The sequence below is a fragment of the Gordonia sp. C13 genome (assembly GCF_023218005.1).
Classification (GTDB): Bacteria; Actinomycetota; Actinomycetes; order Mycobacteriales; family Mycobacteriaceae; genus Gordonia; species Gordonia namibiensis.
In genome coordinates this window covers 115,344-171,449 of record NZ_JALPSY010000005.1, presented here as the reverse complement: position 1 = coordinate 171,449, position 56,106 = coordinate 115,344, and the positions used below count along the sequence as shown (strand labels likewise).

General features: G+C 67.8%; 57 protein-coding genes (2 of these 57 running past the window's edge). 36 read left to right on the top strand and 21 right to left on the bottom strand.

The features are described 5' to 3' along the window. The 7 genes from rraA to M1L58_RS06750 form a co-directional block, all read left to right on the top strand. Positions 1 to 357 carry the 3' portion of a ribonuclease E activity regulator RraA gene (rraA, locus tag M1L58_RS06780; protein ID WP_040536790.1) on the top strand. The gene continues 132 nt to the left of window position 1, outside the view, so the window shows 357 of its 489 coding nt (coding positions 133-489); its start codon lies beyond the left edge, outside the window; the stop codon is at positions 355 to 357. 61 nt (positions 358 to 418) lie between these two features. Continuing rightward, positions 419 to 1,972 (top strand): succinic semialdehyde dehydrogenase, encoded by a 1,554-nt coding sequence (locus tag M1L58_RS06775; protein WP_248658300.1) that lies wholly within the window; start codon positions 419 to 421, stop codon positions 1,970 to 1,972. Positions 1,973 to 2,029: 57 nt separating this feature from the next. Continuing rightward, complete coding sequence (locus M1L58_RS06770; protein ID WP_248658299.1) at positions 2,030 to 3,250, top strand: PQQ-dependent sugar dehydrogenase; 1,221 nt, start codon at positions 2,030 to 2,032, stop codon at positions 3,248 to 3,250. A 3-nt stretch (positions 3,251 to 3,253) separates the two neighbouring features. Further along, positions 3,254 to 4,072 (top strand): cyclase family protein, encoded by an 819-nt coding sequence (locus M1L58_RS06765; protein ID WP_248658298.1) that lies wholly within the window; start codon positions 3,254 to 3,256, stop codon positions 4,070 to 4,072. 19 nt (positions 4,073 to 4,091) lie between these two features. Beyond that, entirely contained in the window at positions 4,092 to 4,994 is a 903-nt protein-coding gene (locus M1L58_RS06760) for an alpha/beta fold hydrolase (RefSeq protein WP_248658297.1), read from the top strand. 195 nt (positions 4,995 to 5,189) lie between these two features. Beyond that, positions 5,190 to 6,287, top strand: a complete 1,098-nt coding sequence (locus M1L58_RS06755; RefSeq protein WP_006868025.1) for a ferredoxin reductase — start codon at positions 5,190 to 5,192, stop codon at positions 6,285 to 6,287. Positions 6,288 to 6,329: 42 nt separating this feature from the next. Continuing rightward, positions 6,330 to 7,736: a fatty acid desaturase family protein gene (locus tag M1L58_RS06750; protein WP_006868026.1), complete on the top strand. Its 1,407-nt coding sequence runs from the start codon at positions 6,330 to 6,332 to the stop codon at positions 7,734 to 7,736. A gap of 8 nt (positions 7,737 to 7,744) precedes the next feature. Here the strand turns inward: M1L58_RS06750 and M1L58_RS06745 are convergent, their stop codons facing one another. Both M1L58_RS06745 and M1L58_RS06740 read right to left on the bottom strand, forming a co-directional pair. Further along, positions 7,745 to 8,362 carry a hypothetical protein gene (locus M1L58_RS06745; RefSeq protein WP_248658296.1) on the bottom strand — a complete coding sequence of 206 codons (618 nt, stop codon included), beginning with the start codon at positions 8,360 to 8,362 and terminating at the stop codon, positions 7,745 to 7,747. Between the two features lie 98 nt (positions 8,363 to 8,460). After that, positions 8,461 to 9,153 (bottom strand): DUF6474 family protein, encoded by a 693-nt coding sequence (locus tag M1L58_RS06740; RefSeq protein ID WP_248658295.1) that lies wholly within the window; start codon positions 9,151 to 9,153, stop codon positions 8,461 to 8,463. 116 nt (positions 9,154 to 9,269) lie between these two features. Between M1L58_RS06740 and M1L58_RS06735 the strand changes: the two genes are divergently transcribed. After that, entirely contained in the window at positions 9,270 to 10,916 is a 1,647-nt protein-coding gene (locus M1L58_RS06735; RefSeq protein ID WP_248658294.1) for a TM0106 family RecB-like putative nuclease, read from the top strand. 47 nt (positions 10,917 to 10,963) lie between these two features. Here M1L58_RS06735 and M1L58_RS06730 read toward each other — a convergent pair whose 3' ends face one another. Further along, positions 10,964 to 11,908, bottom strand: a complete 945-nt coding sequence (locus M1L58_RS06730; protein WP_248658293.1) for a hypothetical protein — start codon at positions 11,906 to 11,908, stop codon at positions 10,964 to 10,966. A gap of 345 nt (positions 11,909 to 12,253) precedes the next feature. On the opposite strand from M1L58_RS06730, the gene M1L58_RS06725 reads away from it, so the two are divergent. The 3 genes from M1L58_RS06725 to M1L58_RS06715 all read left to right on the top strand — a co-directional run bounded on the left by M1L58_RS06725 (position 12,254) and on the right by M1L58_RS06715 (position 14,727). After that, positions 12,254 to 12,829, top strand: coding sequence for a helix-turn-helix transcriptional regulator (locus M1L58_RS06725; RefSeq protein ID WP_040536809.1), 576 nt, complete (start codon positions 12,254 to 12,256; stop codon positions 12,827 to 12,829). A 183-nt stretch (positions 12,830 to 13,012) separates the two neighbouring features. Beyond that, positions 13,013 to 13,525 carry a hypothetical protein gene (locus tag M1L58_RS06720; protein ID WP_248658292.1) on the top strand — a complete coding sequence of 171 codons (513 nt, stop codon included), beginning with the start codon at positions 13,013 to 13,015 and terminating at the stop codon, positions 13,523 to 13,525. Continuing rightward, positions 13,516 to 14,727 (top strand): MAB_1171c family putative transporter, encoded by a 1,212-nt coding sequence (locus M1L58_RS06715; RefSeq protein ID WP_248658291.1) that lies wholly within the window; start codon positions 13,516 to 13,518, stop codon positions 14,725 to 14,727. The genes M1L58_RS06720 and M1L58_RS06715 overlap by 10 nt, the downstream gene beginning before the upstream one ends. Here M1L58_RS06715 and M1L58_RS06710 read toward each other — a convergent pair. From M1L58_RS06710 to M1L58_RS06700, 3 genes are all read right to left on the bottom strand, one after another. Then, positions 14,724 to 15,485, bottom strand: coding sequence for an SDR family NAD(P)-dependent oxidoreductase (locus M1L58_RS06710; protein ID WP_006358859.1), 762 nt, complete (start codon positions 15,483 to 15,485; stop codon positions 14,724 to 14,726). The genes M1L58_RS06715 and M1L58_RS06710 overlap by 4 nt on opposite strands. A gap of 118 nt (positions 15,486 to 15,603) precedes the next feature. Then, positions 15,604 to 16,326, bottom strand: a complete 723-nt coding sequence (locus tag M1L58_RS06705; protein WP_248658290.1) for a TMEM165/GDT1 family protein — start codon at positions 16,324 to 16,326, stop codon at positions 15,604 to 15,606. Positions 16,327 to 16,477: 151 nt separating this feature from the next. Beyond that, positions 16,478 to 16,999 (bottom strand): hypothetical protein, encoded by a 522-nt coding sequence (locus M1L58_RS06700; protein WP_006868036.1) that lies wholly within the window; start codon positions 16,997 to 16,999, stop codon positions 16,478 to 16,480. Between the two features lie 178 nt (positions 17,000 to 17,177). Between M1L58_RS06700 and M1L58_RS06695 the strand changes: the two genes are divergently transcribed. Together M1L58_RS06695 and M1L58_RS06690 are read left to right on the top strand one after the other, a co-directional pair. Next, positions 17,178 to 19,298 carry an ABC transporter ATP-binding protein gene (locus M1L58_RS06695; RefSeq protein ID WP_248658289.1) on the top strand — a complete coding sequence of 707 codons (2,121 nt, stop codon included), beginning with the start codon at positions 17,178 to 17,180 and terminating at the stop codon, positions 19,296 to 19,298. Beyond that, the gene (locus tag M1L58_RS06690; RefSeq protein ID WP_248658288.1) at positions 19,295 to 20,047 is read left to right on the top strand and encodes an energy-coupling factor transporter transmembrane component T family protein; all 753 of its coding nucleotides are present in this window, start codon (positions 19,295 to 19,297) and stop codon (positions 20,045 to 20,047) included. Before M1L58_RS06695 ends, M1L58_RS06690 begins: the two co-directional genes overlap by 4 nt. A 60-nt stretch (positions 20,048 to 20,107) precedes the next feature. On the opposite strand, the gene M1L58_RS06685 is transcribed toward M1L58_RS06690, so the two are convergent. Further along, the gene (locus M1L58_RS06685; RefSeq protein WP_006868039.1) at positions 20,108 to 20,737 is read right to left on the bottom strand and encodes a superoxide dismutase; all 630 of its coding nucleotides are present in this window, start codon (positions 20,735 to 20,737) and stop codon (positions 20,108 to 20,110) included. A 481-nt stretch (positions 20,738 to 21,218) separates the two neighbouring features. On the opposite strand from M1L58_RS06685, the gene msrA reads away from it, so the two are divergent. Both msrA and M1L58_RS06675 read left to right on the top strand, forming a co-directional pair. Next, entirely contained in the window at positions 21,219 to 21,932 is a 714-nt protein-coding gene (gene msrA / locus M1L58_RS06680) for a peptide-methionine (S)-S-oxide reductase MsrA (RefSeq protein ID WP_248658287.1), read from the top strand. Between the two features lies 1 nt (position 21,933). After that, positions 21,934 to 23,025 (top strand): winged helix DNA-binding domain-containing protein, encoded by a 1,092-nt coding sequence (locus tag M1L58_RS06675; RefSeq protein ID WP_248658286.1) that lies wholly within the window; start codon positions 21,934 to 21,936, stop codon positions 23,023 to 23,025. Here the strand turns inward: M1L58_RS06675 and M1L58_RS06670 are convergent. After that, the gene (locus M1L58_RS06670; protein ID WP_248658285.1) at positions 22,994 to 23,761 is read right to left on the bottom strand and encodes a VOC family protein; all 768 of its coding nucleotides are present in this window, start codon (positions 23,759 to 23,761) and stop codon (positions 22,994 to 22,996) included. The two genes, M1L58_RS06675 and M1L58_RS06670, sit on opposite strands and share 32 nt — an antisense overlap. Before the next feature lie 99 nt (positions 23,762 to 23,860). On the opposite strand from M1L58_RS06670, the gene M1L58_RS06665 reads away from it, so the two are divergent. The 5 genes from M1L58_RS06665 (at position 23,861) to M1L58_RS06645 (ending at position 28,256) form a co-directional block, all read left to right on the top strand. Then, positions 23,861 to 24,724: a S49 family peptidase gene (locus M1L58_RS06665; protein ID WP_248658284.1), complete on the top strand. Its 864-nt coding sequence runs from the start codon at positions 23,861 to 23,863 to the stop codon at positions 24,722 to 24,724. Between the two features lie 391 nt (positions 24,725 to 25,115). Next, positions 25,116 to 25,478, top strand: a complete 363-nt coding sequence (locus tag M1L58_RS06660) for a rhodanese-like domain-containing protein (RefSeq protein WP_248658283.1) — start codon at positions 25,116 to 25,118, stop codon at positions 25,476 to 25,478. A gap of 110 nt (positions 25,479 to 25,588) precedes the next feature. Then, positions 25,589 to 26,464 carry a DUF4328 domain-containing protein gene (locus tag M1L58_RS06655; RefSeq protein ID WP_248658282.1) on the top strand — a complete coding sequence of 292 codons (876 nt, stop codon included), beginning with the start codon at positions 25,589 to 25,591 and terminating at the stop codon, positions 26,462 to 26,464. After that, a complete protein-coding gene (locus M1L58_RS06650; RefSeq protein WP_006868046.1) occupies positions 26,461 to 27,270 on the top strand; it encodes a glycerophosphodiester phosphodiesterase in 810 nt (269 codons plus the stop codon). Before M1L58_RS06655 ends, M1L58_RS06650 begins: the two co-directional genes overlap by 4 nt. A gap of 62 nt (positions 27,271 to 27,332) precedes the next feature. Next, positions 27,333 to 28,256 carry a DUF5926 family protein gene (locus M1L58_RS06645; RefSeq protein WP_006868047.1) on the top strand — a complete coding sequence of 308 codons (924 nt, stop codon included), beginning with the start codon at positions 27,333 to 27,335 and terminating at the stop codon, positions 28,254 to 28,256. 98 nt (positions 28,257 to 28,354) lie between these two features. On the opposite strand, the gene M1L58_RS06640 is transcribed toward M1L58_RS06645, so the two are convergent. The 3 genes from M1L58_RS06640 to M1L58_RS06630 all read right to left on the bottom strand — a co-directional run bounded on the left by M1L58_RS06640 (position 28,355) and on the right by M1L58_RS06630 (position 30,955). Next, complete coding sequence (locus M1L58_RS06640; RefSeq protein ID WP_248658281.1) at positions 28,355 to 28,951, bottom strand: hypothetical protein; 597 nt, start codon at positions 28,949 to 28,951, stop codon at positions 28,355 to 28,357. 172 nt (positions 28,952 to 29,123) lie between these two features. Then, positions 29,124 to 29,660 carry a ferritin gene (locus M1L58_RS06635; protein ID WP_006868048.1) on the bottom strand — a complete coding sequence of 179 codons (537 nt, stop codon included), beginning with the start codon at positions 29,658 to 29,660 and terminating at the stop codon, positions 29,124 to 29,126. A 95-nt stretch (positions 29,661 to 29,755) separates the two neighbouring features. Further along, the gene (locus M1L58_RS06630; protein WP_248658280.1) at positions 29,756 to 30,955 is read right to left on the bottom strand and encodes an LCP family protein; all 1,200 of its coding nucleotides are present in this window, start codon (positions 30,953 to 30,955) and stop codon (positions 29,756 to 29,758) included. 252 nt (positions 30,956 to 31,207) lie between these two features. Between M1L58_RS06630 and M1L58_RS06625 the strand changes: the two genes are divergently transcribed. Next, positions 31,208 to 32,560, top strand: a complete 1,353-nt coding sequence (locus M1L58_RS06625) for an APC family permease (RefSeq protein ID WP_040536820.1) — start codon at positions 31,208 to 31,210, stop codon at positions 32,558 to 32,560. A gap of 13 nt (positions 32,561 to 32,573) precedes the next feature. On the opposite strand, the gene M1L58_RS06620 is transcribed toward M1L58_RS06625, so the two are convergent. Both M1L58_RS06620 and M1L58_RS06615 read right to left on the bottom strand, forming a co-directional pair. Next, positions 32,574 to 33,371, bottom strand: a complete 798-nt coding sequence (locus M1L58_RS06620) for a CPBP family intramembrane glutamic endopeptidase (protein WP_248658279.1) — start codon at positions 33,369 to 33,371, stop codon at positions 32,574 to 32,576. Between the two features lie 44 nt (positions 33,372 to 33,415). Beyond that, on the bottom strand, positions 33,416 to 34,168 hold the full coding sequence (locus tag M1L58_RS06615; RefSeq protein WP_248658278.1) for a DUF2470 domain-containing protein: 753 nt from the start codon (positions 34,166 to 34,168) through the stop codon (positions 33,416 to 33,418). 161 nt (positions 34,169 to 34,329) lie between these two features. Here M1L58_RS06615 and pheA point away from each other — a divergent pair, with 161 nt between their 5' ends. Together pheA and M1L58_RS06605 are read left to right on the top strand one after the other, a co-directional pair. Continuing rightward, a complete protein-coding gene (gene pheA / locus M1L58_RS06610; RefSeq protein ID WP_248658277.1) occupies positions 34,330 to 35,301 on the top strand; it encodes a prephenate dehydratase in 972 nt (323 codons plus the stop codon). Continuing rightward, positions 35,301 to 35,960, top strand: coding sequence for a histidine phosphatase family protein (locus tag M1L58_RS06605; protein WP_006868055.1), 660 nt, complete (start codon positions 35,301 to 35,303; stop codon positions 35,958 to 35,960). Before pheA ends, M1L58_RS06605 begins: the two co-directional genes overlap by 1 nt. Positions 35,961 to 35,963: 3 nt before the next feature. Here the strand turns inward: M1L58_RS06605 and M1L58_RS06600 are convergent, their stop codons facing one another. The 3 genes from M1L58_RS06600 to M1L58_RS06590 form a co-directional block, all read right to left on the bottom strand. Beyond that, on the bottom strand, positions 35,964 to 36,464 hold the full coding sequence (locus M1L58_RS06600; protein ID WP_006868056.1) for a hemerythrin domain-containing protein: 501 nt from the start codon (positions 36,462 to 36,464) through the stop codon (positions 35,964 to 35,966). A 100-nt stretch (positions 36,465 to 36,564) separates the two neighbouring features. Next, complete coding sequence (locus M1L58_RS06595; RefSeq protein WP_005199266.1) at positions 36,565 to 36,915, bottom strand: metallopeptidase family protein; 351 nt, start codon at positions 36,913 to 36,915, stop codon at positions 36,565 to 36,567. Positions 36,916 to 36,918: 3 nt separating this feature from the next. After that, positions 36,919 to 38,109 carry a septum formation family protein gene (locus tag M1L58_RS06590; RefSeq protein WP_248658276.1) on the bottom strand — a complete coding sequence of 397 codons (1,191 nt, stop codon included), beginning with the start codon at positions 38,107 to 38,109 and terminating at the stop codon, positions 36,919 to 36,921. A 96-nt stretch (positions 38,110 to 38,205) separates the two neighbouring features. Between M1L58_RS06590 and M1L58_RS06585 the strand changes: the two genes are divergently transcribed. The 11 genes from M1L58_RS06585 (at position 38,206) to M1L58_RS06535 (ending at position 50,250) form a co-directional block, all read left to right on the top strand. Continuing rightward, entirely contained in the window at positions 38,206 to 38,622 is a 417-nt protein-coding gene (locus M1L58_RS06585) for an ankyrin repeat domain-containing protein (RefSeq protein WP_248658275.1), read from the top strand. A 76-nt stretch (positions 38,623 to 38,698) separates the two neighbouring features. Further along, positions 38,699 to 39,958, top strand: coding sequence for a serine--tRNA ligase (gene serS / locus M1L58_RS06580; RefSeq protein WP_006868059.1), 1,260 nt, complete (start codon positions 38,699 to 38,701; stop codon positions 39,956 to 39,958). A gap of 14 nt (positions 39,959 to 39,972) precedes the next feature. After that, positions 39,973 to 40,911: an EamA/RhaT family transporter gene (locus M1L58_RS06575; RefSeq protein ID WP_248658274.1), complete on the top strand. Its 939-nt coding sequence runs from the start codon at positions 39,973 to 39,975 to the stop codon at positions 40,909 to 40,911. Positions 40,912 to 41,034: 123 nt separating this feature from the next. Continuing rightward, the gene (locus M1L58_RS06570) at positions 41,035 to 42,798 is read left to right on the top strand and encodes an AAA family ATPase (protein WP_248658273.1); all 1,764 of its coding nucleotides are present in this window, start codon (positions 41,035 to 41,037) and stop codon (positions 42,796 to 42,798) included. A gap of 3 nt (positions 42,799 to 42,801) precedes the next feature. Continuing rightward, positions 42,802 to 43,764: a helix-turn-helix domain-containing protein gene (locus M1L58_RS06565; RefSeq protein WP_248658272.1), complete on the top strand. Its 963-nt coding sequence runs from the start codon at positions 42,802 to 42,804 to the stop codon at positions 43,762 to 43,764. A 135-nt stretch (positions 43,765 to 43,899) separates the two neighbouring features. Then, positions 43,900 to 45,516 (top strand): DUF222 domain-containing protein, encoded by a 1,617-nt coding sequence (locus tag M1L58_RS06560; protein ID WP_248658271.1) that lies wholly within the window; start codon positions 43,900 to 43,902, stop codon positions 45,514 to 45,516. A 132-nt stretch (positions 45,517 to 45,648) separates the two neighbouring features. Then, the gene (locus tag M1L58_RS06555) at positions 45,649 to 46,473 is read left to right on the top strand and encodes an alpha/beta fold hydrolase (RefSeq protein WP_248658270.1); all 825 of its coding nucleotides are present in this window, start codon (positions 45,649 to 45,651) and stop codon (positions 46,471 to 46,473) included. A 22-nt stretch (positions 46,474 to 46,495) separates the two neighbouring features. Further along, positions 46,496 to 47,371, top strand: coding sequence for an aldo/keto reductase family oxidoreductase (locus M1L58_RS06550; protein ID WP_248658269.1), 876 nt, complete (start codon positions 46,496 to 46,498; stop codon positions 47,369 to 47,371). An 86-nt stretch (positions 47,372 to 47,457) separates the two neighbouring features. Further along, positions 47,458 to 48,027: a hypothetical protein gene (locus M1L58_RS06545; protein ID WP_248658268.1), complete on the top strand. Its 570-nt coding sequence runs from the start codon at positions 47,458 to 47,460 to the stop codon at positions 48,025 to 48,027. Positions 48,028 to 48,061: 34 nt separating this feature from the next. Then, entirely contained in the window at positions 48,062 to 48,940 is an 879-nt protein-coding gene (locus M1L58_RS06540; RefSeq protein ID WP_248658267.1) for a DMT family transporter, read from the top strand. A gap of 62 nt (positions 48,941 to 49,002) precedes the next feature. Next, positions 49,003 to 50,250, top strand: a complete 1,248-nt coding sequence (locus M1L58_RS06535) for a lipase family protein (protein ID WP_248658266.1) — start codon at positions 49,003 to 49,005, stop codon at positions 50,248 to 50,250. Positions 50,251 to 50,274: 24 nt separating this feature from the next. On the opposite strand, the gene M1L58_RS06530 is transcribed toward M1L58_RS06535, so the two are convergent. Together M1L58_RS06530 and M1L58_RS06525 are read right to left on the bottom strand one after the other, a co-directional pair. Continuing rightward, entirely contained in the window at positions 50,275 to 50,487 is a 213-nt protein-coding gene (locus M1L58_RS06530) for a hypothetical protein (protein ID WP_006867044.1), read from the bottom strand. A gap of 169 nt (positions 50,488 to 50,656) precedes the next feature. Continuing rightward, positions 50,657 to 51,061, bottom strand: coding sequence for a four-helix bundle copper-binding protein (locus M1L58_RS06525; protein ID WP_006867045.1), 405 nt, complete (start codon positions 51,059 to 51,061; stop codon positions 50,657 to 50,659). An 86-nt stretch (positions 51,062 to 51,147) separates the two neighbouring features. On the opposite strand from M1L58_RS06525, the gene M1L58_RS06520 reads away from it, so the two are divergent. Both M1L58_RS06520 and M1L58_RS06515 read left to right on the top strand, forming a co-directional pair. After that, positions 51,148 to 53,517, top strand: coding sequence for a molybdopterin oxidoreductase family protein (locus M1L58_RS06520; RefSeq protein ID WP_248658265.1), 2,370 nt, complete (start codon positions 51,148 to 51,150; stop codon positions 53,515 to 53,517). Further along, positions 53,514 to 53,996 carry a hypothetical protein gene (locus tag M1L58_RS06515; protein ID WP_248658264.1) on the top strand — a complete coding sequence of 161 codons (483 nt, stop codon included), beginning with the start codon at positions 53,514 to 53,516 and terminating at the stop codon, positions 53,994 to 53,996. Before M1L58_RS06520 ends, M1L58_RS06515 begins: the two co-directional genes overlap by 4 nt. A 13-nt stretch (positions 53,997 to 54,009) precedes the next feature. Here the strand turns inward: M1L58_RS06515 and M1L58_RS06510 are convergent, their stop codons facing one another. The 3 genes from M1L58_RS06510 to M1L58_RS06500 form a co-directional block, all read right to left on the bottom strand. Continuing rightward, positions 54,010 to 54,288 (bottom strand): YrhK family protein, encoded by a 279-nt coding sequence (locus M1L58_RS06510; RefSeq protein WP_248658263.1) that lies wholly within the window; start codon positions 54,286 to 54,288, stop codon positions 54,010 to 54,012. A gap of 74 nt (positions 54,289 to 54,362) precedes the next feature. Continuing rightward, complete coding sequence (locus M1L58_RS06505) at positions 54,363 to 55,787, bottom strand: lipase family protein (protein ID WP_248658262.1); 1,425 nt, start codon at positions 55,785 to 55,787, stop codon at positions 54,363 to 54,365. 95 nt (positions 55,788 to 55,882) lie between these two features. Further along, positions 55,883 to 56,106, bottom strand: the end of a protein-coding gene (locus M1L58_RS06500; protein ID WP_248658261.1) for a TetR/AcrR family transcriptional regulator. 397 nt of this gene lie beyond the right edge of the window; only the last 224 of its 621 coding nucleotides appear in the window; its start codon lies beyond the right edge, outside the window; it ends in the stop codon at positions 55,883 to 55,885.

Sequence of the window (56,106 nt, the reverse complement as noted above, 5' to 3'; positions counted from 1 at the left end):
TGCTTCCAGGACAACGCTCTGCTGAAGTCCATCCTGAGCGAGTCCAACCCCGGCGGCGTGTTGGTCATCGACGGCGACGCCTCGGTGCACACCGCGCTGGTCGGCGACATCATCGCCGAACTCGGCCGGTCCAACGGCTGGGTGGGGATCATCGTCAACGGCGCCATCCGCGATGCCAAGGCCATCGGCGGGATGACGATCGGCGTCAAGGCGCTGGGCACCAACCCGCGCAAGTCCACCAAGACCGGTGCAGGCGACCGTGACGTGCCGCTGACGATCGGTGGCGAGACTTTCAACCCGGGCGACATCGTCTACTCCGACGACGACGGCATCGTGCTCGTCAGTCCCGAGAGCTGATCGCCCGGTCCTCGACCGGTCCATCGCAACACGTCCCGAGCCTGCACTGAGGAGACCCGAAATGCCGAAGCCCACTGCCGAATATTTCGCCCGTCTCGGGGCCCTCGTCGCGATCGACGACGCCGCGAGCCGTCCCACCCGGTCGGTGCTCGAGGCCTTCAGCGGCACCGAGATGGCCACCATCCCGGTCGCGACGGCGGAGGACCTCGAGACCGCGGTCGCCCGCGCGCGCCAAGCGCAGCAGGGGTGGGCCGCCCGGACCCCGGCCGAACGCGCCCAGGTCCTCGACAAGTTCTCCGACCTCGTCTTCCGCAACGCCGAGTCGCTGATGGACATCGCGCAGGCCGAGACCGGCAAGGCCCGGATCTACGCGCAGGAAGAGGTCATCGACGTCGCGATCACCGCGCGTCACTATGCGACCGCCGGACCCAAGCTGCTCGCCGACCGCAAGGTCAAGGGCATGCTGCCCGGCGCGACCAGCGTCCGGGTGCGCCACCTGCCCAAGGGCGTCATCGGCGTCATCAGCCCGTGGAACTACCCGCTGACGCTGGCCGTGTCGGATGCCGTCGCGGCACTCGTCGCCGGCAACGGCGTGGTGATCAAGCCAGACAGCCAGACCCCGTACTGCGCTCTCGCGCTGGCCGATCTGCTGTACCAGGCGGGTCTGCCGCGCGAGCTCTACGCCGTGGTCCCCGGACCGGGCGGGGTCGTGGGCCAGGCCATCATGGCGTCCACCGACTACGTGATGTTCACCGGCTCGTCGGAGACCGGCGCCGGCCTCGCCGAGCAGGCGGGACGTCGACTCATCGGTTTCTCGGCCGAACTGGGCGGCAAGAACCCGATGGTCGTCACCGCGAACGCCGACATCGCCAACGCCGTGCAGGGCGCTGCGCGCGCCGCGTTCTCCAACTCCGGCCAGCTCTGCATCTCCATCGAGCGGATCTACGTCGACAAGCGGATCGCCGACGAGTTCGCCGAGCGTTTCGCGGCATTTGTCTCGATGATGAAGCTTTCGGGCGCTTACGATTTCACCGCCGACATGGGTTCGCTCGCGTCGGCCGCACAGATCGACACCGCCGAGGCACACGTCCAGGACGCGGTCGCCAAGGGCGCCAAGGTCCTCGCCGGCGGCAAGCGCCGCCCCGATCTCGGACCGTTCTTCTTCGAGCCGACGGTGCTGACCGACGTCACCGACGACATGGTGTGCTACGCCAACGAGACCTTCGGGCCGGTCGTATCGATCTACCCGGTCGACTCCACCGATGAGGCCATCAAGCTGGCCAACGACACCGAATACGGGCTCAACGCAAGCGTTTTCGCGGGCAGCAGCGCAGAGGCGCAGGCCGTCGCCGAACGACTGCGCGCGGGCACGGTCAACATCAACGAGGGCTACGCCGCCGCCTGGGCGTCGACCGCCGCACCGATGGGTGGCATGGGTATCTCCGGCGTGGGCCGACGCCACGGCGAAGAGGGCCTGCTCAAGTACACCGAGGCGCAGACGATCGCCGAGCAGCGGTTCATCGGCATCGATCGTGCTCCGTTGGTGCCCAAGAAAATCTACCGTGCGATCACACCGACCGCGGTCCGCGCGTTGAAGTACCTTCCCGGCCGCTAGATCTCGATCTGGCCGTTTCGCCCCACCGAGCCACGACGTCGTGGCTACCGTGACTCTGTGACCCCGACACGTCGTGAACACAGGAAGCTCATCCGACCGGCAGCCAGGGGGTTGGCGGCGATAACCGCCTCCGCGGCTGCGATCGCAGGGATGTTCGTCGCCGCCCCGACGGCCCAGGCCGAGGCGCCGCTGCAGGTTTCGACGGTCGCCGACGGCCTGACCATCCCGTGGGGCGTCGTCGTCGCACCGGACGGCACGGTGCTGACCGGGGAGCGTTCGGGGAAGTTCCTCGCCGTGCGTCCCGACGGGAAGCGGGTGAACGTCGCGGCGGACCTGTCGAAGATCTTCGCGGTCAAGGAGGCCGGGCTGATGGGCCTCGCCATCGACCCGCGCTTCTCCGACACCCGGCGCGTGTATTCGTGTCAGGCGGAGTACACGACGCCCGGAGCGTTCACGCTGCCCGGGTCGGTCGCCGACCTCCCGATCCCGGCGCCCCAGACCGGCCAGACCATCAAGGTGGTGTCGTGGCGGGTCAACGCGGACTGGACCCGGATGACCCGGGAACGGACCTTGCTCAGCGGCATCCCGGTCACCTCCTCCGGCCGACACGCAGGGTGCGGTCTGGCCGCCACCGCCGACAGCATCTGGGTCGGCACCGGTGACTCCGCCACCCCGTCGGTTCCCCAGGACCGGAAGTCGCTGGGCGGCAAGGTCTTGCACCTCCGCCTCGACGGCACCCCGGCGCCGGGTAACCCGGACTCGCGCAGCCCCGTGTACAGCCTCGGCCATCGCAACATCCAGGGAGTTGCGGTGGCCCCCGGCTCGGGCCGCGTCTACGTGGCCGAACAGGGGACGAGCCGAGACGACGAGCTGAACCTGGTCGTCGCCGGCGGCAACTATGGCTACAAGCCGGACCGCACGCCGCTGATCTACGACGAGTCCGTGCCCATGACCGACACGCAGCGGGTCCCGGGCGCGATCGGACCGGTGTGGAGTTCGGGCAACTCCACGATCGCGACACCGGGCATCGCCTTCCTGCCCGACACCGGCTGGGGACCCTACAGCGGAGGACTCGTGCTCACCGCACTGAAGGGGAAGCGACTGGTCTTCCTGAAGCTCTCCGACGACGGGCGCCGCGTCGTGTCGAAGACCGAGGCCCTCGAACAGAAGCACGGCCGCCTGCGGAGTGCGGCCATAGCGCCCGACGGATCGCTGGTGCTGACCACGAGCGATGGTGACGGAACCGATCGCATCCTACGGGTGCGCTGGGAGGACTGAGGCGTGTGCGACGAGTCGATCGTGCGTCACGCGCACGAGGAGGCCCAGCGGATGTCGCGGCGCAAGGCGATCCGGGTCGCCGCGGGCGTGGCGACGGGTGTGTCGGCGGCGGCGGTGGCCGCCGGGGTCGGGGTGACGGCCATGGCCCATGCGGCGCCCGGTACGGGGGAAGGTCGGCGGGTAGTCGACCTGACCCACTCGCTGTCCTCGTCGTTCCCGCTGTGGCCCGGCGAGCCGCCCGTCGTGACGGTTCCGACCTCCCGGGTCGGCCCGGGCAATTCGGGCTTCGCCACCAACTGGATGTCCTTCGCCGAGCACAGCGGCACCCACGTCGATGCGCCCGCGCACAAGATCGGGAACGGCATCACCGTCGACCGGATCGACCCGCGCAACCTGGTGGCGCCGCTTGCGGTCATCAGCATCGCGGGGCACGCGCGCAGGAACCCGCGCGCGAGACTGAGCGAACGTGACGTCGCGGACTGGGAGAAGAGCCACGGCCGGATTCCGCGGGGTGCGCTGGTCGCCTTGCACACCGGCTGGGAGCCGCGAACGGGTGGCGCGCACGCGGCCGGTTTCTCCGGTGACGTGGTCGACATGCTCGTCGCCGAGCGCCAGATCGTGGCCATCGGAACCGACACCCTCAGCATCGACATCTTCGACGAGACCGCAGCCCACACCGCGATTCTCGGGGCCGGAAGATATGCGGTCGAGGCCATGGCCGAGCTCGAGGCCGTCCCACCCCTCGGCGCCACGGTGATGGTCGGGGCGCCGAAGTTCGCCAACGGGACCGGAGGCCCCGCCCGCGTCCTGGCCATGGTGTGACGGCGATGGCGGGAGACCGGTGACGACCGAAAGGCTGACCACGTTCCGACGCGGTCCGTACACCTTCGACGTGCTCGACGCCGGTCCGCGCGACGGGAAACCGATCGTGTTGTTGCACGGATTCCCGCAGCGGGCGAGCTCGTGGGATCTCGTCGTTCCTCTGCTGCACGACAAGGGGTTCCGCACGATCGCCCCGGACCAGCGCGGCTACTCGCCCGGGGCGCGACCCACCCGACGCCGGGACTATGTCCAGGGAGAGTTGGTGGCGGACGTGCTGGCGCTGCTCGACGCCGCGGGTGTCGACGATGCGCACGTCGTCGGACACGACTGGGGTTCGGCGGTGGCGTGGACACTCGCGGCCCATCACCCCGACCGGGTGCGGACGTTGACCGCATTGTCGGTTCCGCACCCCGGTGCGTTCCTGCAGGCGATGCCCCGTGGACAGTTCCTCCGGTCTTGGTACATGCTCGCGTTCCAGATCCCGGCGCTGCCCGAGAAGTTGCTCGGGTCGTTGATGACCGTCCGGCCGGATTTCGGTGTGCGCATGGGGCTTCCGGAACCGTTCGCCTCCCGCATCGTTCCGGACGTCGCGGAGTACGGGGCGTTGCCCGGCGCGTTGGGCTGGTATCGGGCGATGCCCATCCCCGACAAGAGGTCGACGCCCCGGCAGGTGCGGGTTCCGACGACGTACCTCTGGGGCGACCGCGACATCGCCCTGGGCAGGGTCGGTGCGCAACTGTCCTCGGGATGGGTCGACGCTCCGTACGACTTCGTCGTCCTGCCGGGTGCCGATCACTGGCTCCCGGAATCCCGGCCGGACGAGGTGGCGGCGGCGATCTGCAGGCGCATCGAGTCGTCGGCTGTCCGACAGGTCCCAGTTGTCGGAGAACGTATCCGGATTGATGCTTCGACCTGGGTTTAGATCCTGATCGCGTAGGTAATCCGGCCGATGTGAACCGATCTGATCGAGTGACCCACCCCGAGGCCCCTGAGGTCGTAGGGTCGGACCCAGATCGCTCGAAGGGTACCCATGGAGCAGCTCGTGGGAACGAAGAGGCAACCGACGACCGCTTGCGAGGTCTCGTGACACGAATCGAATTGCAACAAAGGCTTTTCCGTGGCTGAACGCGGCGCAACACCCAAGGTCTCCCCGCTGCGTCGAGGTTTCCTCGGCGCGATCCGGCACCTGTTCAACCCCCTGCACCCCGACGACTACCTGGAGCTGATCAATCCGCTCTGGACCACTCGGGAGCTGCGCGGGCGGGTCGTCGAAGTACGACCCGAGGGTGCGGACGCGGCAACGGTGTGGATCCAACCGGGCTACGAGTGGCCGGGCCACCAACCGGGACAATACGTGCGTCTCGGCGTGGTCATCGACGGGGTGTTCCATTGGCGCGCTTACTCGTTGACCTCCGACCCCCACCCTCGTGACGGTCTGATCAGCGTGACGCCGAAGCTGGTGGAGGAAGGCAAGGTCTCGCCCTACCTCGTCCGCGGCATCCGCCCGGGGGAGATCGTGCGGCTCGGTGAGATCGAGGGCGTGTTCACGCTGCCCGATCCGCTGCCGGAGAAGATGCTGTTCATCAGTGCGGGCAGCGGTATCACCCCGATCATGAGCATGCTCCGCGACCTCGACCATCGCGATCGGGTCGATGACGTGGTCGCGATCCACTCGGCGCACAGCGACGAGCAGGTGATGTTCAAGTCCGATCTCGAGTCGATGGACGAGCGGCACGACGGATTCGATCTGACGTTGCGCATCACGGGGCGGGACGGCCGGATCAAGGCGACCGACCTCGACGAACTGTGTCCGGACTGGCGTGAACGGCAGGCCATGTGTTCCGGACCCCGCGAGCTCCTGGACAGTCTCGTCGAGCATTTCGAGTCCGAGGGCGTCGGCGATCGAATCCATCTCGAACGTTTCCAGCCAATCATCGGCGGGAACGCGGGTGAGGGTGAAGGGGGCACTGTCCGGTTCACGCGCAGTGACACCGAGGTGACCTGCGAGCCGGGCCAGCCGATCCTCGTCGCCGGCGAAGAGAACGGTCTGGAGCTGAAATTCGGCTGCCGGATCGGGATCTGTCACACCTGCACCGGGGTACTCAAGCAGGGAAGTATCCGGGATCTGCGAACCGGCGAGGTGAGCTCGCCGGAGGGATCGAGCATCCGCATCTGTGTGAACACCGCCGAGGGAGACGTCGACGTCGACCTCTGACCGAAGGTCAACCTCTCCATCACTGACCGAAGGGACCAGAAAATGACAGCCACCGATACCGGACAGCGCGTGACCAGCCCGTTGGCGCACCTCGACCAGGCGACGCTCGACAAGCTCGCCGAGGAATTCGACGCCATCCACGACGAGGTCTACGGCGACCTCGGTGACCGCGACCGGCGCTACATCAAGACCGTGATCGCCACGCAGCGACAACTCGCCGCACTCGGCCGCATCGTTCTCCTCAACTCCCGTTCGAGGGGTGCCTGGGTTGCCGGGACCGCCTGCCTCGGCATGGCCAAGATCCTGGAGAACATGGAGATCGGCCACAACGTGATGCACGGCCAGTGGGATTGGATGAACGATCCCTACATTCACTCATCGGTGTGGGACTGGGACACCGCGTCCACGGCCGAGGCGTGGAAGCACTCCCACAACTACATCCACCACACGTTCACCAACATCCGCGGCTTGGACAAGGATCTCGGTTACGAGATCATGCGCATCGACCCGAACCAGAAGTGGCATCCGGTCTATCTGCTCCAGCCGTTCTACAACGTCCTGCTGACCGCCTTCTTCGAATGGGGGGTCGCGCTGCACGATCTCGACCTCGAGGCGATTCGTCGCGGTGAGAAGCCGATGTCGGAACTGGTCAAGGACCTCAAGGGCATCGCGGGCAAGATGCGCCGTCAGGTCGTGAAGGATTATCTCGGTTGGCCTGCGATCAGCGCAGGGGCATTCCTGCTGAGCCAGGCCGCGACCGGTGGCGCCATCCGGCAGCCGTCGACCTCGCGGATCGGCAATGTGATCCGACGCCGCGCCGGCCGTCGAGGACGAGCCGCTGCGGCGGCAAAGTTCGCCGACCAGGTTCTGCCCGGCGCAGAGAGCACGTTCGTGCGCACCCTGGCCGCGAACTTCACCGCCAACATCATCCGCAATGTGTGGGCGCACGCGATCATCTTCTGTGGTCACTTCCCGGATCAGACCTACACCTTCAGCAAGGAAGAGGTCGAGAACGAGACCCGCGGCGGCTGGTACGTCCGGCAGCTCGTCGGAGCCGCGAACATCGAGGGCAGCCCGCTGTTCCACGTCATCAGCGGCAACCTCGGCTACCAGGTGGAGCACCACCTGTACCCCGACATGCCGAGCACTCGTTACGCAGAGGTCGCCCCGAAGGTGAAAGACATCTGCGAGCGCTACGGATTGCCCTACAACACAGGGCCTTTCGGCCAGCAGTGGGCACAGGTTCACCGGACCATCGCGCGACTGGCCCTGCCCGGCGGCAAGCCACGGCCGAAGCCCGGCGCCTACCACCGGCCGCCTCACTCCAGGGGAGAGCAACAGGGCCCCAGTGAGGCCGCACGGTTCCGCGGACGGCTACCTGCCGACCACCCGAACGCCGGACCCGAGCACGAGTCGGGCGGTGTGCAGGTCTCACCGCCGCCCCGGTAGGACGAGTCTCAGCGCAGGACGCGCCGCAGCACCACGAAGACCAGCGCCGCCACGACCGCCGCCAGCCCCGCGTAAGCGGGGGTGAGGTTGGTCGTCGGCGGCTCGGTCGGCGTGCCGGAGCGCAACTGCGCGAAAGTGGCTCGCGCAGCATCGGATTCGGCGACGACATCGACCGGCGGGTGCGCCGGCGCCGGCGCGGGGGCGGGAGTCGCAGGCGAGGCCTCGGATACCGCCGGAGTCGCCGCGGCGGGCGCTTCGGTGACGGGCGGTGCCGACTTCGGCGGTGCCTTCTTCTCCGGTGCCTTCTTCTCCGGTGCCTTCTTCGCGGGAGCCTTCTTGGCGGGCGCAGCGCTCGCGGCCTTCTTCGCCGGCGCCTTCTTCTGGGCGGCCTTTTTCGCCGGTGCCTTCTTCGCGGCCTTCTTGGCCGGCAACTTGTCGCCGCCGGATTCCGCTGCGGCCTTCTTGGCAGGCGCCTTCTTGGCCGGGGTCTGCTTCGGCGCAGGCTGATCGGGAGCCGGCGCAGGGTCGGTCGCGGCCGACTCCGGGGGAGTGACGGGGAACAGGGTCGGTTCGTCGTTGTTCGCACCGTCGTCGGACGGCGTGACGTTCGGCTCCTGCTCGGTCATACGGCGCTCCCTTGCGTGTGTCCCGGGCGTGCGTGTGTCTCCGGGGTGTGCGCGCAGGGGAGACCCCCGACGCGACGCGTGGAACCCATCTTAGAGGTTCAGGATCGGACGCCGAGCCTCGCGAGAATGTCGGCGTCGATCGCGACGAGTTCGTCGTCGATCGACTGGTGAGCCGTCCGGCGCTGTGCGGCGGACATGCTCTCGGCCGCGCCGACGGCGACGTCCAGGTTGTCCAGACGCCGGGTCATCGCGGCGACGAAGTCCTTGGCGTCGGCGCTGGTGTCCTGCGCGACGACCTTGTCCAGGGCGGTGCGCGTCGTGGCGATCCGCGCGGACAGGGCCGCACCGTGGCCACTGAACTGGCGCAACACTTCTGGCGACACACCTGCGCGACTGGCCTGCAGCGCCGAGAGCTGTGCGCGGCCGGCGACCGCAGCACGGTAGGCGATCGGAACGGCGATGGGAGCCACGAGGCGCGCGACCGTGAGGTAGCGCTTGACGCTGGCCGGGCTGAACACCTTGGCGTCGGCGGCCGCCTTCGCCTCGGCACTGACCTTCTTGGTCTCGGCCTTGACCACCTTCTCCTGGGCCTTCGCCAACTGCTTGGCGGTCTTGCGCTCGGCCTTCAGATCCTTCTGCAGGTACTTGTGCTCGGTCTTGCGACGAGCCTTCTGTTCCTTCCGCCGGTGCTTGGCGTCGAACTTCGCCTCGAGCTTGGCTTTCGTCTTGAGAGCCTTGGCCTCTGCGCGGCGCTGAGCGCGAGACCTACCGTCGGAGGACAACAAACCCATCGAATGACCTTTCGCTGCTGCCGAGTGGACCGCTGCGGGCGTGGTAACAAGTACAAGCATGACACGTGGCCCGCCGGGGCCATGCGTCCGACTGCTCGAGCCGAGAAAGGGATGGCGTGGCCTCTGTGGTGTTGTCGCCGCGCGATCTGGCGGGTTGCGAGCACCGGGTTGCCCTCGACTTCGGTCACGAGGGCCGTCCCGGCACCGAACCCGACCAGCCCGGTGTGCAGCGACGCAAAGAGGCCGCGGCCGACCATCGGGCCGCGGTCCGTGATCTGCTCCGCGGCATCCACAGCGATCAGCCGGGTGCGTTCCTCGCCGTCGATCCGGAGTCGAGGGCCGCGGACCGGGTAGCTGCCACCATGAAGGCCTGCGACGCGGGTGTGGCGTGGATCTGGAATGCGGCGCTGCCCACCGACGTCGAGCACGGGCGTCGCGGCCACGCCGAACTCCTGGTGAGGGTGGGCGACGGTTACGTCCCGGTCATCGTCGTCAATCACCGGATAACCCAACCCGCGAAGACCGCCCCGGATCCGAGCCGTCCGCCGGCGCTGGTCACCAGCCCGCTCTGGGGCTGGGCGCCCACGCCCGACCCGTATCGCACCGCCCGGCCCAACCGGCGCGACGCCCTACGCCTCGCCCAGCTCACCGCGATGCTGGTCGAGATCGGTCGCGCCCCGTCGTCGGAGAGCGGTGACCTGCGCGGCGGCGTGATCGGCGTCGACGCCGACTGCATTGTGGTGCACGACACCGGCGCCATGCTCGACGACTACAACGAGGTCCTGGACCGGCGCCGGGCGATCGCGGCGCAGCAGGTGCCGACCGAACCGCGGCGCGTCGCCGAATGCCGGTCGTGCCCGTGGTGGGTGAAGTGCGGCCCGGAACTGGAGGCCGTCCGCGACGTGTCGCTCGTCGCCACCGGGAACCAGGGCACCGCACTCATCGAGGCGGGCATCACGACGATCGACCAGCTCGCCGCGCACCGCGGGGATCCGCCGGAGAACTGGCCGGGCAGTGCGCGATTCGACGATGCGGTGATCGGTGCGATCGCCTGGCTGACCGGAACCGAACTCGTCCGGCGCCTGGACACCCCGCGGGTGTACCGCGCCGACGTCGAGGTCGACGTCGACATGGAGAGCTACGGCGAGCACGGTGCCTACCTGTGGGGCACGCTGCGCACCGACACCACCGCGCCCGACGAGCCGGTCGTGTACCGGCCGTTCGTCACCTGGGATCCGCTGCCCACGCGCGACGAGGCGAGGTCGTTCGCCGAGTTCTGGGCCTGGCTGACCGCCGAACGGCTCGCCGCCCGGCAGAGCGGGAAGACCTTCGCGGCGTACTGCTACTCACAACAGGCCGAGAACCGTTGGCTGCTGGGCTCGGCCGACCGGTTCGCCGGCGAACCCGGTATCCCGACACGCCGCGAGGTGGAGGCGTTCATCGCCTCCGACGAGTGGGTCGACATCTACGAGGCCGTCGGCGAGAACTTCATCTGCCCCCGCGGCAAGGGTCTGAAACGGGTCGCGCCCGTCGCCGGGTTCGCCTGGCGCGATGACGACGCGAGCGGCGAGGCGTCGATGGAGTGGTACCGCGCCGCGGTCGCGCTGGGCGGTGGACGCCCCGATCTCGGACAGCGCGAGCGCCTGCTGGAGTACAACGAGGACGACGTGCGGGCCACAAAGGTGTTGCGGGAGTGGATCTCCGGGAGTGCCGTCGACGACGTCCCCCACGAACGCGATCTGCTGGCCCGGACCGACTACTGACCTGCCGAGGCGGTGGGATCAGGCCGGGGGGATCAGGCGGGGGACCGTCAGGAACGCAGGGTGCGCAGCGAGTCCAGGAACGATCCGCTGCCGAACAGGGCGACGGCGCCGAGCAACATCAGGCCACCTGGGGCCACACCGACCAGGAACTTCTTGACCCCGGTCAGGATCGTGTCGGGGGACGAATCCGGCAATGCATGAGCTGGACCGTCCGACGGTCCTCGGGGGTTCGGCACCGGCGCGGCGGACTCGTCGGAGTCGGGCGAATCCCCCTCCGGCGATCCGGCATTCGGGGTCTCGCCGACGCGGGGTGCCGATGCTCCGGCGCCTGCGGATGCTCCGGCGGCGGGTGCTGCCGGCGGTGCCGCTGGGGCGGGCGGACCGCTGGGGGCGGCGACGGTCGGGACGGCGTCAGGGGCCGGAGGCTTTCGCTCTCCGTCCCGCGGCGGGGTGGCGGCGCTCGGGGGCAGCGGAGCCGACGGCAGGTTCGGCCGGACGTTCACCGGCGGCGGGGGGATCACGATCCCGGTCGTCGAGGACTCCGTCGACGACCCGGTTGCCGAGGTCTCTGACGTCGCCGAAGTGCCTGAGCTCTCCGATGCGGAGGATTCCGGCGTCGAGCTCCCGGTTCCCGGGCTGCTCGTCGTGGTGGTTCCCGACGGTGTCCCGGTGCCCGACGGGGTGCCGGGACCGTGGTGTCCGTGTCCGTGTCCGTGCCCGTGCCCGTGTCCGTGCCCGTGGTGCCAGGAGCTCCCCGGGTTTCCGGTGCCGGTCGGCGGGGAGACCCCGAAGTCGTCGTCGGAGTCGTCAGCATCGTCGCTGTCGTCAGCATCGTCGTCGGCACTGTGTGCGCCGTAACCGCCCGAGTCGGAATTGCCCGACCCGCTGTTCCCCGGTCCGGAGTCGCCGGAACCGATCGGGGCCGTCGAGGCGATGCCGGGAGCAAGAGCGAGGAACGCGATCATCGCCAGGGCGGCACAGAAAGATGCCACGGATCGACGCCGCCGGCGGCTGTGGCGAGGCGCCGGAATGCGGTGGGTCATCGATCGGCTCCGGGCGTACAGTTGTGTGTGAGGTCCAAGGGGGCGGGACGGGATCTCGACGCCCTCCGGGCGTCGCAGTGAGGTCCCCAGACCATGTGTCGTAAGCAGTCCGACAACGTGTTACCCCCGAAATGTGAAGAACGCCACACTAACGTTCGTTACATCATCACCACAGGTGATACGCATGGCGTGCGACGGTCCGGTACGTTCTGACCGTACCGGTCGTTGCAACGGCCGAGTGCAGCGGGCTTTAATGTTTGCAAATTCAAGTTTCGCATTTCGGAGAAGATGGTCATGACTTCAGGAGGGGCGGAGAAGCCTATGGGCGACACCGGACGCACCGACTCCGATCGTTCGAGAACGAAGGAATCGGATGCACTCGATCCGGGGTTGTTCGCCCGGCGACTTGAGGAGCTTTTTCGGACCGTTCCCGGTCCGAACGGGAGGGCATACAGTGCCAAGGCGATTGCGGCGCGGTCGACGGAGCGGGGGTTCCGTCTGGGTGAGTCGTATCTGAGCCAGTTGCGATCGGGGAAAGCCAAGTCCCCGTCGTTCCGAACCGTCGAGGGAATCGCGGCCGCATTCGGGGTCGACGTGCATTACTTCCTCGAGGATCGGGCCGCGCAGCGCACCCGCGACGAGATCGATCTGATGCGGTTGCAGGCGGACACCAACGTGCAGTTGGCGGCATTCCGCCTTGCGGGACTCTCGAGCGATTCGGTCACCGTGGTGAACGAACTGATCAAGGTACTGCGCGAGCAGCAGGGACTGCCGAAGGATCCGCCGGACGTCATCGCGGCGGGACTCAGCGACGAGAAGCCGTCGGCTGATTCGCGTCTGCGTGTGGTCGGGGAGACGAGCGAGGACTGACCCGGTTCTCGGCCTGACGGTCGAGAACCGCGTCGCACCGGTTGCCGGGCGTCGGACACGAGGATGGGCCGTGGGGTGTCGGCCCAACACCAGTCCGAACCGGTGACCGCCTCGTGGCGTTCTCTTCCGCGCTCGGTGGACACAAATCGCGTGCCCTTGCGGGGTCGTGGTTCGATTGTGCACATGCGTCGATCCGAGCGTGCTCTGCGGGTGCTGTGTCGCACCGCGTTGCGTGGACTCGATCTCGATCTCCCGCTGGACGTCACGCAGTTGTGTGACCGATACGGCGAGCGACGGGGTCGTCCGATCCGGTTGCTGGCCCATCCGTTGCCCGCTGGTGTGCCCAACGGGATCTGGTTGGCGGCCGCCGACGCGGACTACTTCTTCTATCAGGCGAACACCTCGCCGTTGCATCGCGACCAGATCGTCATCCACGAGTTCGGGCATCTCATCGCCGGACATCAGATGCTGGCCGAGGTGTCCGTCGAAGGGCTGGCCGCACTCACACAGGACTCGTCGGACGCGGCACTGCGTCGTACCTGCTACTCCGATGACCGGGAGTGGGAGGCCGAGATGTTGGCGTCGATGATCCTCACCTGGGCCGAGGACGCGAGTACCGGCGTCGGGAGTACTGCTGCGCACGACGAGGTCCGGGGCCTCCAGCGTCTGCTGGGTGGGCACCGCGGATGGCTGTGACCGGGTCGGTCGCCACGGTCGTCGTCCTCGCTCAGGGCGTCGAGGCGGGTATCGGCATCGTCAATGCGCTTGCGGGCGTGGTCTTCGCGATCGCGTTCTGCTGGCGACTGGACCAGATCCGCCGGGCCGGCTGGGGACTCCAACCGCTGGCGATGATGGTCGCGGTCGCATCCTTGACCGTCGCCTTCGTGGTGGTCGACGAGACGGTGGCCTCCACGCTCAACACCTGGGGATTCGAAGGACTGTCGAGGGTGGCGTTCTACGCGCTCCTCGCGATCGGGGTGGCCGCGCTGGTCGTGGTGTTCTTCTTCCCCGACCGGGTGTCCCGCGAACGACGCGCAGGCTGGGAGGCGCTGCCGCTCGTCGCGGCGCTCATCGGTCTCCAGATCACCATGCTGGTGATCCCGGAAGAGATCCGGACCGAGACCATCAGCGAATGGACCGTCCAGAACTGGGGTTTCGCGCTCTTCATGCTGATCGCGAGCGGCTACCTCACATACGGCTTCCTGGCCTGCGTCAACAGTGTCCGGAAGTTCTATGCGACGGCCGACGGGTACCTGCGGGTGTCGCTGGGTCTGCTGATGGCCGGACTCGGGTTCCTGGCGCTCGGCGCGATCGCGCAGATCGTGTTCGTCGCGGTCAGTGCGACCAATGTCGCGAGGTCCCCGTGGCTCGTCACCACCAACCGGGTCCTCGCGATCATCGGGGTCGTGTCGTTCCTGCTCGGCATCAGCTACCCGATGGTCTACTCCAGGGTTCAGACCCTCGTGGCGAACCGGCGCCGTCGTCGACTCGACACCGAACTCCTGCCGTTGTGGCGCCTGGTCACCGGCGCGGTACCGGAGGTCGTCCTCCCCGGCACGGGGCAGCTGTCGCCGACGACGCAGCTCCACCGCCGTGTGGTCGAGACACGTGACGCGTTGACACAGCTCAGCCCGTATCTGCCGCCGGTGTTCGAGTACGCCCAGGCCGACGTGCAGGTTCGGTTGCTGCGCACCGCGGTGGCGGAGATGAGGGCGGCGGCCGACGGGTCCGGAAACAAGATCAGCGGCGCGGTCCGCGACCTCGCCCCCGCCGACGGCGAGGGTCTGGAAGCGGATGCCGCACCGCTGATCAGGTTGTCCGAGGAGCTGATGGCGACCGAGGGTGCCGAGGTGGCGTCCGTCGGTCGCTCAGCCGAGGACCGGGATTCGGGACTCTAGCGCGGAGCCATCCGGATCGCGCCGTCCATACGGATGGTCTCGCCGTTGAGGTAGTTGTGCTCGACGATGAACTCGGCCAGCTGTGCGTACTCGTCGGGCTCGCCGAGACGCTGCGGGAACGGGATGGCCTCGGCCAGGGTCTTCTGGAACTCAGGGGTGACGCCCGCGAGCATCGGGGTGCTGATGGTGCCGGGGGCGATGGTGCAGACGCGCACACCGATCCGGGCGAGGTCGCGGGCCGCCGAGATGGTCATCGCGTGGACGCCGCCCTTCGACGCGGCGTACGCGATCTGACCGATCTGGCCCTCGAAGGCAGCCACCGAGGCGGTGTTGATGATGACGCCGCGCTGGCCGTCACCGTCGATGGTGGACTCCTCCGACATGCGGTTGGCGGCCAGCCGCATCACGTTGAAGGTGCCGACCAGGTTGATGTCGATGACCTTGCGGAAGAGGTCGAGTTCGTGGGGGCCGTTCTTCCCGAGGATGCGTGCGGCCCAGCCGACGCCGGCGCAGTTGACGGCGACACGCAGAGGTGCGCCGGACTCGGCGATCGTGTCGATGGCGCCCTGGACCTGCGCTTCGTCGGTGACGTCGGCGGCGATCAGGGTGACGCCGTCGGTGGGTGCTGCCTTGTCGATCGAGGCCTGCAGGTCGAGGCCGAAGACCTGTGCGCCTGCGGCGGCGAAGCGACGGGCGGTGGCTGCGCCGAGGCCCGATGCCCCGCCGGTGACCAGAACGGAAGCGCCTGAAACGTCCATGGGTGAAGTAGTCCTTTCGCGGTACCGATTGCCGCCGGACCCGTGTCCCGGTAGTGGACGACGTGCACCGGCGCGGGGTGCACGTTCACGATAGTCAGCTGTTGCGGGGTGTCCGCGTTCAGCCCTCGTGTACACCGAGCGAACGCTCGGGAACGGCTGCTTCGGAGTCGGAGTCGGTGCGGAGTCGCCGGTCGCGACGGATGAGGAACGTGCCCACGCCGATGATGACGACGGCCGCGGTGATGGTCGCGGCGATCATCGGGGTCGACGCCCCGGCCAGGCCGGTCGCAGTGAGCCACATCGCGAAACCGAAGAACAGGACGGCCGCACCGATCGCGATGACACGCTCGGGAAGGTGCTTGCCGAGCAGGACGCCCACGCCGATGGCCAGGGCGTCGGCGGCCACCATGCCCACGGTGGAACCGATCCACACGCCGAGCCAGTCGTGGTCGGTGGCCAGGGTGATGGTGGCGAGCATGGTCTTGTCCCCGAGTTCGGCGAGGAAGAAGGCCGACATCACGGCGAGGAACACCGAGGCGCCGACTCGCGTCGCGCGGTTCTGGTCCTCGTCGTCGAGGCGGTCGCCGTAGATCGTCCACAGGCCGAAGACGAGCATGGCGAGGCCGGCCAGGACCGACATGAGATCGGTCGGCAGCGACATCCCGAGGAAATGTCCGAAGAACACCGAGGCGGCGTGGACCGCGGTGGTGGCGACGGTGATGGCGAGGAGGACGACCCACCAGCGGTACCGCAGGGCGTAGGTCATCGCCATCAGCTGTGACTTGTCGCCCAGTTCGGCGACGAAGATCACGCCGAAACTCAGGAGCAGGGCAGCAATCACGAACGCCAGGTTAGTGAGCCCTAACTGGCGAACGCAACTCGTCAGTAACCCGTATCTGTGCAGGTCGGGGGCACAAAACCTAAAGTTCGGTGACCCTGATCCAGACGTGTGGGCGACCCTGGGAGAACGCCTTCGCCGAGGCCTCGGGGCCCTAAGCTGCGAGAAGCATGGCGAGCACCGCGGTGTCCGGGTCGGCGTTGGGGTCGATGCCCACCTCGTTGCGGAGGTTCACCACCGTCCCGTCGGCCTCCGCCTCGGCCCAGCCGGCCCGGTGCTCGAGCCCGAGCTCGGGGAGCCCCGGCAGCAACACACATCCCGACGCGACCTCGGAACACTCCGGCAGCGACGGACGGGTCTGCGACGGCGGATGCAGCATGACGAGCGCCGGGGGATTGTTCAGGAACTTGCCGGCCTCGACGAAGCTGTCGTCGACGACGTTTCCGATCGCGACCATCATCCCGACCGTGTCCTCGCCCCCGTGCGGCGGACGTTGCTCGACGACGCCGAAGATCGTCGTGGTCGGGAGGAAGCCGGGCCGGCACGCGATCCGCACCGAACCGACGAGGGTCTGCGTCCACTCGAGAGTGGACTCCGGCCAGCGGCCCGAGATGAGGATTCCGTTCAGCGTGCCCTCATGCTGGAACGGGGTGAGTCCGATCGGAATCGACTGCATCGTGTCCTACCTCCAATCCGGGTGGGAGACCTGGTCATTGGGACCCAGGACCGCCGAAGATCACCCGTGTGAAAAGAATCCACCGCAGGGACGAAACGGACAAGCCGAACCACGTTCTTGTGACGGTTCGTTTACATGCGATCAACCGACGGCTCCGGGACCCAGGCACACTGGACCGGTGAAGAACTCGCCCCCGTTGCGTCCGATGGAGTTCGCGTCCGTCGCGATCTTCGGCGGCCTGACCGTCGCCGCGGTGGTCATCGCCTCGGTCATCCCGCTGGCGCAGGCGGCCGGGCTACTCGCCCCGGTTCCTCTTGCCCTCATCGCGGCCCGTACGCGGCCGCGTGCACTGCTCACCGCCACGGTGGCGACCACGGCGGTCGCGTTCGCGATGGCGGGGACCGGCGCCATGGCCACCGTGCTCGGTTCGGCGCTGATCGGCGGGATCGTCGGCGACCTCAAGCGCCGCCGCCGCGGGCTCGGGGCGCTCGGACTGGCCACGCTGGTGGCCTCGCCGCTCCTCGGTGGGGTCTCCGTCCTGATCCTCTGGGTCCTGGTGCCCCTGCGTGAGCTGACCATCGAGGCGATGACGAACTCCCTCCACGGCGTCGCGAAGTGGCTGCGCGGGTGGGGGCCCACCGATGCCGTGGCCGACGCACTCGACTCGATGAGCCGCAGCATCGCCGGCCACTGGTGGGCGTGGATCTGGATCTCCGGAACGGTCGGCACCGCGATCTCGCTGCTCGCCGCCTGGTGGATTCTCGGCGGTGTGATCGCGCGACTGCGCGACGTGCCCAGCGAGGACACACTCACCTCCGACGGGCCGGCGTCCACCGCAACCGAAGTCGCGCCGCTGCCGATCGTCGCCGAACGTGTCGGCTTCGCCTACAACCCGGACGCGAAACCGGTTCTCCACGGCATCGATCTGCGCATCGAGCCCGGTGAGTTCGTGGCGGTCGTCGGCGCCAACGGTTCGGGTAAGTCGACACTCGCGAAGATCCTGGCCGGCCGTGCCCCGACCACCGGCGTCGTACACCGCCCGGGTCTCGCCGGGCTCGGCGTACACGGCGGCACCGCGCTCGTCCTGCAGCGCCCGGAGATCCAGATGCTCGGTTCCCGCGTCGCCGACGATGTGGTGTGGGGTCTGCCGCCGGATGCCGACGTCGACGTGGAGGCGCTCCTCGCCGAGGTCGGCCTGACCGGTCTCGGCGACCGCGAGACCACCGATCTGTCCGGCGGGCAGCAGCAGCGCCTGGCGATCGCTGCGGCCCTCGCCCGCGATCCACAGCTCCTCATCGCCGACGAGGTCACCTCGATGGTCGACCCGGAGGGCCGCGGGCAGCTCCTGCATCTGCTGGCGACGCTACCGGCCCGACGCGGGATCGCGGTCGTGCTGATCACCCATCGCGGCAGCGAGGCCGCGGCCGCCGACCGCGTCATCCACCTCGAGGCTGGCCGGGTGGTTCCGCATCCGCCGCACTGGATGCCGGATCCCCACCTCGACCTCGACCATGCTTCGCCGACCGCATCGTCGACGTCCCTCGCGGCACCGGGGCCGCACATCGGCGGGCCGCTGCTGGTGCTCGACCACGTGGGATATGCGCACCTACCCGGGTCGCCCTGGGAGGTCGTGGCCCTCACCGACGTCACGCTCACCGTGTATCGCGGGGAGGGGTTGCTCATCGTCGGCGGCAACGGGTCGGGCAAGACGACCCTCGCCTGGATCATGGCGGGCCTCCTGTCGCCGCGCACCGGAACGTGTCACCTACTCGACACCGCCGGAAAGTTCACTCCCGCAGCCGGTTACGACGCCGGGGAGCCGGTCACCGAGCATGTCGGCGCGGTCGGTCTGGGTTTCCAGCACGCGCGCCTGCAGCTGCAGAAGGTCACCGTCGCCGACGAGATCATGGCGGCCGGCGGCGAGAAGGTCGGGACCGCCGAGGTCGCCCGCGTTCTCGAACTGGTCGGTCTGCCCCGGCAGATGGCGGCCGGCAAGGTCGATTCCCTGTCGGGCGGCCAGATGCGTCGCGTCGTGCTCGCCGGCCTCATCGCCCGCAACCCCGACATGCTGGTGCTCGACGAGCCGCTCGCCGGTCTCGACCCGTTGGCCCGAGAGGAGATCGTCGCGCTGCTCGCACGCCTGCGTGCCGAGGGCATGACCATCGTGATCATCTCGCACGACTTCGAATCGCTGGACTCGGTGTGCACCCGCCGCGTCCGGCTCGTCGACGGGCAGTTGCTGCCCGACACCCATCAGAACGTTGATCAGCCGTCCGGCTGGGACGGAGGTGCCCTATGACCATGCGCACGGTTCCGTTGCGGCAGGTCCCCGGCGATTCCTTCGTCCACCGGTTGTGGGCGGGAACCAAGCTGGTGATCGTGCTGATCCTCGGCATCATGACCTGGGTGCTGCCGTCGTGGCCGGCGTTGGGGATGGTGGCCGCGATCGTCGTCCTCACCGCGCTGATCGCCGGGATCCCGTTGGGCGCCATCCCCCGTCCGCCCTGGTGGTTCTGGGGGTTGATCGGTATCGGCGTCGCCTTCAACGTCTCGTTCGCCGGCCTGCACGGCGGGCTCGTGTTCCTCCGGGCGGTGACCCTCGCGCTCGTCCTGGTGGCGAGTTCGATCCTCGTCATCTGGACCACCCCGATGGCCGACGTCGCGCCTGCGATCGCACGGTTGATGCGACCCCTCCGGCGGCTACGTCTGCCCGTCGACGAATGGGCCGTCGCAATCGCGTTGTGCCTGAGAGGGCTTCCGATGCTGATCGAGGAGCTGCGCATGCTGCGCGCCGCGCACAAGCTGCGGCCGACGGCCAAGGGCCGCAGCGATCATCCGTCGGCGGAGATGGGGATCATGGATCTCATCACGGCCGCCATGTCATCGGCGCTGCGTCGTAGCGCGGAGATGGCCGAGGCGATCACCGCCCGCGGCGGCACCGGTCGTCTCACCGCTCATCCGGCCCGGCCGGGACGCGCAGATCTGCTGGCGCTCATCGTGATCGCTCTCGCCTGCGGGGTGGCCGTCGCGGTGACGCTGGTCTTCTGACAATAAACGGCGCCGGCCACCCGAAGGTGACCGGCGCCGTTGGTGTCTGGCGAAAGAGGATCAGGCAGGCACGACGAGGCCGCTGCCCTGGGTCTTCGCGCGACCGTAACGCTCACCGGCGTCGGCCCAGTTGACCACGTTCCACCAAGCCTTGACGTAGTCCGGCTTGACGTTCTGGTAGTCGAGGTAGAAGGCGTGCTCCCACATGTCGAGCATGACGACCGGGATGATCGCGGCGGGGATGTTGCCGCTCTGGTCGGTCAGCTGCAGGATGACCAGCTTGCCACCGATGGTGTCGTAGCCCAGGATCGCCCAGCCCGAACCCTGCAGGGTGGTGGCAGCGGCGGTGAAGTGGGCCTTGAACTTGTCGAAGCCACCGAACTGCTCGGTGATCGCGGCCGCGAGATCACCCTCGGGCTCGCCACCGCCGTTGGGCGACAGGTTCTTCCAGAAGATCGAGTGGTTGGTGTGGCCGCCCAGGTGGAAGGACAGGGTCGCCGACAGTCCGTAGACCTTTCCGGCGATGCTCTCGTCCTCGCGGGCCGCGGCCAGCTTCTCCAGGGTGTCGTTGGCGCCCTTGACGTAGGTCGCGTGGTGCTTGCTGTGGTGGAGCTCCATGATCCTGCCGGAGATGTGCGGCTCCAGTGCCGCGTAGTCGTAATCCAGATCCGGCAAGGTGTATTCAGCCACGATGTTCCTCTCTGAGGTGCTTTCGTATTCCCTGTTCACACGTGGGTCCGCCGATTGTGTCGGCGCCACGCGGATGTTTCCACCCTTCCCCACACCCTGGGTGATTGCAACAAACAGGCCCGAAGAAATATCAAGTGCGGTTGAAGATCACAGGCTCAGATCAGAGCGAGTGCAACGATCACGGCCAACAGGGCGACGATGCTCAACGCGATGGTGCGGCAGCTTCTCGCGACGTCGTAGTTGGCGCGCGGTGCGCCGCGAGGAGTCCGGAGGGAACCTCGATAGTCTCCGGTCGCGTGCGTCGCCATTGTCGCCCTTCATCAGCGGATCGGCTCAGCATCCCGGTGTCGTCAGCCCGAGGGCCGCAGCGACGTGACGGGAGTCACATGCCAGGATGTGACCGCCATCATAAACAGACTGGGTCGGTTGACTCAACTCGGGAACTCAGGAGACGGCCAGGCGGCGCGCGTAGACTCGGCGCATGTCTTGGCTCGACCAGCTCTTCGCCGCCAGTTCGCACAAGCAGGAACTCATCGCGGCCGATTCCGCACTACCCGGACGCGACACCGAGATCACGGTCCCCGGAGTCCATCTGGTCCTGCAGACCCCCATGCGTGGTCGGCCGGAGGCCGACGGTTCCTACGCCAACGGCGGTGTCGGCACCTTCGACGACGGCCTGTCCGCGGTGATCCTGGCGGGTGGCTGCTTCTGGGGGATCGAGGAGATCTTCTGGCAGGTCCCGGGTGTGTACACCACGGCGGTCGGGTATGCGGGCGGCCACACGCCCAACCCGACCTACGAGGAGACCTGCACCGCGCGCACCGGTCACACCGAGTCGACGCTCGTCGTCTTCGACCCGGCGGTCATCGACCTCGAGGGAATCCTCAAGATCTTCTGGGAGTCGCACGATCCGACCCAGGAGATGCGTCAGGGCAATGACATCGGTACCCAGTACCGGTCGGCGGTCTACACCCTCTCCGACGACGACGCCGCGACCGTCGAGGGGTCGGCGGCAAAGTTCCAGACCGCGCTCGATGCCGCCGGTGTCGGGTCGATCGCCACCGAGATCAAGCCGCTCGCCGCCGCGGGCGACGGACACTTCTACTACGCCGAGGATCTGCACCAGCAGTACCTGGCGAAGAACCCGCACGGTTACCGCTGCCACGCGGCGACCGGGATCAGCTACCCCGCCTGAGGTGTCCGAGCCGATCACCCTGCGGCAGTGGAATCGCACGCTGCTGTCCCGCCAGCACCTTTTGGAACGCGTCGACGAGGACGCGATCGAGGTGCTCGACCGGTGTGTTGGACTGCAATCCCAGGACCCGCGTGCGGCCTTCTTCGGATTGTGGTCCCGTATAGCAGGATTCGACGCGGCCGAACTCGACGACCTCCTCACCGAGCGCGAGGTCGTGCGGATCGCGCTGCTGCGTTCCACGGTGTTTCTCATCGACGCCGAGGACGCCCGGTGGATACGTCCGCTCGCCGAGCCGATCCTCCGGCGTGAGATCGCCGAAGCGCACGTCCCGAGGCTGGTCGACGCCGATCCGTCGCGGGTGATCGCCGACGCCGCCGAACTCCTGGCCGGCCGTGAACTCTCCGGCGCCGACCTGGGGAAGCAACTGGCGCTGCGGCATCCGGCGGAGAACCCGTCCACGCTCACCGGGATCGCCCGCTGCGGACTCCCGCTCGTCCAGGTTCCGCCGCGCGGGCTCTGGCGGGGCCGCGCGGCGCCCACCTACCGGTTGTTCGACGAATGGGTCGGTCCGGGCGAACCGGCGGTCGCGGGCGAGGACGCGCGAGCGGACCTGATCCGCCTGTACCTGCGCGGCTTCGGGCCGGCCACCGTCAAGGCCATCCAGACCTGGGCGGGCATGACCGGACTCAAGGCGCTCGTCGAGAAGATGGAGGCCGACTGGGAACTCGTCCGGCTGACCGGTCCGCACGGCGAGATCCTCTACGACATCGACGGACTCGGCCTCGCCGACGCAGACGCTCCCGCTCCGGCCCGGCTCGTGGCGCCGTTCGACCACGTCATCGCGGTCTCGGCCGACCGCGCCCGGGTCGCCGACCCGGAGTTGTTCCGCCGCACCGTGACACCCAACGGCCGGTCGCCCGGTTTCGTGTTCGCCGACGGATTCCTCGCCGGCACATGGCATCTCGACGCCGAGGCCGGGATACGGATCGAAATGCTGCGTGAGGTCTCGAAAGCCGAGGAGCGGGAGATCGACGCCGAGGCGGAGAGGCTGCGCGAATTCCTCAGTCGCCCGTCCGGGGATTACGCGAGGTGATGCAGTACGGGCGTCCCACCGGGTCGGCCATCGTCGTCCAGTGCGGGTAGTGCTCGATCGCGCGGGCGCCCCAGCCCTCGTGTCGTGCGACCTCGTCGGGGACCGAGTTGGTCGCGAGGTCGAGGTGCCCGGTCGCCGGTGACGAGCCGTCGGGCTTGGTGCCGTCCGGGTCGGACTGTCTGCGCTGCAACAGGATTCCGATGGTGATCGCGGGGTCGCGGCGCAGCGCCACGAGTTCGGGCCGGGAGCCGGGCGGTTTGAGCGGCCATCCGGTCAGCTCCGTCCAGAACGCGACCTCGGCGTCGAAGTCGGCTGCGGGGATGTCGATGCACAACTGATCGATGATGCTGATGGCGTCACCGGGCCAGCGGATCGGCCGGGACCGTGTGGACTCGCCCTCCCACGGCACCAGACAGAACACGAAACCGGCGGGCGAACGGAGGACGAGGTGGGTGCCGGCGTCGTCGCTGAGCGTCGCGCCCAGTCCCACGGCTTCCTCGGCTGCGGCATGCGGGTCGTCGGTGTGGATGTCGAGGTGGACGCCGCCTGGACCGTCGTCGACCCGTTGCACCCGGAGGTGGGGGTCACCGTGGAACGGTTCGAGGGAGGCGAACTCGCGGTGTTCGCCGCGGGGCGGCGACACGGTGCTGCCCGCGATCGCGCGCCAGAAGGTCACTTCGGCACCGAACTCGTCGGCTGGGAAATCGAGGAATGCGCTGAGCCACCTGACCTGCACGCGGGAGAGTCTACGGTGCGAGTGCACCCGGTGTGCTGCGGAATGCGCAGGCGCCCCACTTGAAACGGCAAGCGGTTGTCCGCCATTAGACTCGGGCAGATGACTGCAGGACCGCTGGCGGCGGTGGGCAAGAAGTTCGCGAAGTCGCGTGCCGAGCACGTCGCGGTGGTCCGACTCGACGGCCCGATCGGCGCGGCCGGCATGGGCAAGCACGGGCTGACCACCGACACGGTCGAGCCGGTGCTCAAGCGGGCGTTCGCCACCGACCGGCTCAAGGCCGTCGTCGTCGTGATCAACTCACCCGGTGGTTCGCCGGCGCAGTCGGAGTACATCGCCGAGCGCATCCGGCAGCTGTCCGCGGAGAAGGGCGTACCGGTCCTGGCGTTCTGTGAGGACGTCGCGGCGTCCGGCGGCTACTGGGTCGCGTGCGCGGCGGACGAGATCTTCGCCGCCCACACCTCGGTCGTCGGTTCCATCGGGGTGGTGTCCTCGGGGTTCGGCTTCTCGGCCCTGCTCGACCGGTTCGGCGTTCAGCGTCGTCTGTACGCCACCGGGGAGAACAAGGCCCGGCTCGACACCTTCTCCCCGGAGGTCGCCGAGGACGTCGAATGGCTCAAGGGTCTCCAGGGGCAGCTCCACGAGGCGTTCATCGCATGGGTCCGGCAGCGTCGGGGCAAGAAGCTGACGGCATCCGACGAGGAGCTCTTCAACGGCGATGTGTGGGTCGGGCGCCGGGCGGCCGAACTCGGCCTGGTCGACGGCATCGGCGTCATGCGGTCGGTGGTCGCCGAGCGGTATCCCGACGCCGAGATCACGGTCATCGAGGCACCCAAGCCGTTGCTCGCACGTCTGGTCGGCAATCAGATGTCGGTCTCCGGTCTGGCCGAGGGGCTCACGTCGGGCGTGATTGCCGCGATCGACCGCGCCCCCGCGGTGCGGACCGGGTTTCTACACCGTGACTGACGGGTAATACCAGACCCAGTTCGGGGGGATTCCCCAAGGGTTTGTCCCCACGTTATCCACAGGTGTGTGCACTGGAAAGAAAATGCTCCACCGGTCGACCCCTGCAGTTTCGTGAATTTCCTACGCGCACATCGGTCTAAACGAGTGATCGCAGTCACATCGACAGGGGCTTTGGCCAGGGTTTTTCCACAGTTTCCACAGCCTCATCCCCAGGTTGACGGTGAGGTGTTGGATTGTGGACAGCTGTCTGTTCGCCGCATGTGGATAAAATTATGATGATCAGCATAGGTCGCTTTGGGCGGTCTGTACGATTCAGAATGTGAGCTTCACAACACTGCTGAGAATGGCCGTGCAGGTGACGTGACGCCCGCGGGGCCTCGACTGTGCCACCATGGAAATCGTGACCATGGGCGACATCACGCAGGTGCCGGTGACCGATTTGCCGGACGACTTCACTCAGACGGCCGACGCGGTGATGCTCGACGTCCGTGAGGACGACGAGTGGGCGAACGGACACATCCGCGGCGCCGTCCACATCCCGATGGCCGAGATACCAGGACGACTCGGCGAACTCGACCCCGACGCCGACCTGTACGTGGTGTGTCATTCGAGTGGGCGCTCGATGCGGGTGCTGCAGTACCTCGCGCAGGTCGGGTACGACGGGATCTGCGTGCGCGGCGGAATGCTCGCATGGCAGGAACACGGCAAGCCCATGGAGTTCGGCACCGGGGACGGCGGGGGCGACGCCCACTGATGATCGACCTCTGTCCGCGGTGCCGTATCCAGGCGCCGCACCGCCCCGGGCGCGAGCACTGTCCTCGCTGTGGCGGCCCGCTGAGCGTCGTCGACGACGCCGCTCGTGCGATGTCCGCACCCGCGCGCCCCGCGCCGCCCCGAACGGCGCCGACCGGCCGGCTGTACCGCGGTCGGAACGTCCGCTGGGTTGCGCGGCGTCCTCCCGAGGCCATCCCCAGCCGCCGCGGACCGTCGGGCCCGCGCGGCCCGCGTCTCATCCCGCGCTACGTCTACATCCCCACCTGGGGTCTACACGACGAGCCGGTGGCCGCCGACGCGACGCACGACCGGATCGACTCGTCACGGGCACGCCTGCTGTTCGCACTCGTGGTGGCCGGTACGGCGCTCGCGGCGTCGGCGGTCATCCATCTGGTCCGCTACGTCCTGCTGGCCGTCAACCGCACCCAGCCGCTCCCGGAACCGCTGATCGTGGTCTCCGACTGGTTGATCGTGTTCGCGGGTGTGGCGGCCTTCCTTGCCTACGTCTGGGCGACCCTCGCGTTCACCCGCTGGGTGATGGACCTGCGGGCCGGTACCTATGAGGAAGCCCGGCTCCTCGACCCGAGGCGTCCCCTGTGGGTGGCGGTGCTGGTGGGGGTCCCGCTGGTGAACCTGGTCGGTGCGCCGCTCGTGATCGGCGAGGTCGTGGCCCTGCCCGTGGCCCACGATCCGTCCCTCGATGCCGAACTCGTCGGCCGCCGCGTCCGCCGGCTGTGGGTCGCGTGGGTGGTCGTCACCGTCACCGCCGTCCTGGCGCTGATCGCCCGTGCCGTCGCGTGGGGATCGGACTCGGTGCAGACCGGGGCCAACGCGCTCACCATGGTGATCCTCAGCGCGGCCGTCTCGGCCGCCTTCGCCTTCTGGATGGCACGCCGCGTGCCGGTGCTGTTCGACGCCGCCACGGCGGTCCCGGTCCCGAAGAGAAGGTGGGTGGCGGTCGGATGAACTCAGGTGTGAACGTGGGCGCGGCCGAGAAGGTGTCGCGCTCGGGTAAGCCCGCGGTGGTCGCGCACCGCGGCGCCTCCGGGGACCGTCCGGAACACACCCTGGCCGCATATGAACTCGCACTCGCGCAGGGTGCGGACGGACTGGAGTGCGATGTCCGGCTCACCGCCGATCACGAACTCGTCTGCGTGCACGACCGGACCGTCGACCGCACCTCGAACGGTTCCGGCATCGTCAGCGAGATGACGCTGGCCCAGCTCCGCGAACTCGACTTCGGAAGTTGGCATTCCGCGGGCGATCCCGCGTCGATCCTGACGCTGCGCGAGCTGCTCACGCTCACCTTGGATTGGCGCCGGCCGGTCCGGTTGTTCATCGAGACCAAGCATCCGGTGCGGTTCGGCAGTCTCGTCGAGCAGAAGCTCCTCGAGATCCTCCACGAGTTCGGCGTCGCCACCCCGCCGTCGGCCGATCACAGTCGCGCCGTGGTCATCTCGTTCTCCTCCGCCGGCGTCTGGCGTATCCGCCGCCATGCCCCGATGCTCCCGACCATCTTGCTGGGCGACACCGCTCGCGTACTTGGTGGCAGTGCGGCGACCGCCGTCGGGGCCACCGGGATCGGTCCCTCGGTGATGACCCTGCGCCAGTACCCGGATCTCGTCGACCGCGCCGCCGCGGCCGGGCGCGTGACGTACTGCTGGACCGTCGACGAACTGGTGGACGTCCAGCTCTGCGCCGACCTCGGGGTGCGCTGGCTGGCCACCAACCATCCGGCCAAGGTCCGCGACTGGCTGGTGACCGTCGACTGAGCGCGGCTCTACACCTGCCCAGGCTTCTCGGCGCTCTGACCGGCTCGTGAGAGAGTGGACCGATGGGCAAGAAGAGCAAGCGGGGCAGTGGACCCCGCCCGGGAAGCAATCGCGCCGAGCGGGTCGCCGCTCGTAAGGCTCGGCAGGCGGCGTCCATGGCACCGCCGCCGCGCCCCTTCGCAGGGCTGGCCTCCGAATGCGATTTCGTCGCACTGCGGACCTTCGTCGCATCGGCGACCGCACGTCTCGAGCTGACGGAGCCTGCCGACACGCGCAACGACGTCTCCCTCGTGACGATCCTGCCGGGTGCCGGTCCGGCGCTGGCACGTGAATCCAACGGCGCCACAGAGGGTTTGGTGGGCCTGCAGACCGAACCGGATCGCATGGCGCCGGCCGTCGAGCTGGCCGCCGCCATCGCGTGGGCCGCGCACGCCGAGGCCGGCAGCGAGTTCGACCTCGAGTCCGCCGACGAATCGCCCTCGCTCGACGAGGTGCTGAAGGCCGACGCGATCCTGGACATCACCGTGCACCAGGACTTCTCGTGGTGGTTCCCGGAGGGGACCGAGGTGCCCGCCGAGATCGCGCCGATGTTCGAGCGCGCCAACGAGTCCGTGCTGCCGACCGCGCGCCTCGTCGTCGACAGCGGTTCCGGAGCCCCGTGGTGGGTCGATGCCGGCGAGCGGGCACACCTGCGCTGGATCCGCCCCGAGCCCGAGGACGACCTCATGGCCGCGATGGCCCGCCTCCATGCGGCCGGCCGTCTGACGATGGGCGAGGGCTCGCGCTTCGCCGGGTCGTTCCGCACCCACGGCCTGCTGGTCCCGGTCTTCGACCTCGACAACGAGATGCACCACGAGGAGTGGCAGGCGGGTCTCAACCAGCTCGATCAGTGGCTGGGAGAGGCACTTGCCGACTCCTCGGAGCTGACGATCGCCGAGCGGAGCTCGCGCGACGGCATCCGCGGCCGCCAGGTCACCCTGCGCTAGGAGCACGCACAAACCGGGGCAACGCCCGGGCCGGAGCAACAACTAGGCCTGGGCGTTACTTCGGTAACGCGTGACCGTCCGCCGCAAGTTTGCGCTTACTAAGAATTGGGGGGCAACGGCCATTCCCATGCGGCGCCGTCGTAGTCGCGCAACTGCAATTTCACAGTATCTTTCGGAAGATAGAAGATGATGTCGCCGCGCTGTTTTTGACCGACATTCACTGGCTGATAGAAGGGGTCGGGCGTAAAGTCGCCGCACCCAGTCGCAACCCCCGCCTTCGTCGTATAACCATCTAGAGTCAGTCCGTACCAATTGTCCGAGGAGACCACATAGCCTGGGGCAATATGGCTGTTCGGGCTCGGTAGAGGGCGATTTCCCTGCACATCGATCGCGACCCTAACTAGCTGGGTATCCACTGGTGGGGGAGCAATATCGATGCACTGGCTTCGCGGAACATTCTCAATCGACGTGACCGTGAAACTCGCGAGGCAAGAGGAATTGTCCTTATTGAGGCAGTAGGCTCCGCCCTCCTCGCCGACCGCTTTCTGAACTGTGTGGGGTACAGCAGGAGACGGCGAAACTGACGACGGCTGCAGAGAGTCAGTATGGCCGTCATCAGGTGTGTCGGAGCTACAGGCGCCGAGTGCAGCGACAAAGGGCACCAGGAATACTGCCGAGATTGCGCGGATTCTCATCTGGCGCATTATTAGCGTTGCCGACCGTCTGCGCGGCCGCTTTGAAGGTTTGTAGTGGAATCGCCGTCTTCGGCGCACTAGAGAACGGTAGGCGGGCGACGAGACATCGGCGGCGCGACTTCGGATGAAGTCGCGCCGCCGATGTCGTTCCGGGGCTCGTGCCCAGATGTGCCTAGATGTTGCCTCCGGCAACGGGCGGCGAGGTCGGGTCGTCGGCGGTGGTGCTGTTGAACTCGCGCTCGACGAAGTTCTCGAGGTCGAACAGATTGCCCTTGCAGCGGTCGGCGATGGTCTGGAGAGTCGTCATGGTGGCGACCTCCTCGACCTGCTCCTTGAGGAACCATTGCATGAACTGCTCGCCGAGGTAGTCGCCGGTGTCGCGGGCCGACTTGGCGAGATCGACGATCTGCTGGGTGACCGTCTTCTCCTGCTCGAGAGCGAGATTGATCGGTGCCTTGTAGTCCTCGAACTTGTTGTTCGGGGCGGAGACGCCGGGGATCTCGACCTCCATGTCCCGGTCGAGGAAGTACTGCACGATCATCATGGCGTGGTTGCGCTCTTCGACGGCCTGGCTGTAGAAGAGCTTCGCCAGTTGGGGCATGTCGTGGTTGTCGAAGTAGGTGGCGACCGCGATGTACTGCTGCGAGGCGTAGAACTCGTTGCCGATCTGATCGTGCAGCAGCTGGTGGAACTTCGTGAATTCGGTCATGCGCCCATCGTAGGTGCCGAAAAGTGCCGTCTACCAGCAAGTTCAGGCTAACTAAGGCAAGTCTGACCTGTCTTTGGACAGCCTGGCCACCCTGGTCACCCGGCGTCGACGAGCAATTCGTCGGGGATGGGCTGACCTGCGCGTAGAAGACCGAAGAACTGCTCGGTGGTCTCCGTGACCGGTAGTGCCAGACCGTCATCGGTGTAGATGCTCTCGCCCGTGGGTGTGGTGGTTGTCACCGGGTCGCGGAGCGCGAACATCAGCGAGGCCAGATTCCAGATGTGGTCGCGCTCGTCGACGGTGAGAGAGTCGATGGCGCCGCCGATGAAGCCGAACAGCCGGAACGGGTTGAACAGCACGGCGGGGCTCGTTGCGCGAGAGACCAAGGCGGCGAGGAACTTCCGCTGGTTGATGACGCGCTCGAGATCGGCCCGGGGGAAGGCACGGGTCCGGACGAGGCCGAGCGCCTGGCGCCCGTTCAGGTGATGGCACCCCTTGGACAGTCTGAGCCCGGCCTTGGGGTCGTTGAGCGGTTGGTCGATGCACATGTCGACACCCCCGACGGCGTCGACCAGGGTGTCGAAACCGCCGAAGCCGATCTCCGCGTAGTGGTCGATGTGGATGCCGGTCAGGTTCTCGACGGTCTGCACCAGCAGCTGCGGACCGCCGATGTTGTACGACGCGTTGACCTTCAGGCTGCCGTTGCCGGGGATTTCGACGTAGAGGTCGCGCGGGATGCTGACGACTGTCGCCTTCCCGTTCCCGGGCGGGTTGTGCAGCAGCATGATCGTGTCGGTGCGCGAGCCATCGGCGTCGCCGGTGGACAGGTTGGTGCGCTGGTCGGCGGACAGGTCGGAGCGGGAGTCGGTGCCGACGATGAGCCAGTTGGTGCCGGGGGTGTCCGACGGCCGCCCGGCGTACGCGGGGAGCGCGTCGATGCGGTCGAGTCGCGAGTCGTAGTAGAAGAGCAGCCCGGCGCTGCCGAGCACGAACACGAGCAGCAGGATCAGCAGGATCTTGCCGACCCGCAGCGTGCGCCTGCGACGACGCCGGGGACGCGGCGGTTTGGCGGCGGGCGGGGAACCGGCGGGCGGCGCGGGCGGACGCGTCGACGACCGGCTGCGGTCACCTCGGCGTTCGCCGGCCGGGATCGGTTGGGGTTTCTGGGTGGGGGCGTACTGGCCGGGCACAGCGCCCTTGCCCGGAGCCTCGCCCCTGCCCGGAACGGGGCCGGCTGCCGGGGCAGGGCCGGGCGCCCGACGCGGTGGGGGGCCGTGCGCGGGGATGCGCGGCATGGCCTGCGGGTGTGCGGCGGGGGCGGGACCCTGCGGGTGGGGTCGATGGGGTGCACCGGGAGGAGGTCCCTGACGTGGTGGTGTGCCCCCCGCCGGCCGCCCGGGCGGTACCTGTGGCCCCGGTCGACCGCGCCGAATGATCGGCGGGTCCTGCTCGTTCATCCCAACCAATGTACGCATGCGCCGGTGTTCGGCACGGATTCGGCGCAGATCACAGGAATGATCGGCCCGCGACGGGGTATCCGGGTCGCCATGACCGACGATGTGGCCGCACGGCCCGACACCGAGACCGGTGACGATCGCACCCCGCTCCGGCGCGCGATCTCCGGCAAGATGCTGTTCCTGTTCATTCTCGGCGACGTGCTGGGCGCCGGCATCTATGCGCTCGTGGGCGAGATCGCCGGCGAGGTGGGCGGTGCCATCTGGGTGCCGCTCGTGGTGGCCCTCGTCATGGCGTTGCTGACGGCGGGGTCGTATGCGGAGCTGGTCACCAAGTACCCCCAGGCGGGCGGCGCGGCGGTCTTCGCGCAGCAGGCCTATCGGTCGTCGCTGGTCTCGTTCCTGGTGGGGTTCTGCATGCTGGCCGCCGGTGTCACCAGCGCCGCGGGTCTGGCGCTGGCGTTCGCCGGTGACTATTTCAAGACCTTCCTGGACGTGCCCACGACCGCCACGGCTCTCGTCTTCCTGGTCGCGATCGCGGCACTCAACGCGCGTGGCATCAGCGAGTCGGTGCGCGCCAACGTCGTGATGACGGTCGTCGAGGTGTCGGGTCTGGTGCTCGTCGTCGTCCTGGCCGCGGTTGTCCTCGGCCGGGGAGACGGCGAACCGCATCGCGTGTTCGAGTTCGACAGTTCGACGACCCCCGCGCTGGCGGTACTCAGTGCGGCGTTGCTCGCCTACTACTCGTTCGTGGGCTTCGAGACGTCGGCGAACGTGGCCGAGGAGGTCCGCAACGTCCGGCGGGTCTACCCGAAAGCACTGTTCGGCGCGCTCATCACCGCGGGTGTCGTCTACGTGCTCGTGGGCCTCGCGGTCTCGACCGTGGTGGCGCCGGACGAGCTCGCCGGCTCGTCGGGTCCGCTGCTCGAGGTGGTCACGATCGCCGACGTCGGTGTGCCCGACAAGCTGTTCTCGCTGATCGCCCTGATCGCGGTGGCCAACGGTGCGCTGCTCACGATGATCATGGCGTCGCGTCTGACGTTCGGAATGGCCCGCGATGGACTGCTGCCTTCGGCGCTCGCGAAGGTCCTACCGGGGCGTCGTACGCCCTGGGCGTCGATCATCGCCACCACCGCCATCGCGATGGTGCTCTCGGCGACCGGTTCGGTGGCCGCGCTCGCCGAGACCGTGGTGCTGCTGTTGCTGTTCGTCTTCCTCAGCACCAACATCGCAGTACTGGTGCTCCGACGCGACCGCGCCGACACCGACCACTTCCGGGCGTGGACGATCGTGCCGGTACTGGCCATCGTGACGTGCATCGTGCTGCTGACGCAGCAGAGTGCGGAGACCTGGTTGCGCGCGGGCATCCTGATGCTCGTCGGTCTGGCGCTCTTCGGTCTGGCCCGTGCCACCGGTTCGGGCAAGCACACCGAGGCTCGCGACTGAGGCGGTTGCGGGGTCAGCCGACCCAGGAGAGGTGATCGCGCAGCAGTGCGTAGCCGATGAAAGCGACGACGTCGATGACGCCGTGCGCGATGACGAGCGGCCACGCACGGCCGGTGACCTGGTAGAAGCGGCCGTAGACGACGCCCATCACCACGTTGCCGAGACCGGCGCCGAAGCCCTGGTACAGGTGGTAGCCGCCGCGGAGGACAGCGCTGGCGGCGAGTGACTTGGCGTCCGAGACGCCGAGCTGGCGGAGTCGGGTGATGAAGTAGGCGACCACCACGATCTCCTCGGCGGCCGCGTTACCGATCGCGATGAGGATGAGCACCGGCCATTCCCACCAGGTGTCCGCCTGGCTGGGAACGAGACTCGCGTTGAGTCCGAAGGCGCGGGCGACCGCCACCAGCGCGAGACCGGGGATGCCGATGACGGCGGCGAGGACGAGTCCCGCGGGCACGTCTCGTCGCGGGGTCCAGCGGCCGAGGCCGACGCGCGACAGCCCGAGTCCGCTGCGCCACAGCAGGTACACGCCGAGCGCGGCGATGGCGAACAGTCGCAGGATGCTCAGCACCTGACGCGCGGCGTCGATGAGGGCGAGGTCGGAGCGGCTGGGGTTGAGTGCGACGGTCGTCCCGCCGATGCCGCCGGCCAACTGGGCTTCGAGGAGTGCGAGCGCGGCCGAGACCGCGGAGAACGCGAACGTCAGGACGCCGACGATGACGAGTTCGGCGATCAGACTGCGACGCTCGACGCGGTCGGTGACCACCGGGATGCCGTGGGGCGACGGCCGCAAGTACTCGCGCAGGGTCATGGCGGTCAGCCTAGAACCCCTTCTCGCTCCCTGAGGTGCGAGCGTCAGTCGGGCATCGAGTTCAGGAACGGGCAACCGGCGAGGTTGCGCAGTGCCCGGGACAGTTCGAAGACATCGGTCACCGGGCGGGGGAAGGGCAGCCGGACGTCGGAGTCGCCGTCAAGGCCCTCGATGCGGAACCGGATGCCGAAGCGGTCGAGGCCGAGGGGGCGTACGCGGCCCTGGCGCAGGTCGGTGGGCAGCTTGCGGGCCAGTTGACCGACGAGATCGGCATGGTCGGCGTCGAGGTGTTCGAGCCAACCGGCCTCGCACTCCCAGAACGGATCGGGTTGGGCGTCGGCCAGTTCGGCGGCCGACACCGACGTCGCGCCGGAGCTGGATGCCAGCACTGCGGAATCGACCTGGAGGCGGAGCATCGATGCGCCGTGGCCGATGTCCAGCAGGCCGTCGTCGGGGTGTTCGCCGGCGATCTCGATGGCGAGGTCGCGTTCGAGGTCACGGGGGACCTCGTGGAGTGTGCCGTTGAGCCAGACGACCGACCGGACTCGTTCGCGCAGGTCGATGGGCGCCCAGTCGGTCACCTCGAGCATCGCGGGTGTGCCTTCGGTGCCGCAGACGGCTGCCATCGCCTCGCCGTCGGTGGGGACGAGGACGAAGGCCTGTGACTCGAAGAGATGGATGACGTCGATCGGTGTGGTGTCGGCGCCCTCGACGGCGAGGATGGCGGAGCCCCCTCGGCGGCAGGCCGTCTGGATCATCTCGGCATCCGTGGGTCGGTCGGTCGTCGTACGCGTCATGTTGTCTCTCCGGTCGGCGCGGTCAGCTGCAGTGCTCGTCGGCTTTTGAAAGGTAACCCTAACCTAAATATCGGAGGCGCGATCGTCAATGGGTCCGCGGACCGTCGGCTTCCGGGCCTCGCGGCCTGTCCGGTGCGGTCACGAGCGTCCACTAGGCTCGTGTGGTGCCTGTGATCGCCTACTTCGGCCCGCCCGGAACCTTCACCGAGATGGCACTCGACGCGGCCATCGCGGCCCATGACCCCGCGCTCGGGGGTCTCGACCTCTCGGGTGAGGTGACCAAGGTCGACGCCTCGAGCCCGGCTGCCGCCATCGCGATGGTGCGCAGCGGCGAGGCCGACTACGGCTGTGTGCCCATCGAGAGTTCGCTCGAGGGGTCGGTCCCGGTGACGATGGACGCCCTCGTACCGCCGGCGCGGTCGGGTACCGACGGGCGCGTGCAGGTGTTCGCCGAGACCGTCCTCGACATCGAGTTCGCGATCGCCGCGAACGGCGAGCTCGCCCCCGAGGACGTCCGCACCATCGCGGCGTACCCGGTGGCCGCCGCGCAGGTCCGGCAATCGGTGGCCAAGCTCTTCCCGAACGCGGAGTTCGTGACCTCCGGATCGAATGCCGCGGCTGCGTTGGACGTCGCGTCCGGCAAGGCCGACGCCGCGGTGACGACCGGTCTCGCCGCGAGGCTGTCGGATCTGAGCGTGATCGCCGACGGCGTCTGCGACGCGAAGGAGGCCACCACGCGGTTCCTCGTCCTCGGACGCCCCGCGGCCCCGACGCGCCGGACCGGCACCGACCGCACGTCGGTGATCCTCGACCTGTCCAACGAGCCCGGCAGCCTGATGAACGCGATGAACGAATTCGCCTCGCGAGGCATCGATCTCACGCGCATCGAATCCCGACCGCAGCGCGACGAGGCGGAGGGCCGGGCCATCGCCGGGCGCTACCGGTTCTTCCTCGACGCCGTCGGCCACATCGACGACGCCGCGGTCGCGGAAGCCCTTGCGGCGCTGTACCGCCGGTGCGAACGGGTCGTCTACCTCGGTTCGTGGCCCGCGGTGCGGACGACGGGATCGGCGCCACCCGACCACGCCGACTCGCTGGCCTGGATCGAGTCGCTGCGACAGGGAGAGGCCTGATGGCGCGCCTGCACCTCGTCCGGCACGGCGAGACCACTGCGAACGTCATGCGACGGCTCGACACCGCGCTGCCGGGCGCCGCGCTCACCGATTTCGGTGCGCGACAAGGTGTTCGATTCGGTCTCGAGAATCGACCGGAACGCGAGGCGGTCCTGTTCAGCTCACAGGCCAGGCGCGCCCGGCAGACCGCCGAACTGATCAGCACGGTGTGGGACGTCCACACCGAGGCCGTCGACGGCGTGCACGAGGTCCAGGCCGGTGAGCTCGAGGATCGCAGCGACCGTGAGGCCCACGACGTCTTCCATGACGTCATGGAGAAGTGGCATGCCGGCGACCTCGACGTGCGCATCCCCGGCGGGGAGTCGCTCGCGATGGTCTACGACCGCTACATCCCGACCGTCGAGGACCTCGCCCGCTCGTACCTGACCGGAACCGAGCCCCGCGATGTGTTCCTGGTCAGCCACGGTGCGGCGATCCGCCTCATCGCGGCGCGCCTGGCCGGGATCGACTCGCGCTTCGCCGCGGCGACGCACCTGGGCAACACCGGCTCGATCGAACTGGAGTACACCGACGGCATCTGGGTCTGCCACCGCTGGGGAGCCGAGACCGCACCTTTCGAACGGGTCGACGAGCCGCTGGTCGACGACCCCATGGGCTAGCCGCTATTTGATGATCGCGTCGACCGTCTTCTTCAGCGCCGATGGCTGAGAGGGGCGTCGTGGTGCCTTCTCCTTGAGTCGGAGCATCTCTTCACCGATCTCCTGGAGATCCTTGCGGCCGAGGGCTTCCCGCACCTTCGGGAACCACTCATCCTCTTCTTCCTCGATGTGGTGCTCGACGTTCTCGATCAGCACGGTCGTCTTGGCGTCGAACCGCTCGGAGTCCGGCTTCAGCGCGGCGAGCTCGACGACGAGGACGTCGGCGACGTGGTGCTCTTCGTAGGACTCGAGGATGTCGTCCTCGAGATCGGGCACCCGCTTGCGGATCTCGGGATACATGCACTCGTTCTCGATGTAGGTGTGCACGGTGAGGGCCTCGATGATCTTGTCGACGATCTTGCCCTTGGTCTTGGTGGCGTTCGGGCCCTGGGACCTGAAGTCGCGGAAGAGTTTGCGGATCTCTTTGTGGTCGTCCTTCAGGATGACGATGGCATCGGTGGACATGGCGGAACTCCTGGATGTGGGCTGGACATCGGAATCTGGGTATTCCGCATTCCGGCCACGATGAAACATCCCGCCTGACCTGGGGTTCGGGGAGTGGGTTCTAACCCCAGCCGTTGGCGTGCAGCCAGGCGTCGTCGATCCCGAAGTGGTGGGCGATCTCGTGCATGACGGTGACCGCGACCTCGTGCACCACCTCGTCCCGCGAATTGCACATCGCCAGGATCGGGTCCCGGTAGATCGTGATGGTGTCCGGCAGGAATCCGCCGTAGTCGTGGTCGCGCAGGGTCAGCGCCACGCCCTGGTAGAGCCCGAGGATGTCGGGTTCCTCGGGGTTGTACGGCTCGACGAGGATGACGACGTTGTTCATCGCGCCGGTGAGCTCCGACGGGATGGTGTCCAATGCGTCGGAGACCAGCCCGTCGAACTCGTCGTCGGACATCGGGACGGCCATGGGTCAGCCCGCCGGTGCGGGGGCCTGGTCGGGGTTCGGCGCGATTCCCGGCGGGAGCGGCACCGGCGTCGGGAGGGCGCGACCGGGCGGAGCGGCGGGCGGCGGGACAGGCGCCTTGCCGTTTATCAGCAGCGCGCCGTCCTTGACGTCGCCGACGAGGGTGGCGAATCCGCCGCGCTTGTCGGGCAGGCCGAGATAGCAGACCACCTTTCGGCTGCCGACGAGCCAGCTCGGCTCGCTGAGTACCGACCACTGGACGTTGAGCGTGGTCTTGTCGAGGGCATCTGCGCCACCGGCGAAGCGTTCGGCCTGCTTCGGGCAGATCGTGCCGAGGTAGTTGTTCTGGGCGCCGGTCGCGGGCCACGGCTTGTTCGACATCCGGTCGCCGAAGCGGACCGCGAGGTCGACGATGCCGGTGGTCTGGAAGGCGTGCGGCTCCGCGCAGTTCACCGGGAATCCGGTGGGGTTGCGGTTCTCCGGATCGATGCCGATGCAGGTGCCCTCGGGCCACACATACGACTGGTTCTGGTCGGCCACGCGGCCGGAGAACTGCACGGGCTGACCGTCGGCGCCGTCTTCCTGGACTCCGCAACGCAACTGCCGGGCGCCTTTGTCCCACTGGGCCTGCGACGGGTACATCATGCCGACCGAGAAGCGGCCCTGAGGGTCGAGGCGGCCGTCGAGGTACTGGTCGACGATGACCGGGCACTGTTCGTCGCGGATGGCGGCGAAGCGTTCGGGCCCGGGCCACAGCGCGTCCTCGCCGAACTCGACGCCGGGGATGAGGGAGGTGTCGATGCCGCCGGCCACCTCGAAGCGGTGCTTCTGCGCGCATTCGACCGCCGTCGGCTGTCCGGGGTTGCCCTCGGGCCAGTCCAGACAGTCGCCGGCCACCGATTGGGTGAAGGCATTCTGGACGAGGCGTTCGCCCTCGCCGACCTTGCTGCCGCCCACGCTGCCGGAGTCGTCGAAGACACCCATCGCGAAGGCGATACCGCCGGCGACGAGTGCGCCGACGACGATGGCGGCCAGGACGACGAAGACGGGATTGCGCGTGGCGGACCGCGGGGGCCGGGTGGCGGCCTGGACCGGCTCGTCGCGCGGTTCGACCGGATCGACGGCGGTGAAGTCGTCGTCGATGGCGTCGGGCGCGTCGTGGTCGGGCTGGTCGCGGTCAGGGTCGGGCTCGTTCATCGGGATCCATCATGCCTGGTCGATCCGGCCGGGCACACCCGCATCAGCCGATGCGGACAACGGGTCGCGCGGCGAGGGCTGCCTACACTCTCGGTGATGCCCGCCGATTCCTCTCCCGCACCCGGCCCCGACGCCCCACCGGACCCCGAGCTGGTCGAACTGGCCACCCGACTGTTCGAGATGGCCCGCTCCGGCGACGCCGCCACGCTGGGCGGGTACGTCGACGCCGGGGTGCCGGTGAACCTGCGCAACCAGTCCGGCGACTCGCTGCTGATGCTCGCGGCCTATCACGGGCACGCATCGGCAGTCACGGTTCTGCTGTCGCGCGGCGCCGATCCCGACCTCGCCAACGACCGCGGGCAGACCCCGCTGGCCGGTGCGGTGTTCAAGGGATTCGACGATGTGGTCCGGTTGCTCGTCGACGCCGGGGCCGACCCGCACGGCGGCACCCCGTCGGCCGCCGACGCCGCCGCGATGTTCGGTCGCGACGATCTCCGGGCGCTCTGGAGCTGACCCGCGGGCCGGGCCCGGGTTTCACCTCGGTGGCGTGATCGGGTTCGCATCGCGCGCTCCAGTAGGGTTTGAAGGCGTGATCGACCTGAAGATTGTTCGTGACGACCCGGATCTGGTCCGTGCCTCGCAGCGCACCCGCGGCGAGGATCCCGGCCTGGTGGATGCCCTGCTCGATGCCGACGCGGCCCGTCGTGCGGCCATCGTCGACGCCGACACGTTGCGATCCGAGCAGAAGGCTCTGGGGAAACAGGTCGGTAAGGCGCAGGGCGACGAGAAGCAGGCGCTGCTCGCCAAGGGCAAGGAACTCGCCGAGCAGGTCAAGGCCGCGGTCGCGCGTCAGTCCGAGGCCGACGAGGCCGCCGCGAAGGCGCACCGCGCGATCTCCAACATCGTCGCGCCCGAGGCTCCCGCCGGCGGCGAGGACGACTACGTGGTCCTCGAGCACGTGGGTGAGCCCCGCGAGATCGAGAACCCGAAGGATCACCTCGAGCTGGGTGAGTCGCTCGGCCTGCTCGACATGGAACGCGGCGCCAAGGTGTCGGGTTCGCGGTTCTACTTCCTCACCGGACAGGGTGCCTTCCTGCAGCTCGGCCTGCTCAACATGGCCGCGCAGAAGGCTGCCGCCAACGGCTTCACGCTGATGGTCCCGCCCGTCCTGGTGCGGCCGGAGGTCATGGAGGGCACCGGCTTCCTCGGCGCCCACGCCGACGAGGTCTACCACCTCGACAAGGACGACGACCTGTACCTGGTCGGTACCTCGGAGGTGCCGCTCGCCGGCTACCACATGGACGAGATCCTGGACTTGTCCGACGGTCCGAAGCGGTACGCCGGCTGGTCGACCTGCTTCCGCCGCGAGGCCGGCAGCTACGGCAAGGACACCCGCGGCATCATTCGCGTGCACCAGTTCGACAAGGTCGAGGGCTTCATCTACTGCAAGCCCGAGGACGCCGAGGCCGAGCACCAGCGTCTGCTGGGCTGGGAGAAGGACATGCTGGCCGCGATCGACGTGCCCTACCGCGTCATCGACGTCGCCGGTGGCGATCTCGGGTCGTCGGCCGCGCGCAAGTTCGACTGTGAGGCATGGGTTCCCACGCAGAACACCTACCGGGAGCTCACGTCGACGTCGAACTGCACGACGTTCCAGGCCCGTCGCCTCTCGATCCGCTACCGAGACGAGAACGGGAAGCCGCAGACCGCGGCGACGCTCAACGGCACGCTCGCGACGACCCGCTGGCTGGTGGCCATCCTCGAGAACCACCAGCAGCCCGACGGTTCGGTGAAACTGCCGCCCGAGCTCGCGAAGTTCGTCGGCACCGACGTTCTCACACCTCGTTGATCTGAGCCTGCGTCATGACCAGCGGGATCGTCATCGCGGTGATCGGTGCGCTGGCGTTCGCCGCCGCGGCCGTCCTGCAGGCGCTCGGCGCCGAGCAGGTCTCGCAGCGCGCCGCCATCCGTGAGGAGCGTCGACGGTCCGCGGCGGCCCACCCGTCGCTGAAGTCCACCGCGCTGACCATGCTGACGGTGCCGTTCCTGGTGGGGTTCGTCTTCGACATCATCGGGTTCATCGCGACGATCATGTCGGCGCGGCTCATCCCGCTGTTCCTGTCGCAGACCATCATCTCGGCCCGGCTGGTCGCCACGGCATTGCTCGCCATGGTCGTGCTGAAAGTCGGCCTCACCATGCGTGATTGGATCGCCGGTGCGGTGGTCGTGGCTTCGTTGATCCTGCTGGCGGTGTCGGCAGGCCGCGAGGGGGTGGACCACACCGCATGGATGCGCTGGGCCGTGCTGGTCGCCGGGCCCGCGCTGATCCTCCTCGGTCTGATCGTGATGCGCCGCTTGAAGACCCACATCGCCACGGTCACCGGTCTCATCGCCGGCGCGGTGTTCGGTGTGATGGCGGTGGCGTCTCGAATCCTGGACGGCATCGACCCCCTCGACCTCACCGTGCTGTTCACCGACCCGGCTCTGTATGGGTTGCTGCTCAGCGGGATCGGCGGCTTCTACCTGTTCACCGTGGCACTGCAGACCGGCTCGGTGAACGGTGCCGCGGCAGCTCTCGTCGTCGGGCAGACGGTGCTCCCGGGCGCGGTCGGCATCGCCTTCCTCGGCGACGTCACGCGCGCCGGCTGGGGACCGGTCGCGATCGTCGCCTTCGTCGCGGCAGTCGGCGGCGGAGTGGTGCTCGCGTCGTCGGGTGCCGTCACCGCGGTGGAGACCGCCGACGCCACGAATGCGCCTCGCGGGTATGGACATCCGCCGCGGGAAGTGGGCCGACCCCGCTAGCCTGCGCGGGGCGCCGGGGTGGCACGGATTCGATCACCTGGCTCCGGTGGGATACTGCGGATCTGGACATCGGGCAGGACGTGGTCTTCGGGTAGGACGGGAACAGGTCGGGGAATGGCAGCCATGGGTGATACGCGAGCGGGGCTGGTCGGGCGGGACGCCGAACTCGCCGCGCTCCGAGCCTTTCTCGACGACGCCCGGAGCGATGGCGCCGCTTTGCTGCTCACCGGCGATCCCGGGGTAGGCAAGACCGCGCTGCTCGACGCCGCCGTTGACACCGCCGCCGACGCGGGTATGCGCGTCATCCGCGGGAGCGGCATCGAGTTCGAGTCCGAGCTCGGTTTCGCTGTCCTGCATCAGCTGGTCCTCCCGCTGGCGGCCGAGCTCGACCGTCTCCCGGAGTCCCAGCGCGCTGCTCTCGAGGTGGCGTTGGGTCTCGGAGCCGGCAACGCCCCCAGTCAGATAGCTGTCCTGAACGCTGCGTTGGGGTTGTTCGCCGAGGCCGCGGCCGACGATCCTCTTCTACTCGTGATCGATGATCTGCACGTGGTGGATCAACCGAGCATCGCCGCGATCGGCTTCATCGCCCGGCGGGTGCTCGGGCGGCGGATCGGAGTTCTGGCGGTCCGGAGGTCGGGACCCGACGGTGCACTCCGGCCGACCGGCGTCGCCGAACTGGACGTCGCCCCACTGACGGATGCGGACTCCCTCCGCCTCCTCGCGCGTCGTTTCGCTCATCTGCCCAAGCGAGTGCTGTCCTCGGTGGCCGACGACGCGCAGGGCAATCCGCTGGCACTGCTCGAGTTCGCCGGGACCACGGGCGCATCGGGTGAGCGTGCCGGCTGGGTGGGCGGGCCGGCCCGAGATGTCAACGCACTCTTCAGCGCTCGGATCGGTCGGTTACCCGATCGGACCCGCGACCTGCTCCTGCTGGCCGCCCTCGAGGGTTCCGGCGATCTCCGCATCCTCCAATCGGCGATTGCGCCTGAAGGATTCGACGACCTGGCCCCCGCCGAACGCGATCACCTGGTGATCGTCGCGGAGGACGATCACACGATGCGGTTCCGGCATCCGCTGGTCAGGTCGGCGGTGGTGGACGGTTCCACCGCAGAGCAGCGGCGCGCCGCGCACCGGCGCCTCGCGGACGTGCTGGCCGACCGGCCCGACCGTCGTGGCGTCCACTTGGCGAAGTCGACGACCACTCCTGATGAGTCGGTGGCCTCGGTGGTCGAGGTGGCGGCCCAGACCCGCTTGCGTCGAGGAGATCCGGGTGGCGCGGTCGCGCTGTTGCGGCGGGCGGCGGAGTTGAGCCCGGACACCGGAGACGGGAGGCGGCGGCTGTCGCAAGCCGCCTACGTGGCCGCCTGGACCGCCGGTGAACTCGACACCTCTCATGAACTGTTGGACGCGATCAAGGGTGTTCCCGGAGGCCAACCGATCGGCGCCACCGCGGCGGCCGCGCTTCTCGTCCTCGTCACCGAGGGTGACGCCGACACCGCGTACACCATGTTGATGCCTGCGCTCGAGGCTGCGACGTCCGTCGACGGTCCGCGCACCGGCGACGTCGAGGACGCTCTCTTCACGCTCACCCTCGCAGCGGACTATCTCGGCGGTCGCGAGTACTGGCAGCCGTTGATGGACCTCGTCGGGCGATTCCCCGACCCGTCACCGGCATCCGCAGCCACGCTGGCCCGCGTCCACCATGATCTCGGCTCGATGGACAACGAGCAGCTGCGGCGCCTCGACGCGGCGATCGACCGTCTGCGCGATGAGAGCGACACCGACATCGTGATCCGCACCGCACTGGTCGCCTCGTACGTCGATCGCCTGCCCGGATGCCGGGAGTCTGTAACGCGGGTCATCCGTGACGGCGGTGCGGTCGGATAGAGCATGCCTGGTCTCATCTACCTTGCCCTCGATCATCTCTATGCTGCAAGGCTTTCAGCGGCGTCGGATGCCGCAGCAGAGCTCGTCACACTGTCCGAGAGGACCGGGTACCCGCTGTGGGCCCAGGTGGGGCACTACGCCGCGGCGATGGCTGCCGCGGAGCGCGGGGACCTCGACGAGTCCATCGAACACTGCGAGCGGATCTGGGGCTGGTCCGGTCCTCGCCGGGTGCACCGGCTCGTGAAATGTGCCCACTTCGCCAGGGCCAGGGCGGCACTCGGAGTCGCCGACTTCGAGGCGGCTCACCGCCACACGGTGGTGGTGTGCACACCTGGTGAGCTCGCCCGATTCAATCCCGAGGCGGTATGGGCTGCACCAGATCTCATCGAGGCCGCAGTGCGCACCGGGCGGATCGACGAGGCCCGTGCACACGCCGAAGCGTTCCGGTCGGCCGGCCTCGAACGCATCTCGTCGCGGTTGGCTCTCATCTCCGGATTGTGTAGTGCGGCGGTGTCAGAACCCGACGAGGCCGTACGGATACACGAGGAGACCCTGACGATCCCGGGCCTCGAAGAGTGGCCCTTCGAGATCGGTCGAGTGCACCTCGCGTACGGTGAGGTTCTTCGTCGTCAGGGTCGGGCACGTGATGCTCGCCGGCAGTTGGACGCTGCGCGGAAGTTGTTCGCCGACATCGGCGCTCGTTCATGGGAGAATCGTGCGAACACCGAGCTGCGCGCCACAGGGATGAGTCGGGCGCAGTCCGGGTCGGAACTCACCCCGCAGGAGCTCGAGGTCGCGAGACTGGCGGCGTCGGGTCTGTCGAACCCCCAGATCGCCGAGCGGTTGTTCCTGTCGCCACGCACTGTCTCGTCGCATCTGTACCGGGTGTTCCCCAAACTCGGGATCACCTCGCGGGCAGCGCTTCGTGATGCGCTCGACGCATCTGCGGATGCCGACCGGCAATGATGTAACCGTCTGCCACACAGGGTGTTGTCTACCGGCTCCTGTGGATGACGATCCGTTCTTGTCGGTGGGTTGATCTAGATTGGTCGGTAACAGATTCAGCCGTCCAGGTTGGGCTGTAGACGTTGTGGGGGCAGCGTGAGCAGGTGGACCGATCTACCGGGCGGGTTTCTCGCCGGGGTCGATCCTGCCCACCTCGAATCATCCTCTACCGCAACCCATATGGAACGGCTCCGCGCGATCCGCCACGGCGAGTCCTACCTGGCGTGGTGCCGATATGAATCGATCGTCACCGTCTACGACCAACTCGTCATCAAGACCGCGGGCGGGTTCTTCATCGACCGCTACAGCGAGATGGTCACCCGCCTGTGCCGCGAAGCCGCCATCACCCGCTATCAGGCCGATCAGTGGGTCGGTGAAGCCCTCGCCCTGCGCGACCGGCTACCGAAAGTACTGACCACCCTGCGCGACGGCATCCTGTCGCGGCAGCTGATCCAAACCATCATCTCGCGCACCGATCTGATCTCCGACGCGGCGACCATCGCCGACCTCGATACCGAGATCGAGTCCATCTTGCGCCACCGTACGGGCGCCTGGACCAAACCGAAACTCCGGGACATGGTCGACCGGTTGGTGTTCCGCCATGACCCCGACGCGGTGCGGGAGCGTCGTCGCGATGCGCTGGACAAGCGCGGTATGTGGATCGAGAACTTCACCGACGGCACCGGTGAGATCACCGGTGTCATGGCTGCCGAAAAGATCCGTATCGCCGCGAAAGCGGTGAAAGCCCTCGCCGACACCGTGTGTGCCCAGGACGGCCGGAATCGTAATCAGCGCAACTCTGATGCGATGTTCGCGCTGTTGACCGGCACCGTCTTCGACTGCCAATGCCGACGTGAGCAGTGTGACGCCGAGATCCCCGACCCGGCGAAGGTGGTCCGGTCGGTGAGCACCGAGGCCGTCATCCACGTCGTCACCGACGCCGCCACTCTGGCCGGGGCACCAGGGATCGGTTGGGTCGACGGCCACGGCATCGTCTCCGACGAGCACGTCCGCGACCTCGCCGAGCGGCCCGACGCGACCATCACACCCGTCACCCCGGTCCGCACCGCACCGACGCGCGTTGTCGCAGAGCGGCCGACGACAAAGACTTCCGACGGTCCGGATAGCCCCGTCGAGCCGAGATCGGCCGATGCCCCGCCGGCAGACATGGTGATCGTCTATCCCGGTGCACAATCCGCCGATCCGTATCGACCCACCGCTGCGTGCTCCGACTTCGTGCGTGTTCGTGACGGCTACTGCACCGAACCCGGTTGCGGATGTTCGGCTTTCGACTCCGATCTCGACCACATCACCGAATACGACCGCACCAACCCCACCCAGAGCGGCGCGACGTCGAGCGAGAATCTCAACGCCAAGTGCCGGTTCGGGCACCTGCACAAGACCTTCGGCGATTGGATCGATGTCCAGTACCGCGACGACGACGGGCGCCTGGTCACCGAATACCGCACCCCCGAGGGATTCGTCATCCCCGGCGACGCCGAAAACCTCGAAGACTCATTCCCCAACCTGCGGCGAATCCGCTACGAACAACCACCCCAAGCCCCACCCACACCACGGGTCATCGCGGGCGACGACACCCCACCCACACCCAACCGGCTCGCACACAAACACGCGCGCCGGCGAGCCGAACGTGCCCGCAACCAGCGGGAACGCGAGCGACGTCAGCAGATGGACGGACCTCCGCCCTTCTGAAGTCCTACTGACCTGAGTCGGTCCAGGAATCGGAATGCAGTCACTTGACGGAGGCTATGAATCCCTCCCGCGGGCGACGCTTGAGCGGTCATCGACCAACGCCGTCACCGGCACGACCGTCAGGAATCCGCCATGCCATTCGTCACCACGACCGACGAGGTCGAGATCTTCTACAAGGACTGGGGGAGCGGTCAGCCGATCATGTTCCACCACGGTTGGCCCCTCAGCTCCGATGACTGGGACGCCCAGATGCTGTTCTTCGTTCAGCAGGGTTACCGGGTCATCGCACATGACCGCCGCGGCCACGGACGCTCGACGCAGGTCGGCGACGGCCACGACATGGACCACTACGCTGCTGACGCCGCGGCGGTCGTCGAACATCTCGACCTGCGCGACGTCATCCATGTCGGCCACTCGACGGGCGGTGGTGAGGTGGCCCGCTACATCGCACGCCACGGTGCCGATCGCGTTGCGAAAGCCGTTCTCATCGGGGCGGTTCCGCCGATCATGGTGCAGACCGAAGCCAACCCGGGTGGCCTGCCGGTCGAGGTCTTCGATGGTTTCCGCGACGGGGTCGCCGGCGACCGCTCGCAGTTCTACCTCGACGTCGCGTCGGGACCGTTCTACGGATTCAACCGCCCGGGCGCCGAGGTTTCGCAAGGCGTCATCTGGAACTGGTGGCGTCAGGGCATGGCCGGCAGCGTGAGGGCGCACCACGACGGGATCAAGGCGTTCTCGGAGACCGACTTCACCGAGGATCTGAAGGCCATCGGCGTTCCGACGCTGATCCTCCACGGTGACGACGACCAGGTGGTCCCCATCGCCGACTCCGCCGAACTGTCGGTGGAGCTCGTCCCCGGCGCGACACTGAAGGTGTATCCCGGTCTGTCGCATGGCATGTGCACCGTCAACGCCGCGACCATCAACGCCGACCTTCTCGACTTCTTCAAGAACTGACTCACCAGCCCGAACGAAAAGCATGATCGTGAACACTTCTCTCGCACTCCCCGGCGGCACCTGGACTCTCGGCGATACCACCGTGACGCGCTTCGGTTACGGCGCAATGCAACTGGCCGGGCCGTGGGTGATGGGTCCGCCCGCCGACCCCGAAGCGGCACGCGCCGTGCTCCGCGAGGTCGTCGAGCAGGGCATCACCCACATCGACACCAGCGACGCCTACGGACCTCGCGTCACCAACGAACTGATCCGAGAGACGCTGCACCCGTATCCCGAGTCGTTGTTCATCGCGACGAAGGTCGGCGCCAACCGGGATGCCGAGGGTGGTTGGCCGCCGGCGCGGACACCCGAGGATCTCCGTAAACAGGTGCACGAGAACCTCCGCGCCCTGGACGTCGAGGTGCTCGACCTCGTCAACATGCGGATGGGCGACACGCTGGGGCTGCAAGAGGGTTCGATCGCCGAGGGGATGGAAACGCTCGCCGACCTGCAGCGCGAAGGGCTGATCCGACACCTCGGGGTCAGCAACGTGACCGCCGAGCAGGTCGCGGAGGCACGCTCCATCGCCCCGATCGTCTGCGTACAGAACATGTACAACCTCGCCCACCGCGGCGACGACGCTCTCATCGACGAGCTCGCTGCCGACGGCATCGCGTACGTCCCGTTCTTCCCGCTCGGTGGATTCTCGCCGCTGCAGTCCGAAGCGCTGTCCGGCGTCGCCACGCGGTTGGGCACGACGCCGATGTCCGTTGCTCTGGCATGGCTGCTCCAGCGCTCGCCGAACATCCTGCTCATCCCGGGGACATCGTCGAGCGCCCACCTGCGAGAGAACATCGCCGGTGCAGGACTGCAGCTGACCGACGACGACATCGCCGAACTCGACACCATCAGCGCCTGACGAGAACCGGCAAATAAGCTCGTGACTTCTCGCCGCAACGGGTGTAACACTGTAATCACGTAATACGCCCGCGCGAGGAGGCGGCCATGAGAAACGCACAACAGGGAAACCGAGGGCCGGGCGGTCGTCGAGGAGGTTGGCAGCAAGCCGAACTGCCCGACGCCGGAGACGCCGCCGCCTGGTTCGCCGGCCGCCTGCCCGACGCGTGGTTCTCCGGACCGGCCGAGGTCACCGTCGACCGTGACGAGATCACCGTCATCGGAACGTTGGAACCTCCGGAGACCAGCGACGATGCTGACGCACGGGCTGCAGCGCAGGGGCGGGCGGCGAGGTTCCGCGAGGACACCCGCTCCGAACGGATGTCGATCGCCGACGAGGCGCAGGCCCGCTACGGCCGGAAGGTCTCGTGGGGTGTCGCCGTCGGGGACGAGCGAGTCCTGTTCACCCACCTCGCGGTACCGGTCATGACACGGCTCCGTCAGCCGGAACGGCGCGTTCTCGACACCCTCGTCGACGCCGGGGTCGCCCGCTCGAGGGCCGACGCACTGGCCTGGTCGGTCAAGCTCGTCGGCGCCCACACCGAGGAGTGGCTGGGCAAATTGCGTGCCGCAATGGACGAGGTGGACAACTTGCGTGCCGAAGGTCCCGGTCTCTGACGGAATTTCAGGCTGAAGCGGGGATACTGATCCGATGCTGATCGGAATCCTCGCCGCCATCTTCGCGGCGCTCGCCTACGGAACGGCCTCGGTGCTGCAAGCACGGGGCGCGCAGAGCGTCGACGACACCGGTGCCGGGCTGGGTGAGGCGCCGTCGTTGCGGTCGACCATCTCGGCCATGCTGACGGTGGCGTTCATCGCGGGAATGGCGCTGGACGGCATCGGATTTCTCGGCAACATGGTAGCGGCGCGGATGATCCCGTTGTTCCTCGCGCAGCCGATCGTCAGCGCCAACCTGGTGGTGACGGTGGTCCTGGCCACGATCGTGCTGAAAGCGAAGCTGTCGCAGCGCGATTGGATCGCGATCGGCGTTGTCGTGGTGGCGCTGGTGCTGCTCGGATTCGCGGCCGGCGACGAGGGACGTAAGCACGAATGGTGGCTGCACTGGGCTGTGCTCGTCGCGGCGGTGATCATCCTCGGGCTCGGGGCGGCGATCCTGCCGCGGATGCAGAGCCGGGTCGCCGTTCTGGCCGGCCTGTCCGGTGGTGTCCTGTTCGGTGTTCTCGCCGTCGCGGTCCGAATTCTCGACGGCCTCGACCCCTTCGATCTCGGCGAACTGTTCACCGACCCGGCCCTGTACGCCATCATCCTGGCCGGGCCGGGCGGGTTCTACATGTTCACGGTCGCCCTGCAGAAGGGAGCGGTGAGCGCGGCGTCGGCGTCGCTGGTGGTCGGCGAGACCGTGGTGCCGGGCGTGATCGGGATCGTCGTCCTCGGCGACACCGTCCGGGACGGGTGGGGGCCGGTCGCAGTGATCGCGTTCATCGCCGCCGTCATCGGCGCGGTGGTCGTCGCCATGTCGCCGGTCGTCGAGGAGGTCGAACGGGCGGGGGAGAGCACACCGGTCGGCTGAACTGTGCCAGGTATGCTCCGGAACCCGCCCGATATCCGGCAACAACGGCATCATTACTGCTCATGCGCCTGATGCTGCGGTTCCTGGTGACGTTGACCTCCGTGATCGGCCTGGGGGTCTCCCTGTGCCTGGTGGCCCAACCGGCAACCGCCGCGCCGGTGCCGAACCCCGTTGCGGCGCCGGGTCAACTCCCGTCGCAGGACCCCTTCTACGTCCCGCCCCGCGGTTACGAGAACCGCGCGCCGGGCGCGATACTGCGCACCCGCCAGGTCCAACTCGGTTGGCGCGGAGGGGATGTGCCGATCTTCGCGACGCAGATCCTGTACCGCAGCACCAACAACTTCGGCAACCCGACGTCGACGGTCACCACCGTTATCTCTCCGCCGGGTGTCGGGCCGGGGGCACCGCGTCGTCTGGTGTCCTACCACTCCTTCTACGACGCGCTCGGCTCCCAGTGCGACCCGTCGTACACCCTCCGCGGCGGCAACATGTCCGAGCGGCCGATCGATATCAGCCTGATCGCCGGTCTGATGGCTGCCGGGTACACGGTGTCGGTGCCCGACTACGAGGGACGTGGTCTGCGCTGGACGATCGCGCGCGAATCCGGCTACGCCGCACTCGACGGTCTCCGGGCGACGCTGCGTCAGCTCCGTGCCCCGGCACGAACGCCGATCGGATTGTTCGGCTACTCGGGCGGGTCGGTACCGACCGGGTTCGGTGCGGAGCTGGCGCCGAAGTACGCACCGGAACTCAACATCATCGGGGCAGCCGCCGGTGGAGTGGTCGTCGATCCCATCCACAACCTGGGCTACGTCAACGGAAAGCAGGACTGGACCGGAGTCATCCCGGCGCTGATGGCGGTCTACAACGAGACCTACGGCCTGAACCTGCCCGACTACCTGTCCCCGAAAGGCACCCGCATCCTGCGTCAGGTGGCGGGGCAGTGCATCGAACAGTTCGCCGACGCGTACCCGGGGCTCACCGACCGTCAGCTATTGAAGCCCGGGGTCGGTGGCATCCTCGACGTTCCCGGTGCACGCCGGGCGCTCTCGAAGAACGTCATGGGGACGCTCGGTACCCCGCGGTCGCCGATGATGCTGGGAGTCGGGAACTCCGACGGCGTCGGTGACGGGGTGATGATCACGGCCGACGTCGCACGTCTGGCCGGAAGTTTCTGTCGTCGCGGTGTGCCCACGACTTTCACGGAATACCGCGGTCTGTCACACACGGCGGCGTTCATCCCGTGGAGCGTCGAGGCTCTTGCATTCCTGGACAACCGGTTCGCCGGACGACCGACGGGAGGCTGCTGAGGCAGCCGCCCGCCGGCCTCGGGATCACTCCGCGTCGGCAGAGGGGTGCTTGTTGGTGCCGCCGTCGGACACCTCGAAGTTCTTCCACTCGCCGTTGTCATGGACCTGCATGACGGTGCCGAGGCTGTCCTCGGGTGCGGCGACGGTCTTGAACCAGTCGTATGCACTGGTGGCGTCATCGAAATCCTTCTCCTCGATGACCTTTTCGTCGGAATCCACGACGCGGTACTGAGCCATGTTCTTCTCTCCTCACTGTCGGGTTCGACCGGGGCGCCGCTGATGTGGCGCCTCTCTCGACCGTATTCGTCTGCCTACCCAGGCCCGTCCGACGGCAACCATCGACGTCGGATCGTGCCCGGCCGACAACGCATCCATAACGATCGCCGGCGGCGGGGTTCGAGCCCGATCAGCCGATGACGTCCAACAGCGCGCGGCAGGCCTCCTCGCAGCGTCGGCAGACGTCGGCGCAGATACGGCAGTGCTGGTGCATGTCGGCGTGTTTGGCGCACTCGTCGGCGCACGCCCGGCACGCGACCGCACACGCCTCCAGCGTCTCCCGCACCACCGCGATGCTGGCCTCGGTGCGTCGGAGCAGCACTCGTTCGGTGATGGAACACAGGTCGGCGCAGTCGAGGTCGGCGCGGATGCACTCGACCAGATGCTCGACGCCGCTCTCGCCGAGGCATGCGTCCGCGCACGAGGTACAGGCCTGCGTACATTCGGCGCACGCCTGGATGCAGGCCGCGAGCACAGCGTCATCGATGTCGTCGCGGACAGGATGTGCCTCGAGTATCTCGGTGACAGTCGTCAATGGTTTCTCCCCGTCGATGGCAGTTGGAAAACGCGTACCCGCGGTACCCCGGAATGAAACTGATAGCAATGGGTACCCGCCCGGATATGTCCGGCAGTGATGCGACAAGCAGAATCCAAGACCCCTGGGGTCAGCGCACTCCGTACGGTCCAGGTGAGGACTGGCCCACCCGCGTCGACCAGCACCTCGCCGACGGCGTCACCACGGAGACGGTCGAGAGGTGGGTCCGGACGGCGTCGGTGTTGCATTCCAACGGCGACGGGCTCGACATCGCGGTGGCCGACAATCGCATCGTGGGGGTGCGCGGGCGTGCTGACGACCGGGTGAACCACGGCCGTGTCGACGTGAAGGACCTGTACGGGTGGCAGGCCAGTTCGTCTCGCGACCGGTTGGCACGCCCACGCATCCGGGAGAACGGGCAACTCGTCGAGTGCTCGTGGGACGTGGCGATGGATCGGATCGTCAAGCGCTCTCGTGAACTGCTCGACGACCAGGGACCGTCGGCGATCGGCTTCTACACCTCGGGCCAGCTGTTCCTCGAGGAGTACTACACACTCGGCGTGATCGCCCATGGTGCGATCGGCACCAACCACGTCGACGGCAACACACGGCTGTGCACCGCCACCGCCGCTGAAGCTCTCAAGGAATCGTTCGCCAGCGACGGTCAACCGGGCAGCTACACCGACATCGACCACGCCGACGTGATCGCGCTCTTCGGTCACAACATCGCCGAGACCCAGACGGTCACCTGGATGCGAATCCTCGACCGGCTTGCCGGACCGAACCCTCCGCAGATCGTCTGCGTCGACCCGCGCCCCACGCCGGTCGCACGGCACGCGACGGTCCATCTCGCCCCGCTGCCCGGGACCAACGTGGCCCTGATGAACGGACTGCTGCACGAGATCATCGCCAACGGATGGATCGACGAGGACTACATCGATTTGCACACAGTGGGTTTCGACGAACTCCGACGCCGCGTCGAGCAGTATCCGCCGGAGGTCGTCGCCGACGTCTGCGGAGTATCCGCCGACGACCTGCGCACGGCGGCCCACACACTGGGCACCGCCGAGCGGCTCCTGTCGACGGTTCTGCAGGGTTTCTACCAGTCGCATCAGGCGACCGCTGCCGCGGTTCAGGTCAACAACCTCCACCTGATCCGCGGAATGCTCGGCCGCCCCGGATGCGGTCTGTTGCAGATGAACGGACAACCGACCGCCCAGAACACCCGAGAGTGCGGCGCCGACGGCGATCTCGCCGGATTCCGTAACTGGGCCAACGACGATCACATCGCGGAGCTGGCGCGGTTGTGGAACATCGACAAGAACCAGATCCCGCACTACGGGCCGCCCACGCATGCGATGCAGATGTTCCGTTACGCCGAACAGGGAACGGTGCGCATGCTGTGGATCTCCGCGACGAATCCCGCTGTGTCCCTTCCCGAACTGGCGCGTATCCGGTCGATCCTCGCGCAAGAACGGTTGTTCGTCGTGGTCCAGGACATGTTCGTCAACGAGACCACGGAACTCGCCGACGTCGTCCTGCCCGCCGCAGGATGGGGAGAGAAGACGGGAACGTTCACCAACGCCGACCGCACCGTGCATCTGTCCGAGAAAGCGGTCGAGCCACCCGGCGAGGCGAGGGCCGACCTCGAGATCTTCCTCGACTACGCCCGGCGGATGGACTTCCGCGACCGAGACGGGAACCCGTTGCCGCAGTGGACCGATGCCGAGAGCGCCTTCGACGCATGGCGGAAGTGCAGCACAGGACGGCCGTGTGACTACAGCGGTCTGTCGTACGCGTTGCTCCGCGAACGCAGCGGAGTCCAGTGGCCCTGCAACGAGGACGCTCCCGACGGTACCGAGCGACTCTACGCGGACGGCAAGTTCTGGAGCGCACCGGACTACTGCGAGGCGTACGGCAAGGACCTGGTCACCGGTACACCTCTCGAACCCACCGAGTACCGGGCCCTGAATCCCGACGCCCGCGCCATCATCAAAGCGGCACAGTTCATCCCACCGCACGAGACACCGGATGACGACCATCCGCTCGCCCTGATCACCGGGCGGACGGTGTACCACTTCCACACCCGCACCAAGACCGGCCGTGCTGCGGAACTGAACGAGGCCGCACCGGAGGTCTGGGTCGAGGTCTCCGCGCACGACGCCGCCCAGCGTGGTGTCCGAGACGGCGACCTCGTCGAGATCTCGAGTCCCCGGAGCACGATCACCGCAGCGGCACGCATCACCGATATCCGGCCCGGTGTTCTGTTCGTACCCTTCCATTACGGCTACTGGGACGTCGACGAGCACGCCGGCGCGGACCGGGAAGCCACCCATGCTCGAGCCGCGAACGAACTGACCCCCACCGACTGGGACCCTGCATCCAAGCAGCCCATCTTCAAAACCGGCGCAGCCGATCTGACGCGGATCGAGCACGACGAGGAGAACCTACGATGACCAAACTCGGACTCGTACTGCGCGAACTACACCGCGCCGAGCGCGCCCTGGCCATCGACCTGGACGCTCTTGCCCACCGCCACGCCGCCGACCACGAGGTGCGTCACGTCGCACAGGACCTCGCGCGCTGGTCGCGGGAACACCTCGAGAAGATCTCCGACGCTGCGGCCGGGCTCGGAATCGACCTGGACCCCGAACCTCGGACCACCGCCCGTACCGGCGCGGCGCAGGAGAAGGTCAGCGAGTTGTTCGGAAGCCGGCCGGAACCAGCGATGCTTCTTCTCGCCGACCTGCGCAGCCTCCACCAGACGACGGCCGGCGTGTCGGTCGATTGGGTCATGTTGGGACAGAGCGCTCAAGCACTGAAGAAGCCGGACCTGCTGGACCTGGTCTCCGACTGCCACCCGGACACCCTGCGTCAGCTCCGCTGGAGCAACCACATGATCAAGATCCTCACGCCACAGGTCGTGGCGAGCTGAGCGGTCCCGCGTGTCAGTAGTCCTGCGCGTCGTCGGTGTAGCGGTCTCCCCTCAACCGGCGGAGATGAATACGCCTGCGCAGACGAATCACCGGGCGGGCCAGGAACTGGATGCTTCCCACGAGGAAGAACCACGTCGCGACGAGCGACGTGCTCTCCCAGAAGAACAAGATGCTGCCGACCACGAACCAGACCGCAATCAGCGCATCGTTGGCGATGCTGGCCGTCTCCCAGCGCTGCCGTACGACCAGCTCCTCACGTCCGATGGTGAACGTCAGATCGTTGTGGGCCATGGGACTCCCGCCTGTACCTCGGTGCGACGTACTGCAGCGTTGCCCGCGGGCGTCGTCGGTAAACATGTGGGGGTCTAGGGCAGGCGCGGAGGATTACCGAGTTCCTGGTTGATGGCCAGGGCCAGGTTGTTGCCGACGAGGTTGACGAATGCCCGCCAAGTCTTCGGGTCGAGGGCCATCGAGCCCTGATCGGCGGTGGTGCAACCGATTCCGGCCGGTCTGCCGTCCAGCCGATCCCGCATCCACACGATCCCCGGCGCGAAACCCTCGATCGCGAGCGAAATGTGCTCACTGAAGTGGTCGCGGACGTATCGGACGCTGGCATCCGGGTCGGCGCAGTAGGTGCGCACCAATTCATTCACCGGGCCGACCGGGGCGATCCAGTCGGGATTCGACTGGTAGATGAACATCGGGAACCGCGGGACATGCTTTCCCATCTTCAGCTGCCCCAGCACTTTTCGCGGCGTCGGGTAGCTCAGCGGGTCAGGTAGGTTCACCAGGCCCTTGATGTCCACGAACGGTGCCAGCGCTGCCTGGTAGGTGAGACACAACGGATTCTTGCTCGCGAGCAGCGCCTTTCCGAGCGGATTCAGATTGCGCTGCAGGAACCGGTCGAGTTCGGGGAACTCGCGGCTGACGCCGATGATGCCGGCGAGGATGAGCCCCGACGCGGCGTTCTTGTCGGCCAGGTCCACCATTGCCCGGATGTCCGCGGGGACACCGCCTTCGGCCGCACCGACGATAGGAAGCTCCGGCGCGTACTGCTCGTGGAGCTCCGCGGCCCAACCGGTCGCGATCGCTCCGCCGGAATAACCCATCATCCCGACCCGCAGGTCCTTCTTCAGTCCGAGCGGCGCGAAATCGCGTGCGCCGCGGATGCCGTCGAGGGTGATCCGTCCGGCGAGAGGGCCCGCTGCGAAAGCAGATTCGGGTCCCTGGTGGTCGGGGATGACGACCGACCAACCGGCGCCGACCAGCGAGGTGATCTGCAATACCTCGTAGGCGGAGTCCACCGACCCGGTCAGCTGACCGGGGATCGATGCCTGCTGCAGCGCATACGACGGTGAGCAGTACAGCGCGGTCGAGTCCTCGGCGGACTGCCATGACACCAGCTTCGACGGGCCGGGCTTCGCTGGACCCTTCGGTTTGAGAACGGTGGCGACCGCGGGGATGGCCTTGCCCCAGGTGTTGGTCGAGCGGTAGGAGATCTGCCAGGCGTCGACGTTGATCGGGATCACCGACAGCGCGGCGAGGTGGACGCGCCGGGCGGCGATCAGCTCGCCGGGCTTCTTGTCCGCGTATGCCGACGCAGGGGGTAGGTAGAAGTCCTTGTCGAACTCGGGGATTGCCGGCGGGACCGGAAACGGGAGGGGCGGTGCAACGGGCACGGCGGCGGCGGTCCCGGCGCCCAGTGCTGTGCTGCCGACGAGCGCGAGAGCCAGCGCTGCGATGAAAGTTCGCAGGCCACACCTCGTTCTCCCGACTGATGCTCGACCCATGGAGACCCCCTCGAGATAGTGAGACGCCTGTGTCTCACACTTCGAGCGAAGATACATCGATGTGTGCCGGCGCACAATCGTCGGGCAGTGAGACGCTAGAGCTCAGCGAACGAGAGCAGGATGTCGGAGAGGACCGAGACGATGTCGTCGAGCGGTGCCGGGTCCGGCGACACGCTCCAGCGGTGGACGAGCCCGGTGAGCGCTCCGACGTAGGCGATCGCGAGGTGGCGCTGCCGTTCGCTCGGTGCGCGCCCGGCGAAGTCGGCCATGGCCGCGACGAAGAACTCGACCCATTCCTCACGCCCGTCGAGGCGGTGCT

Coding starts and splice junctions, on each gene's coding strand:
- M1L58_RS06600 (WP_006868056.1), bottom strand. CDS start 36,464: ATGTCCACCGATGCCATCGTCATCCTGAAGGACGACCACAAAGAGATC.
- M1L58_RS06655 (WP_248658282.1), top strand. CDS start 25,589: ATGTCCGCACCCGCGCGCCCCGCGCCGCCCCGAACGGCGCCGACCGGC.
- M1L58_RS06660 (WP_248658283.1), top strand. CDS start 25,116: ATGGAAATCGTGACCATGGGCGACATCACGCAGGTGCCGGTGACCGAT.
- M1L58_RS06750 (WP_006868026.1), top strand. CDS start 6,330: ATGACAGCCACCGATACCGGACAGCGCGTGACCAGCCCGTTGGCGCAC.
- M1L58_RS06710 (WP_006358859.1), bottom strand. CDS start 15,485: ATGGACGTTTCAGGCGCTTCCGTTCTGGTCACCGGCGGGGCATCGGGC.
- M1L58_RS06605 (WP_006868055.1), top strand. CDS start 35,301: ATGGCGCGCCTGCACCTCGTCCGGCACGGCGAGACCACTGCGAACGTC.
- M1L58_RS06575 (WP_248658274.1), top strand. CDS start 39,973: ATGACCAGCGGGATCGTCATCGCGGTGATCGGTGCGCTGGCGTTCGCC.
- M1L58_RS06640 (WP_248658281.1), bottom strand. CDS start 28,951: ATGAGAATCCGCGCAATCTCGGCAGTATTCCTGGTGCCCTTTGTCGCT.
- M1L58_RS06775 (WP_248658300.1), top strand. CDS start 419: ATGCCGAAGCCCACTGCCGAATATTTCGCCCGTCTCGGGGCCCTCGTC.
- M1L58_RS06665 (WP_248658284.1), top strand. CDS start 23,861: ATGACTGCAGGACCGCTGGCGGCGGTGGGCAAGAAGTTCGCGAAGTCG.
- M1L58_RS06505 (WP_248658262.1), bottom strand. CDS start 55,787: ATGGGTCGAGCATCAGTCGGGAGAACGAGGTGTGGCCTGCGAACTTTC.
- M1L58_RS06510 (WP_248658263.1), bottom strand. CDS start 54,288: ATGGCCCACAACGATCTGACGTTCACCATCGGACGTGAGGAGCTGGTC.
- M1L58_RS06715 (WP_248658291.1), top strand. CDS start 13,516: ATGGCTGTGACCGGGTCGGTCGCCACGGTCGTCGTCCTCGCTCAGGGC.
- M1L58_RS06555 (WP_248658270.1), top strand. CDS start 45,649: ATGCCATTCGTCACCACGACCGACGAGGTCGAGATCTTCTACAAGGAC.
- M1L58_RS06650 (WP_006868046.1), top strand. CDS start 26,461: ATGAACTCAGGTGTGAACGTGGGCGCGGCCGAGAAGGTGTCGCGCTCG.
- M1L58_RS06570 (WP_248658273.1), top strand. CDS start 41,035: ATGGGTGATACGCGAGCGGGGCTGGTCGGGCGGGACGCCGAACTCGCC.
- M1L58_RS06540 (WP_248658267.1), top strand. CDS start 48,062: ATGCTGATCGGAATCCTCGCCGCCATCTTCGCGGCGCTCGCCTACGGA.
- M1L58_RS06725 (WP_040536809.1), top strand. CDS start 12,254: ATGACTTCAGGAGGGGCGGAGAAGCCTATGGGCGACACCGGACGCACC.
- M1L58_RS06535 (WP_248658266.1), top strand. CDS start 49,003: ATGCGCCTGATGCTGCGGTTCCTGGTGACGTTGACCTCCGTGATCGGC.
- M1L58_RS06690 (WP_248658288.1), top strand. CDS start 19,295: ATGACCATGCGCACGGTTCCGTTGCGGCAGGTCCCCGGCGATTCCTTC.
- M1L58_RS06520 (WP_248658265.1), top strand. CDS start 51,148: ATGTCCGGCAGTGATGCGACAAGCAGAATCCAAGACCCCTGGGGTCAG.
- M1L58_RS06595 (WP_005199266.1), bottom strand. CDS start 36,915: ATGGCCGTCCCGATGTCCGACGACGAGTTCGACGGGCTGGTCTCCGAC.
- M1L58_RS06620 (WP_248658279.1), bottom strand. CDS start 33,371: ATGACCCTGCGCGAGTACTTGCGGCCGTCGCCCCACGGCATCCCGGTG.
- msrA (WP_248658287.1), top strand. CDS start 21,219: ATGTCTTGGCTCGACCAGCTCTTCGCCGCCAGTTCGCACAAGCAGGAA.
- M1L58_RS06630 (WP_248658280.1), bottom strand. CDS start 30,955: ATGCCGCGCATCCCCGCGCACGGCCCCCCACCGCGTCGGGCGCCCGGC.
- M1L58_RS06515 (WP_248658264.1), top strand. CDS start 53,514: ATGACCAAACTCGGACTCGTACTGCGCGAACTACACCGCGCCGAGCGC.
- M1L58_RS06585 (WP_248658275.1), top strand. CDS start 38,206: ATGCCCGCCGATTCCTCTCCCGCACCCGGCCCCGACGCCCCACCGGAC.
- M1L58_RS06590 (WP_248658276.1), bottom strand. CDS start 38,109: ATGAACGAGCCCGACCCTGACCGCGACCAGCCCGACCACGACGCGCCC.
- M1L58_RS06550 (WP_248658269.1), top strand. CDS start 46,496: ATGATCGTGAACACTTCTCTCGCACTCCCCGGCGGCACCTGGACTCTC.
- M1L58_RS06625 (WP_040536820.1), top strand. CDS start 31,208: ATGACCGACGATGTGGCCGCACGGCCCGACACCGAGACCGGTGACGAT.
- M1L58_RS06740 (WP_248658295.1), bottom strand. CDS start 9,153: ATGGGTTTGTTGTCCTCCGACGGTAGGTCTCGCGCTCAGCGCCGCGCA.
- M1L58_RS06545 (WP_248658268.1), top strand. CDS start 47,458: ATGAGAAACGCACAACAGGGAAACCGAGGGCCGGGCGGTCGTCGAGGA.
- M1L58_RS06615 (WP_248658278.1), bottom strand. CDS start 34,168: ATGACGCGTACGACGACCGACCGACCCACGGATGCCGAGATGATCCAG.
- M1L58_RS06645 (WP_006868047.1), top strand. CDS start 27,333: ATGGGCAAGAAGAGCAAGCGGGGCAGTGGACCCCGCCCGGGAAGCAAT.
- M1L58_RS06720 (WP_248658292.1), top strand. CDS start 13,013: ATGCGTCGATCCGAGCGTGCTCTGCGGGTGCTGTGTCGCACCGCGTTG.
- M1L58_RS06635 (WP_006868048.1), bottom strand. CDS start 29,660: ATGACCGAATTCACGAAGTTCCACCAGCTGCTGCACGATCAGATCGGC.
- M1L58_RS06745 (WP_248658296.1), bottom strand. CDS start 8,362: ATGACCGAGCAGGAGCCGAACGTCACGCCGTCCGACGACGGTGCGAAC.
- M1L58_RS06530 (WP_006867044.1), bottom strand. CDS start 50,487: ATGGCTCAGTACCGCGTCGTGGATTCCGACGAAAAGGTCATCGAGGAG.
- M1L58_RS06700 (WP_006868036.1), bottom strand. CDS start 16,999: ATGCAGTCGATTCCGATCGGACTCACCCCGTTCCAGCATGAGGGCACG.
- M1L58_RS06565 (WP_248658272.1), top strand. CDS start 42,802: ATGCCTGGTCTCATCTACCTTGCCCTCGATCATCTCTATGCTGCAAGG.